Source organism: Paenibacillus campi (genome assembly GCF_034659835.1).
GTDB lineage: Bacteria > Bacillota > Bacilli > Paenibacillales > Paenibacillaceae > Saccharibacillus > Saccharibacillus campi.
Map to the genome: position 1 here is coordinate 1 of NZ_JAXSQZ010000003.1, position 57,671 is coordinate 57,671.

Sequence of the window (57,671 nt, forward strand, 5' to 3'; positions counted from 1 at the left end):
TGCTCAACCGTCAAGCGACCTATTACGATGGACTCGGTTTCCTGCGTGTACTGGAAACGTACCCTGACACCAACGGCTGGACACGCTCGCAGGCGCACCCGGACGATCTGGGACGCATCGTGTATGTTGTCGATGCACTCGGCAACACCCAGACCGCCAGCTACGATGCCTGGGATCAGCAAACCGAATTCACCGATGCGGAAGGCAATCTGTCCATTACTAAGCCGTTACTGACGCAGCAGCAAACCCAACATTACACGATTGCAGCTGCCGACGTCGGTGCGTACCGTTCCAATCCCGACAACACCAGCATCCGCCTAAATCTGCTGGAACAATACTTTGACGCGTACGGTCACAAAACCAAAGTCATCGCCTACAAAGACGGCGCGTCAGGTCACAGCCAACCGATTCAAGAAAGCTACACGTACGATCTGGTGGGCAATGTGCTCTCATACACCGATCCAAACGGCACCCAAAACAGCCAAGGCGTCACGACCGCCTACACGTACGATGCATTGAACCGCCTCACTACGGTACAAGATGCACTCAACCAAACGAGCCGCTACACGTACGACGGAGGCGGCGGATTAACAAGTGTCATGCTGAGCAACCCCAGCGGCAAAAGCGAGACACTGTATACGAAAAACTATAACGAACAAGGCTTGCCCACCGATAAAATCGATCCGACGAACAACCGGACACAAACCAATTACAATGCCCGTGCACTGGCAGAAAAAGTAATCGATCGCAACGGAACAAGTGCAACCTATACGTATGACGAGCGAGGACAACAAACGAGTGCTTCCTTACAAGCGGCGAGCAATACTACGCTGACAACCGGCACGATGCAAACGAAAAGCATCTATGGTGCCGATGGCAATATCCTTACGGATCGCCATGAACTGTATATCAACGCTGCCAAAGTAGCGACCCAAACGAGTACAAGCGACAAACTGGATCGCATTACCAGCTTAATCTCCAATGCCACGGACTACGCCGCGCGTTTGGATGCTAGCTACGATGCCCTGAACCGGGTCATTTCTCAAACGGGTCAATTCAACAATGCGAGTCTATCCACCTTGTATCGCTATACGAAGTCGCGTCTGACACAGATTGGTGTAGGCAATCAAGCGACGGTAGACGATGTCGACTATACGTATACACCGCTCGGTCAAGTGCAGCGCATCACCTTCCCAGCGCTATCGGATGGCACCCAACTGCAAGAAACGATGACGTATGATGCGTTGAATCGTTTGACTCGTTTAAGCAATACAAAAGGCGATCATGTACTCTCGGCATACAGCTACCAGTACGACAACAAAGGCAACATCACCTCGGTCACCGAGCAAGGAAAAGACGGCAGTTCTCAAACGTCTACTTATCGCTATGACAAGCTTAATCGCCTGCTCGGTGTACAGCATGCCGATGGGACAGGGACACAATACAGCTACGATCTACGTGGCAATCGCCTAACGCAGAATGACACACGCAATCTGCCGAACGAAAAAGAAACCAGCTATCGCTATGATTTGCAAAACACACTCACTTCGGTGACGCGAGATAGCGTGAAAACAACGCTGAGCTATTTACCGGGTGGTCTGCGATGGAAGAAGATGAGCAACAATCAAGTGACCGAGTATAGCTACAACGGTGCGGGTCAGGTGATCGGTGACCAAAGGAGCGATGGCACGCAGTCGAGCTATGTGCGCGGCGATCGGGTACTGATGAAACGAGATCAGACCCATGGCAAAGACTACTACTACCTGTATAACGGACACGGCGATGTGGTGCAGATGGTGGGCACCGATGGCAGCGTGGTAAACAGCTACCAGTACGACGAATGGGGGAATGTAACCCAGCAGAACGAAACGGTTGCAAATGAGTTGAAGTATGCGGGCGAGACGTATGATGCGGAGACGGGATTGTACTATCTGAAGGCACGGTACTATGATCCCAATGTAGGGCGGTTTTTGAATGAGGATACGGTGGAAGGGCAGATCGATAATCCGCTGAGTATGAATGTGTATACGTATGTGTATAACAATCCTTTAATCTATGTAGATCGTACAGGCCATTGGTGTGAATCCACGAATGGAAAATATTCTCATTCTGGTGGTTGTTCGACTTCTAGTAATGGAGAAAGATATGTACCAGATCGATTATATTTATTCAATCCTACCATGTCTTATAAAAATTTAATTAGCATGTATAATCAACAAAAGAGCAATGCAGTAAGTAAATCGCAACAAGATAATTTGTCATGGATAAAAATTGAAAAAGAACAAGTGGCTTTACCAGCTAATTCAGCTGGTTCAGTCTTAAACATGATTGCTCAAGCTTTAGCAATTGCAGGTGTAATTGCTAGTTCAGAACAAGTTACAGCTAATACAGATGTTAATAATCATCAGACAAGTATTTATAGATATGGAAATGGCAATAATGTTAACTTGACTCCTCGACCTGTAAAAGATGCTACCGGGTTATCTTATTTCAATACTTGGAATGGGCAAAAGGCTACGATGACAACGATAGAAGCTGTAAATGCTACTGGTGTACTGGTTGCAAAATTAGATAACCCTACAACAGGACATGTTAGCATCATGGCTAAGGATCCTTACGAACATATACTTTGGATGGATTCAAGAGAAAATGCCGCTAATGAACCGTACTATTTAACCCAGATATTAAGTAATATATCTTTAAAATTAAAAGGGAAGTGAAATAAATGGATGCTATCGATTATATACCTCAAAGCAAAGATGATTTTAATAGTATTGAGCGATTACGTCAGTTAAGAAGTGAGCAAATAGTTCCTTTAATACCTCAACTTCTGGAATGGTTACAAGATCAAAATTGGCCAATTTATAACGATATAAAATCAATTTTAATACCTCAGCAACTCTTTTTAGTAAAGCCATTAAAACAAATTTTACATTCTAATGATTCTAGTTGGAAATATTTTATTCTGAGTGATTTTTTACCCTGTGTAGACGATGAGGTTTTAAGACAATTACAAGTTGAATTGCAGATGTTAGCATACTCTCCACTTAGTATTGAGGATAAACTGGAAGAAGTAGATGTTTGTGCTTTAGAACTTTTAAAAACAAGATTTGAGTGAGTTTGCAGTATTACGTATAAGTTAACAAAAGATACTGCTTCATAAACGGCCTTTTCCGGATTTATTTCTAGGAAAGGTCGTTTTGATGAATTTGGAGCGAGTTGTCTATAATGTTGGCTAAAATGAAACAATATTTTGATTAAGCTCAAATACAAAAAATACTATAAAACATAAATTTAACAATATACTTCTTGGCTCAATCGCCTGCTCGGTGTACAGCATGCCGATGGGACAGGGATACAATACAGCTACGATCTACGTGGCAATCGCCTAACGCAGAATGACACACGCAATCTGCCGAACGAAAAAGAAACCAGCTATCGCTATGATCTGCAAAACACACTCACTTCGGTGACGCGAGATAGCGTGAAAACAACGCTGAGCTATTTACCGGGTGGTCTGCGATGGAAGAAGATGAGCAACAATCAAGTGACCGAGTATAGCTACAACGGTGCGGGTCAGGTGATCGGTGACCAAAGGAGCGATGGCACGCAGTCGAGCTATGTGCGCGGCGATCGGGTACTGATGAAACGAGATCAGACCTATGGCAAAGACTACTACTACCTGTATAACGGACACGGCGATGTGGTGCAGATGGTGAGTACCGATGGCAGCGTGGTAAACAGTTACCAGTACGACGAATGGGGGAATGTAACCCAGCAGAACGAAACGGTTGCAAATGAGTTGAAGTATGCGGGCGAGACGTATGATGCGGAGACGGGATTGTACTATCTGAAGGCGAGGTATTATGATCCCAATGTAGGGCGGTTTTTGAATGAGGATACGGTGGAAGGGCAGATCGATAATCCGCTGAGTATGAATGTGTATACGTATGTAGAAAATGATCCTATCAATAAGATTGATCCAAGTGGTAACGAACCACAAAAGCCAAGTAGAGAATCACCATTTGGCGGTGCAATGCCTCCTTCTAATGGAAGCGGAAATAGAGGAACAGGCGGTAACGGTGGTGGCGGTGGTATCATTGGCGGAGCTGTTTTAACCACAATTGCTAAATTAGAATCTGTTATACGCACAAAGAAAATAGAATATGGTCAGTTTTTTGATAAACTAGGTAATAAGGTGACAGAAGTAATTAAAGGAAAAGAAAATTCAATTGATATTGGTCCATATCAAGGCATCGCAAAAGATAAAATTTTCACCCATAATCATCCTACAAATGGGCCTTTTAGTTTATCCGATATTTCAAAAGCGGTTGAATATGACATGGCTGAAATTAGAGCGGTATTGCCTAATGGTACTAACTTGAGTCTTAAACGTATAGGCGATAATTGGAAGATTTCTGGAGAAGAAATAGATAATGTGATCAGAAATGCAAAAGATGAATTAAGAAATGATCCAGATACTATTCAGTTGAAAAATGCAGGTAAGGTTGATGAAGTATGGGAAGTATTGATAAAACGCATAGCTTCTAAAGTAGGAGGGGAGTATCGTGTCGAAAAATAAAGAAGAAATTAGGAGGAAATGGCTTTTTGTAAATAAAGAAGAAGTGATGCCGGGAGTGATTTTAGATAATCTAACCTATGAGCAAATGATAGGTTGGATGGACACTACTTCTTATGAAAATGCTAGATATCGTATGAATAGTGAGGAAGTTGAGCATCTTATTATAGAGTTTGTAGAAATGATGTGGAGTGTAGAGCCGGATTATTACGAATTAAAAACCATACTGGAAGCAGAGTTTCAAAAAAAAATTGAGCCACAGGAGATTATAGTTGAATGTAATGTAAATCACAATACTATCAAGCTTTTAAAAAAAATTAGCATGCGATTAAATAAAACGGATAAACATATTCGAGTGCTCACTCTATATGTACGTAAGCAACCCAACTTAAGCGTTTTAGAGCAAAAATTGAATAACCTGTCTGAGGAGTTTGCTACAACAGATGAGGAAGATTCCATTTGCATCGAGTGGATAGGTAAGAAGGTGATTGTGAAAGTAGAGTGTTGAGCAATTCTGCTTTGAGTTTTTAAGAAGTTTAATCTACAAATCTTGATTGATATTTTGGAGGTAAGGGTCTTATACTACTTTAGATTCAGACCTTGAGGAGTTAATTTCCTCAAGGTCTATTTCTAGTCTTTTCCTAAATTATTAACCTACAAGAATCTGTTACTTTTCCTCGGGTATTTCTGCAAATAAAATTTCTTCAGCCTTTTCTTCATCTCCTCCGAAAAAAGAATCCCTTACGCTTCTCATTTATAAACGAACGTTACCACAATATTAAAAAACGATGTAAACTCCTGCTTCACTCATTTCCGATACTACCTTGCTTTACAAATGAGCTGTTCCAGTGTCTCCTACGGCATATGTTCTACTCATCCCAATACCAAATCTCCTTCTCCAATATAGCCTAAAACTTCCTCACTATAGCAAGCGATGGCTTACTTTTCTCATTCTCGATTAATCTGAGTGAATGGGTTGAAATCTGTATCCAAGTTGCCACTTCCCGAATCGTCATATGATTCTCTAACCGAGCTGTACCAGAGGCAACAACCATTCCGCTTAATGTGTAAAAGTTCAACCGTGTGGTCGCACATTTGTACATACAGTTTTTCTGGTGCCTCTGTGCACCGATACTCAAGTCTCCCGCTACCGTTCCAATCCCGACAACACCAGCATCCGCCTAAATCTGCTGGAACAATACTTTGACGCCTACGGTCACAAAACCAAAGTCATCGCCTACAAAGACGGCGCGTCAGGTCACAGCCAACCGATTCAAGAAAGCTACACGTACGATCTGGTGGGCAATGTGCTCTCATACACCGATCCAAACGGCACCCAAAACAGCCAAGGCGTCACGACCGCCTACACGTACGATGCATTGAACCGCCTCACTGCGGTACAAGATGCACTCAACCAAACGAGCCGCTACACGTACGACGGAGGCGGCGGATTAACAAGTGTCATGCTGAGCAACCCCAGCGGCAAAAGCGAGACACTGTATACGAAAAACTATAACGAACAAGGCTTGCCCACCGATAAAATCGATCCGACGAACAACCGCACCCAGATGAACTACACGGCTCGTGGTTTGACCGAAAAAATAGTAGATCGTAATGGCACGACCACAACATACACCTATGACGAACGCGGCGAGCGCACCAGCGCTTCCTTGAAAGCCGACGGTAGCAATGCCCTCATCACAGGCACATTACAAACGAAAAGTGTGTATGGTGCAGACGGCAACGTACTCACCGATCGCCACGAACTGTCTATCAACGCTGCCAAAGTAGCCACCCAGACGAGCACAAGCGATACATGGGATCGCATCACAAGTTTAGCATCCAGTGCCACCGACTATAGCGCACGCCTGGATGCCAACTATGATCCTTTAGATCGCGTTACCCGCCAAACGAATACGCTAAATGGCACCCGTTTGTCGATCAACTATGGCTATGAGAAGTCCCGGCTCACTTCCATCCAGACGAATGGTGCAGCCGATCGAACGAGTGCAGCTACCGCCAATGTGCGCTATGCGTACACCCCGCTCGGTCAGGTGCAGCAGATTACCTTCCCGACCTTGTCGGATGGCAGCACCCTGCAAGAGTCGATGACATATGATCTGCTGAACCGCTTAACTCGTGTGCGCAATATGAAAGGCGATGCCGTGCTATCGGCATACAACTACCAGTATGACAATAACGGTAATATCATTTCGGTCACCGAACAAATGAAAGACGGCAACTCCCAAACGTCAACCTACACCTATGACAAACTCAACCGACTGCACAGCGTCCAACGTGCCGATGGCACCGAAACCGAATACAGCTACGACCTGCGTGGCAACCGTCTGACCCAGCAAGATACGCGCGACTTGCCCGCTGACAAAGCGACGAATTACCGCTATGATCTAGATGATCGTCTGATTCGAGTCGGTACGAATACGACATCGACCACGATGCAGTACTTGCCCGATGGACTGCGTTACCAGAAAACGCAAGGCAATGCGATCACCCGCTACGGCTACGATCACTGGAATCGCATCACATCGACTCAACAAACCGATGGCACCACTTCCCAGTATGTGCGCGGTGACCGGGTACTAATGAAAAAAGACCTAACCCACAGCAAAGATTACGATTACCTATACAACGGACACGGCGACGTCGTGCAAATCGTCGGCACCGATGGCACGGTGCTGAACAGCTACCAGTACGACGAATGGGGCAACCTGACCCAGCAAAAAGAAGCGATTACGAACGAGTTCAAATATGCCGGCGAGCTGTACGATGCAGAAACCGGCTTATATTACCTGAAAGCCCGCTACTACGATCCAAAACAAGGACGTTTCCTAAACGAAGACAGCGATGAAGGGCAGATCGACAATCCACTGAGTATGAATGTGTATACGTATGGACATAACAATCCGCTGCGCTACACCGACCCTAGCGGGCATTCAGTCGAATCGGAGCCGAGCGAGGAGAAAACGGCAGAGGGAAGTTACAGTGGCGGTGCCAAAGGGGGAACTGGACAAGGTGGCGGAAATGGAAGTAGCGGTGCAAGAAGTAGCACTTCCTCTAACGAAAGTACCAAGACGCAAAAACAGGAAGTAGAAAAAAGCAACGTCGTTGCTGAATCGGATAGTGCGACGAATGCGAGTAAGTTGCAGGAAGAACAGTTGGAGATAAAGAAGTTTAAGGAGGGGACGGGTGAAACAGGATGGAGTATGCCTAAAGGTGGCGGTACAATTGGTGGGCGTAGATATTCCGAACATTCTTTAGAGAGGATGGCTCCTAATACCCCCGAAGTTAGAGCAGAATTGACAACAAGAGCAAATCAGAGAGCGGCTGAACAAGGATTGAGACCCGGAACTAAGGAGTACAACGACTTTATCAATAAACAGGTTGACCCACGAGGTATAACTCCTAGTGTTGTTGAAGATACTATTAAAAATGGAACTAAGACACCGGGCAACACACAAGGGACATCCGTATATCAGAGCGACCGAGTAAGAGTAGTCACTAATGCCAATGGCGATGTCATTACGGTTATTCCAAGATAGGAGGAGATTCATACGTTTATACAATATAGTGAATATGAGCTCTTAGAGTTATTTGAATCTGAACCTATTTCTATTTCTGATCATGAAGTAGGCATGTTCATTTACAGTAAAACTGATATTCAAGGACTGAAACTTGTGCTGACATTATCAGTTTATGAGCAGGAATGTTTAATCAGCCTTAATCACGAAAGTTACAGTGTCCCCATAATAAATTTAACACTAAAGGATGTAACCAAAATAAACAGAAATAATGACCAACTAAATATTCAATTTGAAAACGGTAAGAAATATCTTGATGTAATGTTCAAACCCAACTTTTCCTTTAGTAATCTGATGAATATATAGTAGGATGTCTCAAATTGATTTAAGGTGTGTTTATCTCGTAATCGCTTGATTATAAAAACAGGTGAGGCAATATTAAAACCGAGCTTTTACTTGAGACAATCTAATAGTGCCGTTGTCAACTTGCCCGTAGGAGATTTTTTCCTACGGTTTTTGTTGGGACAACGTAGTGTCGAGTGAACCAGTCATTCAACCCATACCATATATGCCCATTTAATACCCTTATAATGATTTCACCATTCCATTGTACGTACAACTAAGATTGAATTTTATCATCCCAATAATGGTAGTTCGTCACATTAAACAGGTCGATTATGGTCAGATATCACCATGATTGACCTGTTTTTGTCCCTTCGTTTTTTCATAAACTTTTGAAAATAGTCGCAATTCTACCAATAGACATCTTAAAAAGTAGAAGTATTTCCATGAACCAACAGTTTATGCCTATTTTATTAAGCTGGCAATAGCAGGTTTTAAAGATAGGATACTTCATCTATAAACTATTGTTACTCATATGGCAATATCCTATCGGTCATCGAATAAATGAAATACGGCACCTCCCAAACGTCCACCTCGTTTCCTAAACGAAGACAGTAATGAAGGGCAGATTGACAACCCACTGAGTATGAATGTGTACACGTATGTGCATAACAATCCGCTGCGCTACACCGACCCTAGCGGGCATTCAGTCGAATCGGAGCCGAGTGAGAAAGCCACCGCAGAGGGAAGTTTCAGTGGCGGTGCCAAAGGGGGAACTGGACAAGGTGGCGGAAGTGGTAAAGGCGGAGGTCGAGGCAGTGGCGGTGGTAAAGGTGGTGGAGACGGCAGAAGTGGCACCTCCTCCAACCGCAGCAGTAAGATAGAGAAACAGGAAATAGAGAAAAGTGATGTCGTTACTGAATCGGACAGTGCAACGAATGCGAGTAAGTTGCAGGAAGAACAGTTGGAAACGAAGAAATTTAAAGAGGGGACGGATAATACTGTAGGGAAGTTTGCGGGCGAAATAAGTGCTGAAAATATACCTAATATGTCAAAGCAAGAAATCTTGGATAGCTTGCCGAAGGATTGGAAGTATACTGAAAACAATGGTTTTGTTCACGTTAGAGATGCTGATGGAAACATTCGAATGAGAATCGATCCACCTGATAAGGTCACAAAGTATGATCACGTTCATTTGTTTGATGAAAAGGGAAATCCAATTGATTTAAATCTGAATGTTGTTGACAGAAAAAGCCCTGATGCTCATATCCCCTATAAAAAGTGAGGTGATGAATATGAATGCTAAACAAACTCTATCTGAAATTGAGGCACTGCACTATTGGGATGCTAGAGTATTAAAGTTTGATTCAAGTTTTTTTGGTGATGAAATAACACTTGTATTTGAGGACACAGAGTTCAATGTCAAATTGTGCTTTATTGGGTGTTCTAGTTTTTCCTTTTTTACAAGTGCCGATGATAGGGTGAAACCTTTAAGAAATCTGACTAGACCACAAATCCCTTACTTTCTTCAAGATATCGAAATAACAGATGTTCAGAGCGAAAATCATAATTTACTAAAATGCAAAATATTAATGCCTCCTCTTAATGTACAAATAGTTTGCACTTCAATTTCAACTGAACAGATATAGTAGGCTAACCTTGATCGGCTTTATGCCTTTCAAGGTTTCTCTTTTATGCACAAATCATGGTGATAACTCTAACCTTGAAATGCAAGCAGGAACATTATTTTTCACTCATGTAGAGTCAGTCATTCCAGATTGAACTGAAACTTCATAAAATGAAGCATTATGATGTGAAGTCTGTAAAGTTTGGTTATGAACCTGCCACTGATGATACTTGCTTGATTAAATTTAAAGATGGTATAAGTATAATTCAAATTAAAAACCTTGTTTATCGTTTGTAGTTTTTCTTTTACCTTAATGGAATTCATCCTTTAAGGTTTGTTTTGGCTTGAGTGGGACTATCGACTGCCCAATGAACCTATTATGGAACGATCAAACATCATCATCTTCGCCTATTTTCCCCTACAAAACTTCAAATCCTGCCACAAATCTTCGCATTTTACCCTTTTCCAAACGTCTCCTTAGCAGATATGATAAAATGGAGACGGTATTAACTAAAGCGTATACATAAACGCTGGCAGGAGGAACGAGGATGAGTGTGAACACGACGCAAGTGGCAAATTATTTGCAACTTACTGAAGTACAGCAGCTGTTGGAGCGTTTGTATGGAGCGGAGGAGCTAGGTGAGCAGACGGCGCGCTATGAAAAATTGATTGCGCGTTTTGCCGAGCATTTTGGACAGCAGGAGGTGCAGTTGTTTAGCGCGTCCGGGCGGGTGGAGATTGGTGGGAACCATACCGATCATAACCGTGGTAAGGTGCTGGCAGGCAGTATTCATTTGGATACGATTGCGGCGGCAGCTGCGGTGGAGCAGCAGGAGATTGTATTTTTCTCGGAAGGGTATACCGGGGAGTTTCGTGTGCAATTGGACGATCTGTCTACTGGTGAAGGTGAAAACGCTACCGTATTGCTCGTGAAAGGCATTGTTGCAGGTTTGCAGGCGCAAGGCTATGCGACTGGCGGTTTTCATGCGTACATTAGTACGAATGTGCTGTCGGCATCTGGGCTAAGTTCATCGGCTTCGTTTGAAATGCTGATCGGTTCGATTTTGAATACGCTTTACAATGATGGTAAGCTCGACGCAGTAACGATTTCCAAAATTGGACGATATGCGGAAAATCGCTATTGGAACAAACCATCCGGTTTGCTTGATCAGATGTCGTGTGCGTATGGCGGGCTGGTAGCGATTGATTTTGCCGATCCGCAGCAACCAGCGATTGAGGCGGTATCGTATGATTTTTATACAAAAGGGTATTCGCTGCTGATCGTTAGCACGGGTGGCAATCATGCCGATTTGACCGATGATTATGCGAGCGTACCAAACGAAATGTTTGCGGTGGCAAAGCAGCTTGGTGGCGAAGTGTGCCGCGATATTACGTTAGCGCAAATTTATGCCAATCTGCCGGCATTGCGAGCGGAAGCAGGCGATCGTGCCGTGTTGCGGGCGATGCATTTCTTGCAGGAAAATGATCGTGTCGATCGTCAGGTGGCGGCGCTGCGTGCGGATGATATGAACAGTTTCCTCGGTTTGCTGACCGCTTCCGGCAATTCGTCCTGGAAATGGTTGCAAAACTGCTACCGTGATGCAGATCATCATGATCAGAGTATGGCGGTGGCGCTGGCGATTACGGAAGTGTTCCTGCAAAGTATAGGGGATGGCGCTTGTCGTTTGCACGGCGGCGGGTTTGCCGGTGTCATTTTGGCGGCGGTACCGAATGAGCATGCTGCGGCTTATGAGCAGCTTGTTGCCGATACGCTCGGTACGTCGGTATTCCGGGTACGCATTCGTGAGCATGGTGCATTTTGTTTGCATGATTTGCTTGGAAAATAGAAATACATGCAATAGTTATCGTTTCCACATATGATGTACGATGATAACAGGTTTTGGCGTAATGGAAACGGTATACAATGGCACAGCAATGATATGTAATAAGATACATTGACGTTAGTAATGATACGTGGCGACAATAGCAGCAAACAGGCTGTCCATCTATAGGAGAGCCTGTTTGCTTATGTCGGCATATTGCCAATGATTGTTGTTACAGGCTGGAGCGTTTGTTTTTTTCATTGGTGTGAGGTGCATTTCATACAACAATGAGCCTACATGATTTCAAATACGTACTTCTTCATTGTGGCTGAGCAGCTATTCACCGTTTGGCATTATTATTTATTGATATTGCTCAATCGCTTGCCTGCATATGCTCCAACTGCTGTTCATACAGCTTCAAATTATCCTCATCAAAGCAGACAAACCGAATCTGTGTCAGCGAACCGTTGCCAGTTTGCGCATATTGCCCGATGACGTTTACGGCGATCTCGGCAGCTTGCGGTTTAGGATAACCGTAGATGCCGGTGCTAATATTCGGAAAGGAGATACTTTTTAAATGATGCTCATCCGCCAGTTGCAAACAGTGTGCATAACAGTTGCGCAACAAATCCGCTTCCCGTTGCTTGCCGCCATTCCAGACCGGGCCAACCGTATGAATGACATGCTGTGCCGGCAAATTGCCTGCCGTCGTCATTACCGCTTCACCCGTCGGACAACCGCCTTGACGTTCGCGAATACGATCGCAATCTTGCAAAATAGCCGCGCCACCTGCGCGATGAATCGCACCGTCTACACCACCTCCGCCGAGCAAGCTGGAATTGGCAGCATTAACGATTGCATCCACCTGTTCATGTGTAATATCTCCCTGTACTGCTTCAATCGTAATTCCGTTGATGACGATGTTCATCATTTGCTCTCCTTTCGCTCACATAAAGGATGACGGATTGATGAAAGTATGCTGATGGACAAATAACAGATAAGCGGATGGTTAGGGGGGGGCTCTCTTTATGAAATGGGTCTGTGGGGAGTTCGTCCCCTTATGCCATACTGTAGTCGGTGCTGCACCATTACTTCAGTATGCGCATAGAACATAGTAGCTTGACCGAGATTAATGTAAGTGTTGAAGCTGGATCAAGCACTTATTGATAAGGAATTTAGTACGCAATCAAAGTTGAAATTTAACTTGGTCAAGATAGTAGTAGTCTGTCTCAAATAGAAATTGTGTTTGAACGTACCTTAACCGATTCATCATCAAGCAATGATTAGATCGACAAACTGTAAATGTATTTGAGACAAACTAGTAGTTTGCGTACACGCCCTAGTACTCTGACCGAGATTAATTTAAGTGTTGACGCTGGAACAAGCTATTATTTATCAGGATTCCAGTGCATGGTCAAAATTAACATTTAACTTGGTCAAGGTGCTAGTTTTAAGTTTGAACATTTTTCTAGACAGCTCGTATGTGACTCGGCAATTACCGCATCGGTGCAAAATCGCTAATCTTGTCCATCATACCGTCGATCCGCTGTAGTGTTTCTTCATTCAATGTTATATTTACCGCTGCTACATTTTCATGAATCTGCTGTGGTTTGCTGGCACCGATAATGGCGGAGCTGACGCCGGGTTGACGGAGTACCCAAGCGAGTGCGAGCTGGGACAGTGTCATATCAATACTTGCTGCCAGATCGTTTAATTCAGCGACGACGCCTAGTACATCATCACGGAAGTAGCTGCGAATAACGTGATTCACCGAATCGTTGGCGGCGCGTGTGTCGGCGGCTGGAGCTTGACCAGGTTTGTATTTGCCGGTTAATACGCCTTGCGCGAGCGGGGAGAATACGACCTGACCTAACCCGTATTGCTGCGATACCGGCAACACTTCCTGCTCGATGTATCGTTCGAACAAATTGTAGATCGGCTGGTTTGCCGCCAGTGGACGCAGACGTAATCGTTCGCTAATGGCAGCAGCTTCGGTAATTTGTGTTGCCGACCATTCGCTGACAGCAGCGTACAATATTTTGCCTTGTGCGGTCAGATCGTCGAGCGCCCGCAGCGTTTCTTCAGTTGGTGTCTGTGCATCAAAGCGATGGCAGAAATAAATATCGATATAATCGGTGCCGAGGCGCTTTAGACTCGCTTCGCATTGCTCCATAATATGTTTGCGTGACAATCCGCGATCATTTGGGCCATCGCCCATCGGGAAAAATACTTTGGTGCTCAGCACATAACTGGAACGCTCATAACCGGATAGCGCTGCACCGATCGCTTTTTCGCCTTCACCACGATTGTAAGCGTTTGCGGTATCAAAAAAATTAATACCCGTTTCAAAAGCGGTACGAATGCACAGATCGGCTGCCTCTTGTTCAGCGGCTGTACCGTATGTTAGCCAGCTGCCTAGCGAAATTTCACTCACTTTCAGACCGGTATTGCCCAAATTACGGTATTTCATCAATATGCACACTCCTTCATATGTAGATGGATCGGGCGACGATTGTAGATCAGCCGCCTTAGCCATCATCCGTCAAAAGATTCGATTCGTCAACTGTCGAAATGTCTATTGTGACGACTGCGGTGCGATTTGGAAATACGCGCCCGCCTGTAATTGATCGACAAAATGTTGCAACCAGACATAATATTGCTGCGCATGTTGCAATTTATGCAAATCACGCAAACCAATTTCCCGTTCTGCCGCAGACGTATCCTGGGCAACAATCATTTGTGAAAGCTGCGGAATTACCTGTTCCAGACTGGAAGTCATCACATCGATTTCACGCTGCAAACGGCTACCGAAAAAGTTTTGAAACGTTTTAAAATAGTCGGTTTCCGCTTGATACTGGTCGCGCCGGTCACGCTTTTCATCCAGCTTCGTAATCATACGCGATTGCACAAGCGAACGAACGGCATAGCTCATATTGCTTTTACTCATATTCATATGGTCTTTCATTTCTTCCAATGTCATCGGGCGATCTTCAAAATACATAATCCCATACAATTCGCCAAATGAATGATTGACTCCGTACAAATCCATCGTCCGTGCAATCGCATCGATCACTTCTGCCCGTAATTGTTGATGATGAGGCGATACAGACGTTTGGTCTGTCGATGCTGCCGCATCATCTGTATGAGTAGGAGCGGCTTGATTTGGCACATGAGCTTTGTTCGCTGTAGAAGTTTCGTTTGGCTCGTGAGCGATAGATAGCGACATGGGCTGCGTTACATTTTTTTCCTTTTCCACCATAACACCTCGTATATGATCGGAATATGCTAGCAGTAGCATGTAATTTTTACATGATTCATCGTTAGTTTAACATTATTTTGACTCAAAGTTCTATAAACGAGTGTACAATAATTTTTGTACAGAAGCATGATAAGCGGCTGAAATAAATACTTATGTCATACTGTTCAATCAAAAATGGATACAGGAGTGAATAAAGTGAAATTGAAATGGATGCGGGAGGGCGAGGCGCTGGCGTTCACCTTGCCGGCGGTCATTCCGCTGTTGCTGTTTTGGCTTGGACCGCTAGTCTACATCGTTTATTTAAGCTTCACCGACTGGGATTTTATGAGTCCGGATAAGGAATTTGTCGGCTGGGGCAATTACACGTACTTGCTCGGTAATCCTGATTTTTATCAGGCACTGCGTGTGACGCTGTTGTTCGGAATCGGCAGTGTGATCCCGACTATGGTTGGCGGTCTGCTGCTCGCTTTGCTGCTGAACAGCAAGCTGCGTGGTTCCAGCATTTACCGTGCGCTTATTTTCTCACCGTGGATTACACCGACCGTTGCCGTCTCGATCGTCTGGTCATGGATTTTTCAGCCGGATGTCGGTTATGCCAATTATGTGCTGAAGCTGATCGGCATAACCGGCATTGGCTGGTTGCAAGATTCGCATTGGGCACTAGTCGCAGTGTTAATCGTGACGCTCTGGAAATCGATTGGGTGGGCGATGATCTTTTATTTGGTAGCGCTGCGCAATTTGCCTAGTGATCTGCTGGAAGCTGCTGCGATTGACGGGGCAGGGGCATGGAGCAAGTTCCGTCATATTACGGTGCCGCTCATTTCGCCAACGACCTTTTTTCTCGCCGTCATTTTGACGATTCAATCATTGCAAGCATATGACCAGATTAACGTCATGACGCAAGGTGGTCCAGCAGGATCGACGCGTACGTTGCTGTATATGTACTATCAGGCGGCATTTGAAGCATTTGATGTCGGACAGGCGTCGGCAGTGGCGGTACTGTTAATTATATTGTGTGTACTGCTGTCGGCAGGCTCATTTTGGCTAGGAAGAAAGATGGTGCATTATTGATGAATAGGAGCAAAAACGATCGAACCAAAGCGCCAAACGGTGTCGCAACGTCTGCTATCATGTATAGCTCAGTACAAGGACAGCCTGTACCGACAACTGGTGTAAGCGACGGTAAACAGATCGTATCTGCGCAGCAACGGTTGGACAGCCGTCCACACCGACGTAAGCAGCTTGGCGTGACCGCAATCACGAGCCGTATTGTTCGTTATGCGGTACTCACGTTGATTGCGCTAGTGATGGCATTTCCGTTTTACTGGATGATGATGAGCGGGTTGAAAACGAATGACGAAATTTTCCGTATGCCACCTACGTTGTGGCCGGAGCATATGCGGTGGAACAATTATGTAGACGCTTGGCATGCCGCACCGTTTGCCCGCTATATGCTAAACAGTATGTTTGTCGGGGCGGCGATTGCGCTGCTGCAAGTCATTAACTCAGCGATGATGGCGTATGCGCTCACCCATATGCGGTTCCGACTAAAAGGTTTGTTTACCGGCGTTGTGTTGCTCGGTTATATGATTCCGAGTACTGCCGTTTATTTGCCCAGCTATCTTGTACTAAGTAAGCTGCATTTGCTTGATTCGTATAGTGGGCTGATTTTGTCCAACTGTGTGAGTGTATTTTCGATTTTCTTAATTCGGCAAGCGTTTCTGCAAATTTCACATGAGCTGGTGGAAGCAGGGCAGCTAGATGGAGCGTCTCATTTCCGCATTTTGTGGACGATGCTCGTACCGCTCGCCAGACCGACATTTGCGGTTATGATTCTGATTACGTTTATTGAGCAGTATAACAACTATTTTTGGCCAATGCTCATTACGAAAAGTCCAGAGCTGCAACTTGTCTCCGCCGGATTGCGTAGTTTTTTCGTGGAAGGAGGAGCCTATGGACTGAAATGGGCACAGATTATGGCGGCTAGCGCCTTTACGATTGCACCGCTGCTCGTATTGTTTCTGTTTACTCAGAAGACGATTATGCAAAGTGTAAATATGTCGGCAGGAGTGAACAAAAATTAACGTTTGCTGTGCTATTCAAGATGCAGATCGTTAGCTTGCCAACATACGGAAATGGCAATTGAGCTTATTATCCGTGTTTGAAGCGATTCTACGTAGGCGATGTTGCAAGCTCAGAAGCTGTCTGTGAAGTGAGCTTTGTACATGTCCATACTGCTGCTGGACAGTATAAGACATAATGATATTCCTATTTAAACAACCGCAATGACGTTCATCTCATCGCCAGCTATGTTATCCCAACAAAGAGCAAGGTAGAGACAGGCAACAGCATACATTAATAAAAAATATTCGGCAGACGATAAAGTCTGACTATCATCCCTTTATACAGGAGAGGATCAATCATATGAATCTGTTCAGTATGTGGAAAAATAAAATCTCTAAACAACCGATTATCGCTATTAAAAGTTTGGATGAGCAATCTGTACAAACGCAAAGTGCGCGCAAATGGGGCTGGAAATCAGGTCTGTCACTAGTCATGCTGTCGACATTCCTGCTGACGACAGCGTGTGGTACGCCATCCAGTGGCAGCACGCCGGTAGCGGCAAGTGGAAGCAATGCCGAAGCATCAACGACCGCTTCCAATGGTCCGGTACAAATCGAGTTCTGGTACGGTCTGGGCGGCAAATTGGGCGATAATATGAAAAAGATGATCGACGACTTCAACGCATCACAAAAAGACGTAATCGTCAAAGGGGTTGTGCAAGCCGACTACGACGAAACGACCCAGAAGCTGCAAGCAGCGATTGCGGCTGGTCAAGTGCCTGCCGCTGTGCTTAGCTCCAATGTAGAATGGGCGAAAAAAGGCTATTACGCACCACTTGATCAGTTCATTGCGGCGGATAAAGATTTTAATAAAGACGATTTCGTACAAACGTTCCTGCAACAAGGACAAGTGGATGGCAAACAATATTTTCTGCCGATGTACGGAACGACACAGGTGATGTACTACCGTAAAGATGCATTAAAAGCAGCTAACATCGACCCAGCAAGCTTAACTACATGGGAAGCATTGTCCGCAGCAGCAGCCAAAATGACTCGCAAATCCGGCGGCAAAACGACATTTTACGGTTGGGAACCGATGTGGGGTGCGGACAATATGATCGATGCCGTACTGAGCAAAGGCGGCAACATCTTAAGCGCAGACGGCAAAACGGTGACGATCGATACACCGGCATGGACAAGCACATGGGAATCGTTCCGCAAATGGATTCATGACGATGGCATTATGACGATCCACTCCGGCGGTCAAGGCTGGGAATACTGGTACAAAACGATCGATGATGTGATGAAAAATAAAGCGGCAGGCTATACCGGCTCCAGCGGTGACCAAGGCGATCTGGACTTTAACATCGTCGGTGCGATGCAGCAGCCGGGCTGGCAAGGTGTCGGTCAAGGCAAACCGGTAGCGAACGCGATTATGGCAGGCATTCCGGCACAGGCTAGTCCAGAGCAACAACAGGCGGCATTTAAATGGTTGACGTATTTCTCCAAAGCGTCTAATACAGCACAATGGTCGATGAATACAGGCTATATTGCGGTGCGTCAATCCGCACTGCAAGATGCGAAATTCAAAGCATTTAGCGCCACCCATCCACAGATCGAAATACCATTGAAACAAGCATCTCATGCGTCGCCTCCGTTCCAAGACCCAACTGGTGGCAAAATTACGGATGCGCTGAAAGTGGCAGCAGATCAGGTACAAATCAACAACGTGCCAGCAGCACAGGCACTTGCCGAAGCACAGCAAAAAGCGCAGCAAGAACTGGACCGCGTAAATCGCTAAACATGTAACTATTAGGCTGACCAGCTTACATTCAGTATCTGATTCACTCCATCTGCTGAAAGATACACTGGAATCGTAGCAGGAGAACAGCGCTGCTCTGCAATAACAAACTACGTATTTAACACGGTCAGCCTACTAGTGAGCTGTCTCAAATGAAAATTATGTTTAAACGTCCCTAAATCGATTCAGCACCAACCCATTGTTAGATCGACAAACCGTCAATGTATTTGATACAAGCTACTAGTACCTTGACCAAGTTCAATGTTAATTTTGGTTGTGTACTGAAATGTTGATCCATGCGACCTTAAAACAGATTCAATACTCCAATTCATCTCGGTCAAGGTACTAGCCATATTGTAAGCAGAACGATTGCTTATAGGCTTCAACCTGCTTCGCTTGCAGCAAAAATGATGATTTGCATAAACGAATCGGCAATATCGCTTGTGATCATACAGGAGTAGATTGCCGATGGAACGGTGATGCACAGCGTAGTTATGGCGCTGTGCATCCCTTTTTATCTATAGCCGAAAGGAAATATGATGATGACGGATACATGTAAAGACAGATCGCATAAAGACAGATCACAAGCACAACAAGCTGCTTTACCCCCACAACCGGGGAACTCGAATGGGCAATGTGTGGAGCCACAGTTAGTACATCCTCATGAGCCGCATACGATCCAACCGATCGAGCGGACGGAATTGCTGCGCTGTCTGTTACGTCAACAGCATGCCTCTGTACGTATTGACGCAGTATTATTTGATAAGGACGGTACATTGCTTGATTTTATACATTTATGGGGCTGTTGGGCGGATGAGCTGTTGCGCAGTTTTCGGGCGGCACTGGAAGCGGATGGTTTAAGCTGGCAAGAGCACAATATGGCAGGCATTTTCGGCACGATTCATAATGAACAAGGCTGTATTATCGATTATGATGTGCGTGGCCCGCTTGCGATGGGCACGATGAATGATGTGTATGCAGTGCTTGCCTGGCAAGGCTACCGTGCAGGCTGGTCATGGGGGCAGGCAAGCCGTATCGTGCGTGAGCTGGTAGCCGCTGCCGATGAGCTGTTGGAACGGGAGCGTCCGGTCAAAGAGATTGCTGGAGCGACCGCATTTATAATGCAATGTCGCCGTGCCGGATTGAAGCTTGGAGTCGTTACGGCGGATGATACCGCCAATGCACATAAGCATTTATTATGGCTCGGTGTGGAGTCGCTGTTTGATGTGATTATCGGTAGCGATCAAGTGGAACGTGGCAAGCCGTTTCCTGATCTTGTGGTGCAAGCATGTCGGCAAATTGGCGTACAGGCACAGCATGTGATGGTGATCGGTGATACAAACGGAGATATGATGATGGCGCAGGCGGCAGGCTGTCCGCTTGCGATTGGAATCGGGCAGTCTCAACATTTTGCCAGCGTATCTACGACGATTGCGTCGTTTACCGAATTGCTGGCGAAGCAGGAGGAGATGTGATGGGCGTCTATGCAGGCTGGGTATTGCTAAGCGGCGCGATTATGCTGGAGCTGAGCGGTACGGTATTGATGAAAATATCAGACGGCTTTTCGCGCCCATTGCCTTCATTGTTCATGTTTATTTGTTATGCGGCAAGCTTTACGTTGCTAAACTATGCGGTGCGTTATATGCCGATCAGTGTAGCTTATGCGATCTGGTCGGGGGTAGGCATTACGTTGATCAGTGTGGCAGGATATTATTTATTTGGGGAGCGGCTGCGTATAACTTCGGTATGTTGGCTCGCTGTAATCGTCGTTGGCATTATTGGACTGAAATGGAGTGATACGAGATGACACCAGCTTTTTATACATCGATGGATCACACAACAACAGGGCAAGCAAGTCGTTTGGAAGAACAGGAGCGAATCGCTTCGTTTCAGGTCGTGACGGATACGCATTTGACTGCTGATCCACAACATTTGTACAATCGGCATCTGGTGCTGGCGCTGAACGACATAAGTAAGCATGGACAGGATAGCCTCGGCATTATGCATGTGGGCGATATGACCGATCACGGATTGCCAGCGGAATATGCGGAGCTTCAGCGCATTGTGGCGTTATATGGACAGCATCTTCCGCCTATCTACGGTACGACCGGCAATCATGATGTAGGTGATCTGGGCTGGAAGCAGGGAGAATGGATGGAGCAGTTAGACGGGCTGCTCTCGCTAGATGGACAATCATTGCGGACGTTGTGGGCGCATTATGCAGAAGCTGCCACTGATCTGGATACGATGCCATCCGTTACTGCACTACCGGAGGCGGTGCATAAGTTATGGCTACACCGTTTGGGCAGTTTTAATGAAGCGACCGCGACGGAAGGTGCTTATTATCAGCAGCGTCTGAGCGGATATGTGTTTATTTTTCTCGGCACCGAGCGTCCGCTTGCTAAAGATTGCCATTTATCTTCGATGCAGTTGCAATGGTTACGGCAGCGCCTTGAGGCGGCAACAACCGCATCACCGGGTAAGCCGATTTTTGTGTTTTTGCACCAGCCACTTAAGGATACGGTAGCCGGCTCGCTTGCCGAGCAGGGATGGTTTGGCGTGGAGCAAGATGGTGAGCTTAAGAAATTGCTGTTGCGCTACCCGCAGGTCATGTTGTTTAGCGGGCATACCCATTGGCAGTTAAACTCGCCGCACACGATGCATCAGTCTGCAGGCGGAGCCGTTATGTTTAATGCGGCGTCGGTCGCTTATTTGTGGACGGATGCGGATGAATATTTGGAAGGCAGTCAAGGCTATTATATCGATATTTATCCAGCGCATATCGTCGTACGCGGACGTGATTTTGCCTCTGCACGGTGGCTAGAAGCAGCGACATGGACACTAGCTTATGGTACTACAACATAAAACAGCGGTCTCGTCTTGATGCCTACGCACATTGGTAATAGCGTTTCGCTGACGTGTGCATCGTGATTGATCGATACGCACAGCGATCGCTGTGAAATGAGCATCTTGCCATCAAATATGGTATTCTTACTTCTGGTTCGGTAAGTAAGCCGGAGATGACGGGTTCGTTTGCCCACAGCCTTTTACAATGCAAAGCAAGCGACAGAGAGAAGTGGAGAGATCGGATATGAAGATGGTAACGCCTCAATCTTTTACGTACAAAGCAGGGTCACGGGCGGTATTGCTGCTGCACGGTTATACCGGTAGTACGATACATGTGCGCCGTTTAGGGCGATATTTGCATGAGCATGGTTATACATGTCATGCACCTCTATACGCCGGGCATGGCGATGTGCCCGAATTGCTGCTTCATACCCGTCCAGCGGCATGGTGGCAAAGTGTAGTGGATGGTTATGATGCGTTACAGCAACAAGGTTATGAGGAAATTGCGGTCGCAGGAGTGTCGCTTGGCGGTGTATTTACGCTGCGATTAGCAACGTTATTTCCGGTCAAAGCGGTCATTTCGATGAGCGCACCGGTGCAGGAGAAAAGTACAGCCAATATTTTGCAGCGTGTACTCGACTATGCACGTTGGTATGTATCATTGGAAACGAAAGACACTGCTGTTATGACGGAGCGGCTGGAACGATTGGCTGCTGAGCCATTACATGAGCTGGAACAACTGCGTCAATTGATCAGTTCCACCGCCGAACGATTACATCGCATTACAGCGCCAGCACTTATTATGCAAGGCGAACAAGATGATGCGCTGTATCAGAATAGTGCACGCACCATTTATGAGCAGATCGGTTCGAAGCATAAACAATTAAAGTGGTATCCAGCGTCCGGGCATATTTTGCCGATGGATGTCGAGTATGCACAAGTATGTACGGATATTCACCAATTTCTAGATACATTGGACTGGAAGGTGTAGGAAGTGTTAACGTCTAAAGTTATCGTCATTACGTATAAATAACAACATACTAACAACGAATTAACAATAAATTAACAACGTTTTAGCTTATTTATATTTAACATTGAATAGTACAGTTATTTAATTATTTTTTGCAAAACTATATCTCTTGGCCTAGATGATCGTTTATAATGAGGATGTAAGATCATCAGAAACAGGAGTGGTTCAGATGAGTAAAGAGTTTCTGTTGGAACTTCGTAGGCTTGGATATGGGGAAGAAGAACGCTACAAGCTAATGATGCAGGGGATTCGTAGCACATTAGCAACTCGCAAATCGTATGGTGCTTTACGACGTTATTTGCGCAGTATGAAAAAACCTACCGCAGGAAGCTGGCGTTAATGCCAGCTTTCCGGCAGTAGGTTTTTTTGTGTCCGGCGGCAAGTTTGCCATACCATTCTATGGTGTATTGTTAACCGATCGGTTTGACTTTAGGCAAATTAGGTAAAAAATGATGCCCGGCAAAATAACCAAGAGAGATAAACACAACCGTCCATACTAGTGCAGCAGCAATACAGATCATAAAATATTTGCGAAACGAAATGCCGCTAATACCGGAAATATAGCCTGTCATATGGCGGACGCCGGGAATAAAATAGGAAAAAAATATCGTCCAACGTCCATACCGCTGAAACCACGCTTGAACTTTCTCATATTTATCCATCGTCAGACCGACCCATTTGCCATAACGGACGATCAGCGATGCGCCGACTAATCGTCCAATCCAATAGCTGATCGTCATGCCACAGATCGAACCGATATAGCTACACAGCCATGCGAGCGGCAGTTGTAGCACATGTTTGGAAGACAGGTAGCCGACCAAAATCATCAGCATCTCATCTGGTACAGGCAAGCCAATTATGCCAAAGGCGAGCAAACCGGCAATCGCCGCATAACCGTAATGACTAATATAAGCGATAATAAGCGCCATCTTCCATCACTTCCTGACCATTTTATTTTTAAAGGATGGGAATGGAATCCGGCTAATCATTAAAAAGGATAGCAACGCAATAAATGCGATCAACAGTGTCGGCTGGATCGAAGCGATTAGCAGCGAGGCGAGCGCTAGCAATGTGCCTGCAGCTGTGATTGGCATGCCGGTAAAACCTGCACTCGTACCGCTAACGTTAAAACGTGCAAGTCGTAATGCACCACAAATGACAAACAATACTGCCGCTACCGGCCCTGGCCCGCCTGATGGATTAAGCTGATCAAACAGCACCAAAAATACCGGTGCCGCCCCAAACGAAATCAGGTCGGCAAGCGAGTCGAGCTGTTTGCCAAATTCGCTAGGACAATGCAGTAACCGTGCAAGCAATCCATCCAATACATCAAATAACGCGGCAAACAAAATCATCAATGCCGCTAGCCGATAATGCTCATGCATCGTTAGTAATAGCGACACGGTTCCCGCCGCTAGATTAAGTACAGTACATAATGAGGGGACAAAGCTCCATTTCATCATTGTTCATTCCTTCCGGGCATCATTGTGCCGTATCGTACATCATTTAAGGCTCGAATTGGTAACCGACACCGATTACGGTGCGAATATGTCCTGATTCCTTGCCTAGCTTGGCGCGCAGCTTTTTAATATGGGAATCGACCACTCGTGATTCACCTTCAAACTCAATCCCCCAAATGCGGCTAAGCAGCGTGTCGCGCGGAATGACACGATTCGTATTGCGTACGAGCAATAGCAGCAGTTCGTATTCTTTGGGCGTTAATTCAATCGGTTTGCCATCCAGCTCCATGCGGCGAGTTAGTGTATTTAGCACAACACCGCCAAAGCTAAGGCGATGCCCTTGTGGTTCATAATTTTCCGTTACTCGTTTCATCAATGAATTGGCTCGTGCCAATAGCACTCTGGGGCTAAATGGCTTGGTCACATAATCATCCGCCCCAAGTTCAAAGCCAAGCACTTTATCGCTGTCGGCAGACTTGGCAGTCAGCAAAATAATAGGAACGCCAGAGTGTTTACGAATATGGCGACAGACGTCCAAGCCATCCATATGTGGCATCATAATATCAAGAATGATCAAATCAGGGTAATGCAGCTCAAATTGCTCAAGCGCTTGCTCGCCATCTTCCGCTTCCACAATTACCCAGCCATCACTTTGAAAATAATCCGCAATCACTTCGCGAATGCGCTGCTCATCCTCGACGAGCAAAACTTTTCCAGCCATCTTTACACTCCTTCCCGCCGTGAATCCGGCTGTATGCGTTCATGAAACCGAATGGAAAATCGTACGCCATCCGTCAGATTTTGCACCGAATAACTGCAACCATGCAAATCAAGAATTTGACTGGCGATCGGCAATCCTAGCCCGGTGCCGCCGGTCTGACGACTGCGCGAAGGCTCTGCACGATAAAATCGCTCCCAAATATGTTCTAGATGCTCGTCTGCAATCGGTTTGCCTGTATTATCCACATGCAGTGTAGTCGTAAAGTCTGTGCTTTCGATCACGATTCGGATCGTGCTACCGGTTTCGGCATGGCGGATTGCATTAATGATCAGATTGCGCAATACCTGCTCGATCCAGTCCGGATCAGCTAGCACAGAACGTTCATCAACCGGTGAAATGACGATCGCAAGCTTTCGTGGTTGTAACGAATAGATCAGCTTGTTAGCTACTTTCTCGGACAGTTCACTAAGCATAAACGGACGCGGTTGCAAGCGAATCGTACCGGATTCAAGTCGTGCCAGATCAAGCATATCTTTGATTAGCATTTCCATTTTGTCCGCTTCTTCGATAATTACATTGACATAATGCTCACTTTTGTCGATTTTGACACCATCTTGCAATCCTTCGGCAAAACTTTTGACGATGCTAAGCGGTGTTTTCAGTTCATGTGATGCATTGGTAAAAAAGCTTTGCTGAATCTGTTCCATCCGTTGTTTGTGCTCCATATCTCGTTGCAGCTGTGTATTCGCTTCCTGCAGCTCGCGCAGCGCCGTATCTAACTTGCGTGCCAGCGTATCCATACTGCGTGCGAGTCCGCCCAGTTCATCTTGCTGTCGTAGCGGCGGTATGTTTATGCTGCTGCTAAAATCAAGTCGTACCATCCGTTTAGCCATCCGGTTTAACGCAATTAGCGGCTTCGTCACCATACGCGAGAAAAATAGCGACAAAATCAAAATTAATGCAAAGCCACCGATGCCGAGATATACATAAAACCAGCGCAATGCCGCATTCGTATCGCTAATCTCCTGAATAGATGTGATGACAACCATCAATTGAAATTGCCCGTTTTTTTGCAATGGATACAATGTGATCAAATTGTTGGAGCCGCTCCACGAATCGGTCCAGTTATATTGGATCGGTTGCATATTTTGCAAATCCGTTTGCTGTTCTGTCATAAGTGGCAGCTGCTCGTTGATCGCTTGCAACAGCAAACCTTGACTAATTTTCCAAGTCGACAGATCGGGCAGCATCAGCTCGCTAACCGTACCGGTTATTTTGACAGTATTGGTATCGTAAATGTCACCGATCGTTTTGATGCCATTTTTGTTTAGTTGTTGCGGATCAAATACGGTGTACGGTTGTTTGCCGCTCGGCGCTCTTATGGTGCCGTAAATCGTCAGCGTATCGCCTAGCTTAATATGTGCTTGGCGAAACGGTTCACCGTATTCGCTCATCATTAGCGCAAGCGGCACGAAAATTTGCTTGCCATCCGGCTGTTTTAGCAGCAGATGATACGTCTCGTTGAGACGGAGCTGGTACATATCGTTCAGCATCATCTCGCCTTGTGGATTAATGATGGCGAGCTGGCTTTTGTTCGTTTCCATAAAACGGATCGCTTGCCGTGAAAGCGTATTGCTATCCACCGATTCTGTCACATATTCGTGCGCTAATTGTTCCACATTGTGCTCAACCTGACGCATTTTATATGTTTCATAAAATTGATTGAAAAATAGCAATTGTGATAAGATAACCATCGCATAAAAACAGGCAAAAAAGATAACCGTAATAATGAACAGTTTAAAGGTAATACTGCGGTTTTTCATACGAACTCCTTTTGGACAACTTATCGGAATAAACGCATCATATCATATTCCGGTGCGGACAGCTTGCCGTTTACTCGCTTTTATCGGCAGCAGCATCAGCAACGTACAGTTCCGGTCTATTTAGTATATGGAAACGATTTGTCCTTAATGTGTCCATATTCATATGTAAACAGCTAGTTTGTAAATGATAGATTGTAAATTTTGTTAATTCGTTGATAGGCGATGAAAGGTACGAGATTGGTATAAATACGACGCATATGTGCAATGGCAAACGTGTGCGATAAACATATGTACTAAACAGATACAATCCATCGCTTGCGACCGCACAAGTGGCGGCGCTGACAGCGGGGATACTGCCAGGCATTTTCACCGTTGGAATCTTCACTTTTTACAGCAGTTGGCGCAACTTCCTCGTACCGTTTATTAGCTGCAAAGTGCAGACAAGTTGCCAGTAGCTCTATTGTTTTATTTATGCAACGATAGGATGCATTATATGGAATCGCGCATACCGAACAATAAATTGATTTCTTTAAAATTGTAGCAGATTTGCAGCAACGAATGACGCTAGATATCGAATGGTTGGATGAATAAACATACAGTTTATTTTACAACGGCAATTGCCAACACTTGCATTCTAGCATACAATCACTATTATATTTAATTAACCTATGGTCAGTAGTGGGGCAGAGGAGAGATTGTTGTGGATGATATGACATTAATGATGAAACAGCTTACCGAAACGGACGGTGTGTCCGGGTTTGAACGCTCGGTACGAGACCAAATGGCAGACTATTTAAGCCCATTGTCGGACGAACTGCTTCAAGATCGCCTCGGCAGCATTATCGGTAAAAAAGTCGGCAACGAACAAGGGCCGCGTGTACTGATCGCTGGTCATCTGGACGAAATCGGCTTTCTCGTGACGAGCATCACGCCTAAAGGCTTTCTGCGTTTTGAACAGCTTGGTGGTTGGTGGCCGCATTCCGTCATGTCGCAGCGTGTACGTGTCAAAACGCGCAAAGGCGACTATGTTGGTATCGTTGGCTCCAAGCCACCGCATGGGATGGAAGCATCTGAGCGCGACAAAGTTGTGAAACTCAAACAAATGTATATCGACATCGGTGCACGTGATGCTGAAGATGCCAAAGCGATGGGTGTACGTCCGGGCGATTGGATCGTACCGATTTCCGACTTTACGACGATGCGCGACGATGAGCTATGGGTCGGTAAAGCGCTGGACAATCGCGCTGGCTGCGCATTAGCAGTTGAAGTGCTGAAGCGTCTGCAACAGGAACAGCATCCGAATGTATTGTATGCTGGGGCGACCGTACAGGAAGAAGTAGGGCTGCGTGGAGCAACGACCGTCGCTAATTTGGTACAACCGGATATCGCGTTTGCGCTCGATGTAGGTATTGCCAACGATATGCCTGGTATCGAAGTGGAGACGGCTTCCAATGTAGGTGGCGGTCCGCTACTGTTATTGCTTGATGCGACGATGATTCCACATACCGGTCTGCGTGATCTAGTCATGGATACAGCAGAAGAACTCGGTATGGATGTGCAAGTGACGACTGTTATGGGCGGCGGTACGGATGGCGGCAAATTCCATCTGCACGGCAAAGGTTGTCCAACTTTGTCGCTCGGCTTTGCGACTCGTTACATCCATACGCATAATGCAATTATGGCGAAAAAAGACTTTGACGAAGCGGCTACACTGCTCGTCCATGTGATCAAAAAGTTGGATCAGAATAAAGTGAATGAGCTGTTTGGTTAAGCGCGCGGCGACGCACTAAGCTAAGCGCTGTATACATCTGTAGTGGCGCAGATGCGTAATCTGTTCATTTTATGGCAGACTCACTTCACAGCAGATTTAAGCTAGTACGTTAACCGAGATGAATTGGAGTGTTGAAGCTGGAACAAGCTATTATTTATTAGGATTCCAGTGTATGATCCAAATTAACATTGAACTTGGTCGATGTACTAGTCATAAACGAATAAAAGTAAGCCCTCTGTTTTCGTACGATATGATGTATCATGTACTTCCGGTTGAAACGGTAATGTACATCGTAATCACATACGAGCAAGAGGGCTTGTTTGCTGTTGTTATCGTCACCGCAAGCTGTGCAGGTAGTACCTTTGGAAACCTTGAGAAACATTTGGAAATACACATTACCTATTTTCAGGTGATAAGGCAGTGTAAACACATGGTGGAGTAGCTTGTTGGGCTAGCCTATGTGCTATGCCTTTTTACTGATTTTTTGTACATGCTACCCATATAATATGGGAACAAAACATGCCGCTACAGCCTCATCTGCGCATCACTTTAAAGCGCATCGTGCGAGCCGACTTTCGACTCAAGCAAACTGCCCCATAAACTGCCCGATCCGCTCCAATGCCAGTTCCAGTTTGGCAGGGGAAGTAGCGTAAGAACAGCGGATAAAACCTTCCCCACCACTGCCAAAAGCGGTTCCTGGTACGGTGAGCACATTCGTTTCTTGCAGCAGACGCTCAGCAAATTGCTCGGAGCTAAGACCGGTATGAGCGATGGATGGGAATGCATAAAAAGCACCTTTTGGCTCATGGCATGGCAGCCCGGCTTGCCGCAATCCGCTCACAAACATCTGTCTGCGTGTATTGTAGGAATCCATCATCATGTCTTTGGCTTCGATACCATGCGGTTTGAGCGATTCCAATGCAGCGATCTGTCCGAGAATCGGTGCGCACATAATCGTATATTGGTGGATTTTGAGCATCGGTGTAATCACTTCCTGCGGCCCACAAGCATAGCCGATTCGCCAGCCGGTCATCGCAAATGCTTTGGAAAAGCCGCTAATGAGCAGCGTCCGTTCTTTCATGCCTGGCATAGCGGCAAAGCTAACATGTTGGCTACCATAGGTTAGCTCTCCGTAGATTTCATCGGACAGCACGAACAGATTATGTTTTTCCACCAATTGGGCGATCGGCAGCCAGTCTTCATACGTCATCACCGCACCGGTCGGATTGCTTGGATAGTTTAAAATGAGCAGTTTGGAACGCGGTGTAATGCTTGCTTCCAATTGTGCAGCAGTGAGCTTAAAACTGTTGGCAGCGGTCGTTGCTACCTCGACCGTTTTGCCACTGCATAGCCCGGTAATCGGTGAATACGATACATAACATGGAGCAGGCACGAGAATTTCGTCGCCTTCCTCAATCAGCACACGCAGCGCCAGATCAAGCGCTTCACTGCTGCCGATCGTTACCATCATCTCCTGAGCAGGATCATAACTCACCTGGAAATTTTGTTCCAAATAAACGGCGATACTTTCGCGCAGTTCCAGCAGCCCAGCATTAGGCGTATACTCGGTACGCCCTTGTTCCAGCGCACGAATACAAGCTTCCCGTACCGCACGTGGTGTCGTAAAATCCGGCTCTCCAATCCCGAGCGAAATCACATCTTCACGTCCTGAAATATAATCAAAAAACTTGCGAATACCCGATTGCGGCATCTCTTGTGCGAGCGGTGTCACCAGGTTGCGTGTCGTCATTGAACTCATTATAATTCCTCCTCAAGTGATGAAACGGATAAGGTCGTTGAGATTAAATTGGGATAGATCGGCGTTAGCTAATGAATGATCATCGTTCAAGCCACGCAGCAATACATGCAAATAGTGTTTGAGTGTAGCTAATACAAATCGTCGTTTTGTGAACAGGCAACAAAAACATAGGCATCCTAACCGATACAAGCAAGTCAACCTGCCTGTTTCCGAGTACAAAAAAAGACCCGTCCCTGTAAAAGGGACGAGCCTTTGCCCGTGTTACCACCCTGGTTCCGCTTTAGATCAAAACGGCACTCTGCAACGTATCTAGCAATACGTGTTCCTGTTAACGCTGGAAATGCGGCAGCACCTACTATGAGTTCAGCCTGCTTCTCGGGGATGGCTTCGGTTATGTTCTGAACGTTGGCTTGCACCTGACCCAACTCTCTGTAGAACAGAATCATAACGTACTCTTTCCCGTCATCGAATATAGTTATATTTATCGTAGCCGTTAGTGCGGCTTGTTTCACTTGATGATTACGTATGCGATTGAATGATTGAAATATCGGCATCTGTTTGTTTGCTTTTATAAATGATACGATTAGTTTGACCAGTCAAAATCGTAGGCTCATTGTAATACAGGAATTTAAGGATTGCAAGAGGGAGTTTAGAAAAGATAAGCAGATGCTATTGGATATTATTGAAATAAGTTAATTCATTAAATAATCAAGCTAACACAACGATTAGCACCTTGATCATATTTAATTTGAATTTTGTAACTGTCCCCTTGTCAATGGGGGGATTGGGATAATTTCAAAGTTAACATTTAAAGCGGTCAACGTGCTGGATTGTTGTATTTGTTTCATTTTTGATCGTTTTGATTTTAGGTTGGATTATCGACGAAATATTCATTCACCAAATTTTGTTTGATCTCATCTGCGGAGTTTTTATATTTATCGTTTTTAAGTGCTTCATCAATTTCAGCCAAAAGCTTTTTTTCTGTAGCGGTAATTGCAGAATTGGTGATTAGATCAGCCCACGAATTGTTAGAATTTGTTTTATGCTTATTAGAATAATATGTTCTTAGCTGTTCTTTTTGATTATTTTGGGGGTTTTCGTATAAATTTTCATACAGAATGATGTTATGATAATCCAAAATTTTAGGATGTACATTAGAAGAATTATAATTTGATTCATTCTGCTTAAAATGTCCCATTTCATGAAATAATGTTCTCTGTTCCGCACCTTCAAGTATAATGATTACATTATCTTTATATTGATAGCCTCCCCCATCGTATTCTTTCATATGAGTTTCAATAGGAAATCCAAGGAGCCTTTTTGCATCTTCGCGATCATCCGATTTTTCTGGAGATTCTGAAAGAGCTTTTTGTTGTGAATACCATTGACTATGTGAAATTTCACCTATATCTTTCTGGGCAAGATCGTCGATATTTAATTTATTCACTTCCTTTAAAGCGCTAATTTTATCAGTAAGTTTGGAAGTTAGAGGGAGTTCCAAGATTCTCACCTCATTGGAAATGTTTAACTTGCGTGCTTGCTCTTTAACCCACTCGGAGTTAATAACCCGTTGAATTACTTTTTTATTTGTGGAAGATGGGTTGGATAACATAAGTTGGGTCAACGCTTTATTACCTAACGCTTGCTGCATTTGGAGTATTGGAAGATTGGCTTTAGGTAATTGTAGTATTGGATGGCGTTCGTTATTTGGAACGGTTTTTTGAGTTGCAAATATTCTCATTAGATTCACCTTACTTTCTCTCCAAGGTAGTATGCACGTTAGTACATTGTTAATAGAGTATCGGTTACAACATATCGCTGATGGCGCAGGTTTCTTATTCGTTATGTGTAGTCTTGGATGGTATATGGTCTTGGAATGATACGCAAGATATGTTTGGTTTCTTTCAAGTATATCTGATTTTTATGTTGGTTGCAGTTATAAATGGAGTATACGTTCGGAAATACATTTAGATGATCGACAATATAGTTTAGGAAGTGTACGCAAACGGGTATGCTTGCAAATCGCACTTCACTGTGAGAAGGAAATAAGGGGGAAAGACGACTTCAGTGTGTGCAATCTTCAAACATAGGAGGCAATCCAAAGGATTTTTGCGCATCAAAAGATCGTACATCTTTGAACACGAGAATCTACCGTCGCTCCTATTTCGTAGATTTTGTTGTGCTACGGGCGGACGACCCCTTATTCCTTCCCGTAGCACAACATCAGGTTTGCGTACACCGCCCTATTACCTAATGCGCACTTACGAGCCAGACGAACAATCGAAATTGCCGAAATTTCCCCTCATCCTCCCACTATAGTCGAATCCTTCAAGTGAATCCTCATTTTGTTCAAGCCGACTCCATTTCATCCACTGACCAGCTCCCTTATATTCTGTATAAATTTCAATTAATTCTGTGATTTCTTCAATTTGTAAGCGTTATCTTTCAACTATGATGAGAAGGCATCAACGGTTTTGCCATGTACAGTATCCCTATTTTGCCTGTGAAAAGGAGAGGAAGCGATGAACAGACAAGCCAGAACGATGTGGCGCGCTTGGGGCGTTCAGATGATGACGCTGGCGCTTATGTTGCCTGCTTTTGCCTGGGGTGGCAGTGCGACCCAGCATGCGGAAGCGGCAACGGTAGCACGTACGATCTCGGTCGATCCGAGTCAAGTAGTGCAATCCGATTTTCTCGGTGTCGGCGTTAATATTATTCCGACCAATCTGATGGAGCTAGGTACACGTTACGGGTATAACGATGCGTACTGGGCGATGGATGCGAACCGGATTGAGAAAATTCAACCTAAAGCTGCACGCGTCTGGTTCCAAATTGACTGGATGGAACCGCAGAAAGGCACGTATACGTTTAACAGCGACAAAATGAAAGCATTTTACAAATACATGGATGCATTAAAAACAGCCGGTACGGAAGTGGAGCTGAACTTCGGCTGGAAAGTCGGCAGCACCGTCCAAAGCTGGTTTAATATCCCTGGTTTGAAAGACCCGTATGTGAGCGCACCGGCGGATTTGGACGCTTACGCTGTTTCGGCATCGGCAGCACTGAATGAATTGCTAAACCAGCGCGGCTATACGAATATTAAATACTTAACGTTTTACAATGAGCCTAATGGTAGTTGGGACTTTGAAGGCCCATCCGATCAAAAAGCTTATTATGCGCAAATGGTTCAAAAAGTGCACAATCGTCTGATCGCTGATGGGCTGCGTAACCGGGTGGAAATTTGGGGCCCAGAGGAAACCGGCGCGCTCGATTGGATGCAGTATATGAAAAATAATGCAGACAGCGCCTTTGATGCGTACACATTCCACGTCTACGGCACGAGCTATGACGGGCTGGGCAGCATTATTGCGGATCGTCATACAGCAGCCGGTTCCAAACCGGTCGTGATGACCGAATTTGGCTGGGCGGATGATGGGGCGAATGGCAGTAACTGGAACGCAGGTTTTGCCAATTCGGTCATTCGTGCCGCCAATGATGGTTTGCGCGGGGCGCTAATGTGGCAAATGAACGGGGCATGGACGAGCGACCCGGATGGCGATACAAATGGCACGTATACGATGTGGCATTCATTGCCGCTTGATCGTACACCGCGCAAAACGTACTATGCTGCCGGATTCCTCAATCGATATATTCCTGAACATAGTCAGGTGCTTAAAGTGAACACCGGTGGTGCAAGCGATGTACGCGCTTCCGCATTCCGTGGCGCGGACGGCAATTACACCGTACTCGTAGAGTCTAAAGGCGATACTGCCCAGCAATTGACGATCAACTTTGGCAGTACAAACGTGAACAAAACATTTTACAAACTAACGTATCGGGATGACGTGCAGCCGAATGCACAGGCGACATTGCCTGTCGTGGAAAACACATTTGCGGCGCAGCAGTCGTTTACCGATAATAGCACCGATACAGGCTATCATTTCTCCATTTATACGACTGCTAAGCCACAAACTCAGGTGGAAGTCACACCGATTGAAAAGACGGTTACCGGCGGGCAAACATTACAGCTACAAGCGACTGCGATCGATGCTGCATACGGAACGACAAGCACAGCCGCTGCCGTTACTGAAGATACGTACGGTGCGGAGTCATCATCCGCCAAGTTGGACGACTTTGTAAAAGAGCCGGATGCAGCGGCGACAACTGCTGATCAACAAGCAAAAGCCGCTTTGTCGAATGGGAGCAAACATGCTACAAGCAAAGCTGCCGCTTCGTCCGTGCCACAAGCTACAGCTCCATATGCTCAACAGGCTGTTACCACTGCGGACGGAATAGCAAATTCATCATTCGCGCAAACAGAAACAGTGGCACACTCAGCTCAAGCAACTGCTGCTGATCCGCCAACCCGTACGAACGGGCAAATGAACACTAACGATAGGCAAACGGCTACAGCACAAGCAACCGACCATTCCGCCGCTGTTAGCACAGACGACAGTGAACAAGCGATTAACGGTTCGCTCGAACAGCCGGCGACGTATGAATCTGCACCAAACGAAGCCGAGACGGTGACCGAATCTGCTTATACACTAACAGCGACTAATCTCACATGGACAGTGCTTGGCAGCAATAATGGCACGATTACGAGCAGCGGCTTGTACACCGCACCTGATGTGACAACCGAGCGCTTAGTAGCGATTCGTGTGGCAAGTGGCAACGGTACGGGTGCCTATGGCATCGCCTTGATTAAAGTAGTACCGCGTCATATCGCTACCCGTGTCGATGCACCAACATTTAGTTTAACACCAGGCATTTACAATTCTGCGGAAGCGGTATTTATCGAAACTGCGACCGATGGCGCGCAAATACGTTACACGCTCGACGGCACGACACCGACCGCTTCGTCGACACTATATAGCAATGCGGTCATTTTGCCCAATGGTGGCACACGCATGTTGAAAGCGATTGCGATCAAGTCGGGGTTGGATAACTCTGGCATAACGTCAGGGTTATACAAAACGCTAGATCAATCCGCCGGGCCGGATGGCTACCAGTTCTGTGCTTATGAAAGCAAAACATGCGCTTTTAACGGACAGGCGATGGTCGCTTACGGTGCGGATGGCATTTTCAAATACAAAACATTAACGAACGGCACACTTTGCACGAATGAAGTGTTTGGCGGTGATCCGGCACCAAATACAGCGAAACGTTGCTTTTATACGACAACGATTCCGGATGAAGTGCCAGTGGTGACGATTTTTAATACGGATTTTGAAAAGCCGGAAGTCGGTTCGATCAAGCCGGGACCATTTACGAATGGCTGGACATTTGATTCGCATTCTGGCATCCAGCGTAATGGCAGTGCTTTTGGAGCTGCCAACGCTCCTTCCGGTCAGCAAACCGCTTATTTAAAAACAGACAGCGGCACCAATGGGACGATGTTGCAGCAGCTTAATTTCCCAGCGGGCACGTACAAACTAAGCTTCCAGGGCGCCACGCGCAGCGGTTATGGCGTGCAAACATTTGACGTGTATGTGGACAGTCAGAAGGTCGGTAGCTTTGCACCGCAGTCCAGTTCGTTCTCGACGCTGACGACGAACGCATTTACGGTGACAGCAGGCAAGCATACGGTTAAATTCGTCGCGACATCGAATACGGGTGATCATACGGCGTTTTTGGACAAGATGATCATTCGTGAAGCAGCGAGCACACCTGACCCGGAAACACCGGTCGCAGGCGAGCTGCAAAATGGCGGTTTTGAAACGCCAACTATCGCGTCCAACAGCTCCACTAAAACCCGTGTCGGCCCGTTCACAAGCGACTGGACATTTGATAGTCGCTCCGGCATTCAAGGCAATGGCAGCGTATTCGCCCCGGCAGCCAATGCACCGGAAGGCACACAAACCGCTTATTTAAAAACAGATAACGGTATCAACGGTACGATCCAGCAGCAGCTGACGATGGCAGCAGGCACGTACAAACTGAATTTTAAAGGTGCCAAACGTACGAATCTAGGCGGTACGCAAACATTTGATGTGTATATCGACAACAACAAAGTTGGCACGTTTGCCCCGAATTCGGGCACCTATGCAAACTATACGACAAATGCGTTTACCGTCACCGCAGGTCAGCATACGATTCGTTTTGCTGCTACTTCGACGACTGGCGATAATACCGCATTTATCGATGATGTAAAATTAATTGCACAGTGAGCCGGAGCTTATCTTCAGAAGCTTACCTGCAATCGATGATCCAAGTTCACTGCATATTCAAACTTACTTCTATTCACTCTACTGTGATGACTGTACCGACTCGCTTGGATTTCTTGTATGAACGCGAACTGTCATTTGCCGAACGGATCACAAACGATGAATGGCATAGATCACTTTAACGAGCATGAGCGGCAATAAATGAAATGAACAAACATTATCTGAACACACAAACGATGCACAGTTATACGCATCAACAGGGATAGGCCAGGAGCAGACCGAAGCGGCAGCCGCCGCATATAAGGTCATTGCCGCTTCTGGCCTTCACCGATGAGGGAGGGGTAAACCGTGAGCAACGATCCATCGATAAGCAACAACCGATCAATGAGCAGCGATCCAGCGATAAACAACAACCAATCAATGAGCAGCCAGCCATTCGACAAATTAACAAGCAAAGATGATGATGATCGGCAATCTTTTGCCCCACAGTTTACGCCGTGGGATATTCCACTTACATCTGTTCATACGTATAGACTAGGTACGGACGAAGCTCGCGAGCAACAAGCGCGATGGAGCGGTGCCAATGATGCTGCACTACGTATGAAGCTGGATGGCATATGGCAGCTTGCCGAAGCAGGCGACGATGATGAACGTCTGTATGGGGAATGGACGGATCGTATCGAGGCACAGGTGCCAGGCAGCATTCATTTGGCACTTGTGGCGGCAGGTAAACTGCCTGATCCGTCGTTTGGCACCAATGCAGCGTTGGCAAAGGAATATAGCCATCGTGTTTGGTGGCATAAACGTACATTTACATTGGAACAACCGGAGCGATGGGCGCGTAGCCGCCTGCTATTGGACGGTGTATCTCCGAGCTGTGAAGTGTGGCTAAACGGGCATAAGCTGGGCGTACACACAGGTTCTTTTGGCGGCCCAGAATATGAAGTGGCTGCATTGTTGCAGCAGCATAATACATTGATCGTTAAAGTTCATCCGGCACCGCGTGGCAATGAATGGAATGTATGGCAGTCAGCGATGGTGTTTAATTGTAATTACGGTTGGCATTATGTCAACTTGCCCGCTGTCGGCATTTGGCAAAGCGTACGGCTAGAAGCATTGCCAGAACAGCATGTACAGCATCCGTTTGTTACGGTACGAACTGTGGAGGATGCGTATGCCGGACGGATCGAGCTGGTGTTTGAATTGGCGGATACGCCTATGCAGGGCGATCGTGTGTATGGCTGGATTGAATTAGAGCAAGGAGAAGAAAGCACGAAAAACGGTGAACAAGCAACAAATATCGCCGATGAGAGTATATCTGCAAACAGGCAAACGCTATGTTTCGAATGGTATTTTCATGATAAAAAAGGTGGAGGAAAAGGGCAACGGAATGACGAATGTATGTATACAAATCATCATGTTAGAGCCGACAATCATCAAGCTAGTGAGCCTATGCATGCTGTTAATCATCCAAACGAAAGCAAGCAAGTAAGGATCGAGCTAACGATTCCAGAGCCGCAACTTTGGTGGCCGCTCGATATGGGAAAACAGGCATTATATCGCTTAAAACTCGTTGCTTTACGTGGTGATGGGGAAGGGCATGCTTATACCAATTGCTCCTATACTCAAGTCTTATCAGCGGCGCCGACCAAACAAGCGACAATTGACAGCGAACACGAGAGCAGATACGGCAGTGAGCAAGGGCTAACTGCTGCCATGAACCCGACAAATTTGGAACATACGCTCAATCGGCAGGTGAGTCATAATCCCGTAGAAGTAGACTTCAAAAGCTCTGACGCTGTGTTACACTTAACCAGCTCCACCAGCTCCACCAGCTCCACCAGCTCCACCAGCTCCACCAGCTCCACCAGCTCCACCAGCTCCACCAGCTCCACCAGCTCCACCAGCTCCACCAGCTCCACCAGCTCCACCAGCTCCACCAGCTCCACCAGCTCCACCAGCTCCACCAGCTCCACCAGCTCCGCAACCTGTACTGAAACGACATTTGGCATCCGTCATATCGAAATGAAGCCATTTGTCGGTGGCGAGCATGTGGATGCATATAACTGGACATTTACAGTAAATGGTGTGCCTGTATTTGCTAAAGGAACCGGCTGGTGTACGCTCGATGCGCTGATGGATTTTCGGCGTGAACGGTATGCGCATTTTCTAGCACTTGCCGCTGAGCAGCATGTGAATGTGATGCGTGCATGGGGCGGAGGCATACCGGAGACGGATGATTTCTACGATCTATGTGATCGGCTTGGCATTATGATTATGCAGGAATGGCCGACATGTTGGGGCAGTCATGCCAATCAGCCACGGGTAGCATTGGAAGAAACGGTGCGTCGTAATACGCTGCGGTTGCGTAATCGTCCCTCACTAGTTATGTGGTGCGGCGGTAACGAGACGAGCAGTGAGCTTGATCATGAAGCGATGCGTATGATGGGCAGACTGGCGATCGAACTGGATGATACCCGTCCATTTCACCGTACCGATCCGCTTGGTGGCAGTACGCATGATCATATCGTATGGAATGGTTGGACACCGGCGTACAGCTTTGATTATTATGCAGGGCTGGATGATCGGCTGCTAAGTGAATTTGGTTTGGCATCTGCACCTGGATTAGGATCGATGCGGCGCTATCTACCGGAAGCAGAGCAGCCTATTTGGCCGCCGCCAGTGAATAAAAGCTTTTATGCGCATTTGCCAGCGTTTGATACGCGGGATGAGATGCGCATACTGTCCGAGTTTGCCGGTTCATTTGTAAACTGTACTTCGCTGTCCAGCTTTGCGATCGGGACGCAGCTCGCTCAGGTCGTAGCGTTGCGACATAAAATGGAACGAGCGCGTTGCCATTGGCCACAACAAACCGGTGTATTTACGTACAAACTTAATGATGTGTACCCTGGTGTATCGTGGTCTACGATCGATTGGTATGGCGTACCGAAGCCAGCGCATTATTTTACCGCAGATGCGTATGCGCCGCTGGCGGTATATGTGCTGTTCCAACAGCTTAATCGTCCGGAGCAAGCGCAACAGGTGCCTGTCTATATCGTCGATGAGCAGGGAGCACTTCATGGACGCAAGTGGAAAGCATGTGTGCGTCTGTATGATGCCCATTTGCAGCAAATGATGCGCAAACAGTGGGACGGCGTATGTGACGGAACTACGGATCATGCCGACGAGTATGCTGGCGGAAAAGATCATAATGAGGCTGCAAAATCTGCTACACCTACCTCTAGCGACTTCCAGCATAGCATAAGTGCAATGGACGCTCATTCGCATGCAGTTGCCGACCGCAGTGATAGTGCTACTGCTTATGCGCCGTCTATGCAAACGTATAAGCTTGGTGATCTCAAGCTAACCGGTTATAAGCTGGATGAGTCGCCCTTATTAGTCGTATCGGAGCTGTATGATGAAGGGGGGCTGGTGTACCGTACATTTTACTGGATCAACTTTGATGCTCGTCCAGGCGTGCTGTTCCGCTTGCCACATACGGAATTGGAGTGGACTGCGCTGCATGAGCGGTCGCAAACCGGAACGGATCGGCAGTCGTCCGCTGACGATCTAGATGATCGTGCACACGATACAACTCGTTCACATGATAAAACGAATGAGCAACGATCGCTTTATGCTGACACGAATGAGCAACCACCGCTTCACGATCCAGACGAGGATACGCAGCGCTATCCTTATCGCGTCCGTATCGTCAATCGTGGGCAACAGCCTGCCGTTGCGGTTGAATTGTACCAGAACAGTAGTGCAGCACAAGACTACGCTTTGGCTAAACAACAATTTTACTGGCTAGATGCTGGTGAAGAACGAATTGTACATGTACGCTCGTTGGACGATTTGCAGGTGCGTGCGTGGAATGCCGGGCAATTTGCGCCGTAGCAAGTTACAACTTCTGCCGCCCATTCCTATCCACATCCGCATTCGGAAACGCTCGGAAACGCTGACTCAGCGTACAACCGCAAAGCAGCTTGATGATCAAAAGGAGGAATACTTATGGAACGCCGCACAACGACAGACGATCTCAACATCCATACAGCGCTTGACTCTGTTAGCTATCCCGCTTCATTTGCTACCCCATCCACTACATCGGATTCATCGACAGCGCTGAATAAGACAAATGTGTACGAGCCGAATGCCCGCTTGCAAAATTTGGACACCGCTCGGTTACAGGCGACAGAACTGTATGAGCGCTTGCTTGACCCACCTGCCGAATATCGGGCGATTCCATTTTGGTCATGGAATGATCGGTTGGAGCCGGAGGAAATTCGGCGGCAGGTGCGGGAAATGAAGCAAGCAGGGCTAGGTGGATTTATTATGCACGCACGTGCTGGTTTGGAAACACCGTATATGGGCGCTGAATGGATGGATTGTATTGCCGCTGGGATCGATGAAGGGCATAAGCTAGGCATGAGGGTATGGTGTTATGACGAAAATGGGTGGCCGAGCGGTTTTGCTGATGGTGTCGTGCCAGCGTTGGGGCTTGATTATCAGCAAAAATGGCTAAAGCTGGAACGGCTAAATCCGACTGAAGCCAAAACGGCGGCATATGAAGCATTGCGACATACCGAACAGCAAGGAGAGCGTGTCAGCACTGGCGATAACAGCACAGACAATAATGACCAGGAACAGAGCAACCAACAACATAGCAAGCAACAACACGATAAGCAAGCAGCCAGTACCGAAGAAAATAGTAACCAAGAAAACAATACCCAAGAAAACAGCAACAGCGAAGCGAAGCGTACTATTGCTTCGTATCGCTTCCATCAAGGGCGTTATATCCGTCTTGCCGAAGATGAGCTTCATCTGGCAGAGCTGCGTCTATACTATGATGTTAATCCGTATTATATCGATACGCTTGATGCGCAAGTTGTACATGCATTTATCGAATCGACGTATGAGCGTTATGCAGAGCGATTTGCCGCGCATTTTGGGCAGGCGATTGCTGGCATTTTTACCGATGAACCGCAATATGGGCGCAATCAGGTGCCGTGGTCATTTACGTTACAGCAGCGTTATACCGAAGCGTATAGTACGGATATGTTGGACGATTTGCCATTGTTGTTTGTGGAAGGTGCGGGGTATGAGCAAGTACGTTACCGGTTCTGGCAGCTGGTGACACGGCTGTTTGCGCAGTCTTTTATGGGACAGATTGGAGACTGGTGTCAACGGCATCATATTCGTTTGACCGGGCATGTCGTCTCTGAAGATCATTTGACCGCACAGACGGGGGCGGTTGGAGATGCGATGGCTTCGTATGAGTATATGCAAGTGCCCGGCATTGACTGGTTAGGGCGATTTATCGACAATCCGCTCACACCGAAACAAGTTAGCTCTGTTGCTCATCAGTTAGGGAAAAAGTTTGTATTGTCCGAAACATTTGGCTGTAGCGGGTGGAATGTATCGTTTGCCGATCTGAAATGGATTGCAGAGTGGCAGTATGTGCACGGTATTAATTTGATGTGTCAGCATTTGCAAGGATACAGTTTGCGCGGCATTCGCAAACGGGATTATCCGCCGTCACTGTATTATCAGCAGCCGTGGTGGAGTCAATATGAGCGGTTTAATGATTATTTTGGCAGATTGTCGATGCTGATGGCGGAGAGCACGGTGGAGGCGGATATTTTGCTGCTGCATCCGATTCGTTCGTCTTGGCTCGTCTATACACATCCGGTCGAAGGTGCTGATGAAACGATCGCGCTGGATACGAAGCTTGGACTGGAACGCGGGGAACGGATTAATCAGGACTTTGTACAGGTGAGCGAATGGCTTGGCGCGCTGCATTATGAGCACGATTATGGTTCGGAAAGCATCATCGAGCGTCATGGGCGGATTGAAGGTAAACGGTTAATAGTCGGACAGGCGGCATATGGGACGGTTATTTTGCCGCCGATGTTGACGATAAGTTCATCTACACTGGAACTATTGCTACGATTTAGCGAGCAAGGCGGACGAATTCTCGCATTAGGTACATTGCCGGATCGCATCGATGGCAGACAGGATACACGCCTCCGTGAGCTGGAGCTTCGTACACCGTGCCTGCCGCTGGAATTGTCGGCATTACAGCATTATTTGGAACAGCATGTGCCATCGGTGCTCACATTGCTCCATGTGCAGCGTCTATCGGATTATCGACAAATGGAGCGAGCAGAGGAGAAATTAGTGGAACTTGATCCAGTGACCGACTCACCGCTGCTTAGTCGTATCCAGCTCGTGCAATCTGGCAATGTTGGAAAAATCGCTAGTCGAGCAATGAAGCCTAATGAGTCATCGCTTTCAACTGCAATCCCGCTTCATGCACAGCCGGATCGACTCGTCTATATCGTGAATACGGATCGAGAGCATGGATACCGGGCACAATTCGAGTTACGGCTACCTGGGCAATCTGCACATTGTGATGCTAGCTCTAATCATGCCACTGTTCGATTGGATCATATCGATCTGGAACATGGCATGATACAGCCGCTGCCTGTGTACGCTAATTATAGTAATGGATGCTTGCGATTTAGGGTGGAGCTGGATTTTGCTCCGGCACAATCGTATATGCTACGTGTAAGCGATACAGCTTATGTTATGCCGACGACGGATACCGATCTAACACCGCAAGCGGCAACAGACCGATCCGTAACCGCACAATCGCCCCAAATAGCGCCATCCGAAGCGAAGTTGTTAGCAGCAGAGCTAGCACAATCCGATAAGATGATAACTAGCACAGTCAGCCAATCTACTGACCGTATCACCAGTCGTTTCGGAGTTAACAATACGGAGACCGCACCACAAGCTAGCGTAACGATGTCTGCGTATGATTGGCAGATTGAACTGAGCGATCTGAACAGCATTACACTCGATCGTTGCCGCTGGCGTATCGCTGGTGAACAGTGGTCAGCGCCGGAACCGATCATCTTGGTACAGCAGCATTTGCTTAAGCTCGGACATGCGGTCGATGTAGAACTTGAATTTACAGTTGATGCAGCGGCAGGCGGCTATTTACAACAGCAACTGTTCCTTGTGTTAGAGCAGCCGCAGCGGTATCAAATATCGATTAATGGTCAAGCGTTGCAGCAACAAGAGCTAGGCTGGTGGCGCGATATCGCCTTTCGCCGTTTAGACGTTAGCGGTTGGCTGCATGAGGGCACCAATCGGATTGTATTGGCTGGACATTTTGCCAATTCGGAAGCGACGTATGCAGCGGCAGCGAGAGCGGAGGCGTTTGAGTCGGAGGGCAATAAGCTCTTTTATGATACTGAGTTGGAAAGTATGTATATACTCGGTCACTTTGCTGTTCAAAGTGTGGAGGATTATACGTTTGACGGTTATGATGCCATTTATACAAATGGCTCGTTCCGCTTAATGGAGCCGCAGCAGACGGTGCGTACCGGAGATTTGACTACGCAGGGGCTGTTATTTTATGCAGGCAATGTTCGATTGCACCGTTCGCTCATCGTAGATGAGTTACAATCAGGTGAACGAGTATGGCTTGTATGTGAACGTCCTCATGCGGTGTTGGCGCGAGTGCTAGTCAATGGTCATGACTGCGCCACTTGGATGTGGGCACCATATGAAGCGGACATTACCGATTGGCTGCAATATGGCGACAATGAACTGACGATCGAGCTATTGTCCAGTTGCCGTAATCTACTTGGACCACATCATCATATACGCGGCGAGCTGACGATGGTAGGTCCGGACAGCTTTACCGATCAACCGAGCTGGACAGACGGCAATTTTGACGGGGATTCGATCTATGTGGATCGCTACTGTATGGTGCGATTTGGACTGGCAAGTGAACCGCGGCTGATCATTCGTTCTGAGCAGTAAAGTATTTTGCTACGCAAAAACCTTTTTTCATTGCATCCCGTGTTTGAACATCACAAACGCGGGAAGTCCGTGCTTACGTTTATTTCCTTCCCGTAGTGAAGTGCGGCTCACAGCCTACGAGTTTGCGTACACGCCCTGATCATTATTGATCGATATTACTATGAATACACCGTCCTGTTTTTCCACCATATTAAATTTGAATCATTAAATTTGAATCGTGTACGGACATTGCTAGCGTTCACAACTTGAACGTAGCTTTAAAACTTAAATCAATCTCGGTCAACGTACTACGATGTTCGGCTATGACAAACAAAGGAGCAACCACCTATGACCAATTCTTCGGCAAGCGTATTATTGCAGCCGTTACAAATTCATTCCAGTCGGCGTTATTTGGCAACAGCGGATGGACAGCCGTTTTTTTGGTTGGCAGATACGGCGTGGGAATTGTTGCATCGGCTGGATATGTCGCAGACTGAGCAGTATTTACGGATGCGTGTGGAGCAAGGTTTTAACGTCATTCAGACGGTATTACTGGCAGAGCGGGATGGGTTGTTTACGCCCGCAGCGAATGGGCGCTTGCCGTTATTATTGGATGAACAAGGACAACCTAATCCGTTACAACCGGATACGATAGGCGATCATTCCTACTGGCATCATGTGGATAATGTGCTGGAACTGGCACAGTCGCTCGGTTTGTATATCGCTTTGCTTCCCGCTTGGGGCGATAAATTCAATCTTGCTGGCGGCATCGGGCCAGAAATACTGCAACCGGACAATGCGTATCATTACGGACATTGGCTGGCGGAGCGATATAGCCATTATCCTCATATCGTCTGGGTGCTCGGCGGGGATCGTGCATTGGAAAATGAACATCATCTGGACATCATCCGGCAGCTTGCACGAGGAATTCGCACAGGCAGCAGCGAACAGCGGCTACTGACTTTTCATCCGAAAGGAGGCGTATCTTCCTCGCGCTATGTGCATGACGAAGCATGGCTTGATTTGCATATGATCCAGTCCAGTCATGGTGCCGGTGTGCGCGATAATTACCGACTAGTAGAGCATGATTATGCGTTACAGCCGGTACGTCCGACGCTGGATGCGGAGCCGTGTTATGAAGATATTCCGATCGATTTTGAGCCGGCAAACGGTTATTTTGATGAGGCGGATGTGCGACAAGCTGCTTATTATGCGGTATTTAGCGGGGCATGTGGGCATACGTATGGGCACCATTCGGTATGGTCGATGTATGCTGGAAGATCGGATGCCGCTTGGGACGATGTAGCAGCTGGCTTTTTTATAATGACATGGCAACAAGCGCTGGATCGTCCTGGTGCAAAGCAGATGCAGCATATGCGGGCGCTGATGGAAAGCGTCGATTTTGCGGCTGCCATGCCGGCACGAATGTTGCTGGAACAACCGTTGAGCGGAGCGAATACTGCTGTAGCACTATATGGGAAAACATTCATGTTTATCTATTGTCCAACAGGACTGTATGTTAAAGTAAGATTAGGACAAATCGAAGGAGTCGTATTGGAGGTCGCATGGTACTGTCCGCGTACCGGACGCTACCGTGACGCTGGCACCGTCAACAACACCGGCATCGGTATTTGGGAAGCGCCTTCAAGCGGTCGAGGGCAGGACTGGGTATTATGTTTGTTTAGCGAGCATAGCTGAATTTCATCCGTGTAGCTACCGTTTCGGTGTTTATGGACTTCAAACACGAAATTAAACAGAAAAGGTTTTTGTACAGCAACAGACCTGTCTATACAGTGTTTGCGTTGTCCAAACGTGAGGTGAACGAAACGATGCTTGTGCGCAGTCCAAGACCATCCCCTTTCTACGTAAGACTCCGGCAATCCCTGCCATAAACCTGAATCGAGGAGTGAGCGGAATGTACAATGTGATGATTGTCGAAGATGAGATGCTTGTGCGCATCGGCTTAAAAAACTCGGTCGATTGGAGCCGATTCGGTATGCAGGTCATTGCTGATTTACCGGATGGTCAGAGTGCATTGGAGGCGTACGATAAGGACAAACCGGATGTGATCATTACCGATATTCGTATGCCGCGTATGGATGGGATGGAACTGATTTCCCGTATTCGCGAGCAGGATCGGCAGACGCGTATTATTGTGCTGTCCTGTTTGGAGGAGTTTGAGCTTGCCCGGCGGGCGATGTCACTCGGTGTGTCTGGTTATATTCTTAAGCTTACGATGACAGAGGATGAGATTGCCACTACGCTCAACAGTGTGCGCCACGAACTGGATGAACAACGGCAGGAACGTACAGTCGTTAGTACAGCAGATAGTGCGGCTGTGCCATCGGCAAGTTTGGAGCTGGTGAAGGAAAAAGTACTTAAAGACTTTTTGCTGTACGGCATTTATTCGGCAGGTGAATTTGAACAGTTCGTACGGCAGAGCGGACTACGGCTTGCGCCTGCTAGGTTAGCGGTTTGTGTCGTTGAGCTGGATCAATATGCACGACTGCGTGACAAATTTCGTGATGAGCATGGTCATTTGATCAAAATGACGATTTTGAATATGCTGGACGAGATCACGACTTCCTTTGAACGTGGGGAAGGATTTTATATGGATCGTACGCATTATTTGCTCATTTTGAGCTTTGAGGATATGCATTCCGAGCAACAGATTCGTCAGCAGTTACGTTTGATTGCATGCCAGGTACAGACGGCGGTATATGGCTGCTTTGGCGGTTCGGTGTCGGTCGGCATCAGTAAAATTGATAGCGCATACAAAAATTTATCATCCTTGTATCACGAGGCGCAGCAAGCGTTACGCCACAAGTTGCTCACCGGCGGCGGGCTGCTGCATGAGCCGGATGAACGGCTTGATCTCGTGCCATTGGAGCGAGCGCTAGAACAATTACGCGATCATTCGCCAGTCAAGGCGCTGCTATCGCCGCTCAAGCAGCAGCGTTATAGCGACTATATTCGGCTGTTAAGCGAGCGTTTGCACGAAGACCCAGCAACGATGCAGCCGCTACTGTTTCAATTTGTACAATGGATTAGCACCAGTCTGTACGAACAACATCAAAATGAAAAGTTACTGCTGCTCGACATTACCGCCGAGTTGGAGCGCTGCGATACGCTGCCTGATATGTTAGCGCAAGTGTATAACTATTTTGTGCGGGTAGCGGAATATGCGCATAGTTTGCTGCATATGAGTCATGAGATTGCCCAGGCGATCCAATACATTAAGCATAATTATGCGCAAAATATTAGCCTTCAGCAGGTTGCCGAGCATGTATCGCTGAGCTTTGGTTATTTGAGCAATCTGTTTAAAAAAGAATTGCAAATTACCTTTGTCGATTATTTAAACCGTTACCGGATCGAACGCGCCAAAGAACTGCTTATCGGCACGAATATGAAATCGTATGATATCGCCGTTCAGGTCGGCTTCTCGCCGGAATATACGTATTTTAGCAAAGTGTTCAAAAAAGTGACCGGGCTTAATCCGAATGAATATCGACGCCAATCGCTTAAAGGCGGTGCTGGCTTCGATATGACGGGAGCGAAGCGCGAATGAGGCGATGGCGACGATCTGGCAAACAAAGCAATATTCAGCATCTTGGCACACAGCTGATCGTCTATTTTATGGCGGTTAGTATGATCGTGTTTTCGCTAGCTACGTATTTTTTGTATACATTTATGCTCGGACTCATTAAGGAGCAAAATGAACAGCTGTTGTACCAGCAATTTCAGCAAAACGATCATAATATCCACAGTCTGATTAGCGATGTCGATCGTTTGTCCAAGCTGTTTTTGCTTGATGGCAATGTGCAAAGCTATTTGCAAAGTGATGATTATCGCACCGAACTTGAAAATATCGACTTAAAAAAAGACATCTACGCCCGTATCGCCAACTTTATTAGCAATTATAATTATATCCATTCCATCTACATTATTACCGATCATAACGGTGCGCTTGGTGGAGATGCGACCCGTACGCTTGTGCATGAGGAAGCGGCATGGACGGCTAACTTTTTTCGCTCACAAGGTTATGAACGGGCAAAACAAGCTTTTCCGAATTTAACGGTGATCGGCGGTATGACTGAGTCATATTACAATCCGTACATTAGTGCGCCAAAGGACGATCGGTTAATTAGCCTTATTCGTGGGGTACGGGCGCTATATGAACCGAATACAAATGCAACTTTGATTTTTAATTTGGATGAGCATTATTTAGCATCGACGTATTCGGCATCGCTCGATATGGCAGCAGGCAATACGTATATTATTAATGCGGAGGGCACGATCATCTCGGGCAGCAGCATCGACGAAGTTGGGCAAAAGAGCCCGTATTTACCGCCACCTGGCAGCGATGCCAACTTTGGCAGCTACGATACGGTCAAAAATGGCGATCCGATTCAAATTGTGTATTATAAGCTGCAAGCCGGTGACTGGTATATGATGCGCGAAGTGCCGCTTGGTCTGTTTTCACAGCAGATTTTCTCGGTGCAGCGTATTATGGTGATCGTATTTTGTTTGAGCATTCTCGTTATTTTTGGCGTTTCGTATTTTTTCTTGAAACGAATGATTCGGCCACTCAAGCTGCTGGCGCATAAGCTGCGTGATATGAGCAAAGGCGAGCTAGGTGTAACCTTTACCGATATTCCGAACAATGAATTTGGCACCGTTATGCGGCGTTTTAATGAAATGTCGCTTAGCATCGTACAGTTGTTGCGACGTAATAATGAAATTCAAGAACAGCGGCGCGAACTGGAAATTGAGGCGTTGCAATATCAGATCAATCCGCATTTTTTGTACAATACGCTGAATATGATTCGCTGGATGGCAACGATGATCAAAGCGGATCAGATTGTAACTAGTGTGGTGGCGCTCGGCAATATGCTGCGTCCGATCTTCGCCAGTAAAGACAGTATGTGCACATTGCGTGATGAGCTAAGTTATTTGGAAAATTATATTAAAATTATTAATTTGCGTTTTAACAGTACGATTGAATTTACGTTTGATATCGAACCGGAATTGCTGGATTGCCGGATACCGCGCTTTATTTTACAACCGCTTGTCGAAAATTCGATCCAGTCTGGACGGCAAGATGGCGAAGGGATCGAGATTAGCATCGAAGCGTATGAGGATGGACGCGATCTATGGCTATCGGTCGTTGATTCCGGCAGCGGCTTTACGGCTGAAGTGCGTGAGCAGCTGAATCAGCAGCTCGCTACTGGCGTCAGGGGAGCGGCTCCTGCCGATCAGGAAGCTGCAACGTCTAAGTATGTTCAAACGGCGAATGGGGATAATGGCGTGTCGTTAACAGATACAAACCTAACAAACGCCGAGCGTGCTAGTTATACGGGGCATACGAACAGCTCTGGCAGCGGAGTAGGGCTGTACAATATTAATAAGCGGATTCAGTTATATTTTGGCGAGCCGTATGGGGTTACGATTCCACAGGTGCCACACGGCGCCGAAGTGACGATTCGTTTACCACGGCTAGTCGATGAAGCAAGCATGCCACTGCGCAAAGCGGGCGATCAAAGCTGAGATATGATACAATGCAAGCATCAAACAAACGGCACACATAGTGTGTCAGGCTACGAATCGGCTCACCTATTATCGCTATATGGAGGTTAATTATGCTGCTGCTCTGGAACGGAAAGCTGGTTGAGGAAGAAGAAGTACATGTGTCATACCGGGATCGTGGGTATTATTTTGGCGATGGCATTTATGAAGTGTTTCGGTTGTATAAAGGCATTTTATTTGAAAAAGAAGCGCATTTGCAGCGCCTGTACAACAGCTTGCGTGAGATTAAAATCGAGCTGCATTGGAGTCGTGAACAGCTTAGCATAATGCTTGATGAGCTGGCGGCTACACTCGGTGCACAGGATGGGATGCTATATATTCAATTTACACGCGGTGAAGCGAAGCGGGCGCATCTTTTCCCGGAAGTGTGCGAAGCTGTGATGCTCGGCTATTGTGAGCCGTTAGCACGTCCTGCCGATCTGATCGAAAATGGAATTGAAGCGATCACATTGGAAGATATTCGCTGGTTACGTTGTCATATTAAATCGCTCAACCTGCTGCCTAATACGCTTGCCAAACAGCAGGCGGCTGAAGCCGGTGCCAAAGAAGCGATCCTCATTCGCAGCAACGACACGGTCACCGAATGTACTGCCTCCAATTTGCTGATCGTCAAAGACGGCGTAATCTATACGCATCCGAACGGTAATCTCATTCTGGATGGTATTACAAAGCAGGTCGTTCGGCGTCTTGCCGGACAGCTGGACATTCCGTATGTGGAGCAAGCATTTGGCAAAGAGCAGCTGCTCTTTGCGGATGAAGTGTTCCTGACGAGCACAACGATGGAAGCAGCACCGATTATCGCGATCGATGGTCGTCCGGTCGGTACGGGTACGCCGGGGACGATTACACGTCGTTTGCAGGTGGCGTATGTGGAAATGGTAGAGCGGTTGATGAAACAAGCGGGTTCGTCGGTTAGCTCAGCATGGATGGAGAAGTAAGTCTGTATCCAAAGCAGCTATTTATGTGATTGAAGTTGTTTTGCATCATAAATATTTATCTTTAAACAGGATCATCCATATATGGGTGATCCTGTTTGATATGATGTAGCAGCAGGTCAAATGAGGATAGCAAAAATCCTGCCCCTATTTTGGGCAGGATGATGCAATGGCTAGTGTAGTATAAGCTGATTTTGAATAGGTATTCATTTACGGAGCAGGTGCGAGCAATTCCAGTTCGCCGATCATAACGATGTTTTTACCACCGATCGTATTGTTAGGTGTAATTTTCCAATATCTGAAACTGCTGGTGGATTGGAGCGGAAATTGTTGTTGGCTATTATTGCCTAGCGCGGTACCTGAATACACATCAGTCCATGTGTTTTGGTCATTGGACGCGGACACGGTGAAATCTTTCATATCATAGGCAAAATCATACGATGTGTCTGCTTGGTATCGCAGTGTCACAATCGATTTGGGTGCGCCCAGATCGACTTTAATCCATTGCGGCGGATTGTCATTGCGTCCAGATTGATACCCACCATTGTTTTCATTCCACACATTATCAAACGCTTTTTGCGGGCCAAAATCACGACTGTCACCATCTTTTGTCCAGACTGAAGATGCTTTAAATGCATCGGTAGGCAAATTGTCCGTCACATCAATGAGACAAACGGTCGGTGGTGCAAGCAGTTCCATTTCACCGATCATAATAATATTTTTACTATCGATCGTATTGGAAACCGTGATTTTCCAATATCTGAAACTGCCGGTCGAGGAAAGCGGAAATTCTTGTTTGCTGTTGTTGCCTACAGCTGTACCTTTATATTGTTCGATCCATGTTTTATTGTCATTGGACGCGGACACGACAAAATCTTTCATATCATAAGCAAAGTTATACGATGAATCGGCTTGGTATCTAATTTTGGTGATCGATTTGGGTGCGCCCAGATCGACCTTAACCCATTGCGGTGGGTTGTCACTACGACCGGATTGATAGCCGCCATTGTTTTCATTCCATACATTATCAAATGCTTTATATGGAGCAAAATATCTAGAGTCGCCATCCTTTTCCCAAACTGACGACGCTTCAAACGCACTCGTAGGCAAATTGTCCGTTACATCGATTAACGAAGTAGTAGGAGCAAGCAATTCTATTTCACCGATCATCACGATATTTTTGCCAGCAATCGTATTAGAAGCGGTAATTTTCCAAAATCTGAAACTACCGGTAGGGGAAAGCGGGAATTGTTGTTTGGTGTTATTGCCTAAAGCGGTGCCGGTATATTGCTCTGTCCAATTTTTATTATCATTAGAAGCGGACACGGTAAAGTCTTTCATATCATAAGCAAAATTATACGATGAATCGGCTTGATATCTAAGTTTGCTAATCGATTTCGGTTCACCGAGATCGACGGCAATCCATTGTGGCGGATTGTCGCTGCGACCGGACTGGTAGCCGCCATTGTTTTCATTCCACACATTATCGAATGCTTTTTGTGGCCCGAACATGCGGCTATCTCCATCTTTTGTCCAGACCGATGAAGCAGAAAATGCATCGATCGGCAAATTATCGGTTACATCGACTAAGCAAGGTTCAGGTGGAGCTAGCAATTCCATTTCACCGATCATGACGATGTTTTTGCCACCGATCGTATTATTAGCTGTGATTTTCCAATATCTGAAACTACCCGTGGCGGAAATCGGAAATTGTTGTTTACTGTTGTTACCTAACGCAGTGCTAGTATACTGTTCTGTCCAGTTTTTATTATCGTTAGAAGCAGACACGGTAAAATCTTTCATATCATACGCAAAGTCATACGATGAATCGGCTTGATAACTAAGCTTAGTAATCGATTTCGGTGCACCTAGATCAACAGCAATCCATTGCGGTGGGTTGTCACTGCGCCCGGATTGATACCCGCCATTATCTTCGTTCCACACATTATCAAACGCTCGTTGTGGGCCAAAATTCCGACTGTCGCCGTCTTTTGTCCAAACTGATGAAGCGGAAAATGCGCTCGCAGGCAAATTGTCCGTTACATCCACTTCATTAGTCGTTGCTGCCTCGGCGTTCATACTACATGCCAGCATTAAAAATAAACCAAACCATAACACAAATCCCTTTTTCAATGTCACTACCCCTTTGTTATGTATAGTTAAATTACTAAATTGATCATATCTGATTGGTAATTGTATTGCCAGACATTTACTTGATGTGCTGTGAATAGCAGATAGTTTGATCTGTTTTATTTTCAAAAGGGAGTATATACCATATGCAAATTCAAGTCATAAGCTGGATGAATGCCACTCTCGTTTTAAGCAGCGATGTACTCATCGTATTTACTGTAACCCCAATCGGCTATCGAATGTACGGGCACAACATTAGTTTTCCTCCAGCCCTACCTGCGTTTTTGTTCAACCGCATCTGTAGATCGTTCAACTCAACCGCATCTTTTCCTAATTCCAGCGTAGCATCTGTAGATTGTTCAGCTTTTTTGGAAGATCGTTCATTCAGCATGGAATGACAGCATATTACACTAAATGCAGGCTCAAGCAACAAGCTGGTTCGGCTGATATCATCGCTTGAAGCAGAAACAATAAGCTTAGGCTTAGGTCAGGTGATGAACGGGCGAGGACTGCTTCATATGTAAATACCAGCTCTCTCGACGATGTGCCATATGACAGCCTCGTTGCTCAATATGAACAAAAACACGTTCACACATCCTGTCTACCCAAAGGAGGTTCCGCTGTGGAGATCACGTACAAAAAAGGGGAAGTCATCCAAACCCGCAAGCGCAAGCTACATGCAGACGGGATCAAATTGCTGCTGCTGACACTGCCGTTTATCATTTTTGTAATCGCTTTCAGTTATGTGCCGTTATTCGGTTGGGTGTATGCATTTTTTGATTATCGACCGGGTATTCCGCTCAGTCAGACGGCGTTTGTTGGGATGGAGCATTTTAGAGAGATGCTACATGACCGCGATATGTTGCGTGTTATGATCAATACGCTGGCGCTTAGCTTGCTGTCGATTGTGGCGGCACCGCTACCGTTGCTGCTGGCGATTATGATCTCAGAAGTGCGCAGCGGTTTTTTCAAACGACTCATTCAGACGACGACAACATTGCCCAACTACATTAGCTGGATTATCGTCTTCTCGCTCGCTTTTAGCATGTTTAGCTCAGAAGGAGCGATTAATACGATCATTGCGCGCCTCGGTCTAAGCGATACACCACTCAACGTACTCGGCAATGCGGATCATGTGTGGCTTGTGCAGACGCTATTGCTCATTTGGAAAACGATTGGCTGGAATGCGATTATTTACCTTGCTGCAATCGTCGGTATTGACGGTGAGCAATACGATGCTGCACGCATCGACGGTGCGGGGCGCATTCGCAGCATACTATACATTACGATTCCGAATATTATGCCGACATTTATCGTATTGCTGCTGCTTGCTGTAAGCAATCTGCTATCGGCGGGCTTTGAACAATATCTCGTATTTAACAATATTATGGTTGCAGACAAAATTGAAGTGCTTGATCTGTACGTATACCGTCTCGGTCTCGTAACGAATGATTATCCATATTCGACAGCAGTCGGTATGTTCAAATCGGTAATTAGTATCGCCTTGCTGTTTATGATCAATAGCTTATCCAAAAAAGTGCGTGGTGAGAGCATTATTTAATCCATGTTCTGCCGGAGAAGGAGGAAGGATAGTATGGGTAAAGCGCTCAGCATGCGGGCTGAACGATCCCGCAAACCGATGCAATGGTCGGATTTGATTTTTAATGTAATTAATTATACGTTGTTATCGCTGCTGCTTGTCGTTACGATCTATCCGTTTTATTATATTTTGATCTATTCGATCAGTGACTCATTTCGGGCACAAAGCGGTGTATTTTTATGGCCAGCAGGCTTTTCGTTGGAAAGCTATAAAGCTACACTGCAACTAAACGGATTGCAGGAAGCAGCGCTTGTATCGGTGCTGCGGACGGTAGTCGGTACATTGTTAACCGTGCTTTGCTGCTCCTTTTTCGCTTATTTGATTACGAAAAAAGAAATGCCGCTGCGGCGACTTATTTATCGCTTTGTACTCGTAACGATGTACTTTAACGCCGGCTTTATCCCGTGGTATTTGACGATGAAAGCATACGGGCTGCAAAATAATTTTCTGCTATATGTGTTGCCAACTGCGCTTAGCGGCTTTAATATCATTTTGATTAAAACATTTATCGAGCAATTGCCGCCAGCATTGGAGGAATCGGCACGGATCGACGGTGCAGGTTACTGGACGACATTTACGCGTATCATTTTCCCGTTATCGACACCGATTATCGCTACGATCGCTGTCTTCTCGGCAGTCGGGCAGTGGAACACTTGGTTCGATAATTTCTTTTTGGTCGAGAATCCGAATCTGCAAACATTGCAGTTAGTGCTGTACAATTTCCTGAATCAGTCTAACAGCATCTCCAGTATGAGTGCAGCAGAAATGACCAATTCTGCCGAAGTGCGCACGATGACCCCACAATCGATTCAAATGACGATTACGATGCTCGTGACGTTGCCAATCGTCATTGTGTATCCGATGCTGCAACGCTTTTTTGTCAAAGGCATTATGATGGGTGCGGTCAAAGGCTAATGAAAGCTTGATCATGATCGTGCAGATTATTCGTTCGCGTAAACGATTCCGCTTCACTTCAGGTATGTTTATCTCAAAGGAGGTCAATCTTATGCAAAAACGAGCTAAAGCCCGTGTATTCGCCGGATTAATGCTTTCATTTATGGTAACGCTTACAGCTTGTTCTGGCGGAGCAACGGGCACCGATAGCGGTGCAAGCCAGGCAGGGACGAAGGATGCGAACGGTATCGTAACATTGCGTGTGTTAGTAAACGAAACCGGGACAAGCTGGAACACATACCCAGATAGCCAAATCGCTAAAGCGATCGAAGACAAAATCGGCGTAAAAATTGAATATGTCGAAGCTGATGCTAACAAAATGAATGTACTGCTCGCCGGTGGCGATCTGCCTGATATCGTGCGTGCTGATCCGACGCAATATGGCAAGCAATTGATCGATGGCAAACTGATTGTCCCGCTGGACGATCTGATGAAACAATACGGCAAAGATGTTGAGCAGACGATTCCAACCGTTGTCGAGTACAGCCGCAAAAACTGGAGCGAAGGGCAAAACAAGCTCTATTTTTTGCCACCACAAGTACAAGCCGATCCAAGCCCGGTGTATCCGAATTTGACGATCGGGCCTACAATTCGCTGGGATTATTATCAAGAAATCGGCACACCGCCGATCCAAACGACCGATGATCTGCTAAGTGTGTTGCAACAGATTAGCGCTAAGCATCCAACGACCGCAGAAGGCAAAAAAATATACGGTGTATCGATGTGGCAAGATTGGGGCTTATGGCCGTACATTATCCCGTTCACCTGGACGACCGGTCAGACCGCAAGCGGTAGCTCGGATTTATTTGCCAAGCCGCTTGGTGAGCATCGCCTGATCAATGTGCTGACCGATGAAAATTCCAACTACTGGGTAGCGATGAATTTCTATAATAAAGCATACCGGATGGGCTTGCTTGATCCAGATGCGTTAACGATGAAAAATAACGACTATATGGCAAAAGCAACAGCCGGTCAATTCATTCTCGGCCCGGCAACATGGGCAATGGGTGATTTTAATGCCAAATATGCGAAAGATGGCAAGGGCTTTATGGTCATTCCGGCAGGCAAACAAGCATGGAGTGGAGGCGTACGCCCGGTCGGCTGGGCAGACAAAAGCTATGCGATTTCCAAAAGCTCTAAATATCCTGAAAAAGCGATGGAATTCCTGAACTACATCCATTCCTATGAAGGCGCACGTACGATGTACAGCGGTATCAAAGGCGAAAACTGGAACGAAGTAAACGGCAAGCCACAGCTTACGACAGAAACGATCGCTATGAAAGTGAATGGCGGCGACGCCTGGGAACGTAGCGGGATCGCGCTTGATCAAAATTTAATCGGCTTAGGTGGCAGCGTTATCGATCCGAACAATGATACACCTGTGAACCTGTTTTCGACCGAAGCAGCGATGGCAGCCAGCTCAACGACATTAGAGCAAGATTTCAGCAAACATTATGGCGCCGCCTATCCAGGTGAAGTGTTCTCCAAACTCGTACAAGCAGGCAAGCTGCAAGATGATAATACACCGCTGAAAAATATGTCTCCTGAACAAATTATTAAAGAAAACACAGTCGTACTGCCGGTATTGCCGGACGATCTGTTAAAGCAAGAAACACAATTAAAAGAACTGGCTGCACGTACCGCAGCGACGATGATTTTATCCAAATCAGACGAGGATTTTGCCGCCGCTAAAACGAAAGCGATCGACTCCTTTAAACAAGCTGGCGCGGATAAGTTGACCGCATATATGACAGACGCATATGCCAAATCATTACAAACCGCAGGTTTGCAGTAAATGGACAGCATATCTCATTTTATTATGTAATCGCTATATGAAGCATTGAAATGAAGCGAGAATAAGCGATATCGTTCATACAGTGATTGTACTTGCTTGCTAGTGTGCATGCTGAAATGCACCATCGATTGTATATCAAAATCGCTATTTTAAATCATAAACGGCAGACGAGTAAAAGCCCGGTTTTTCCTACGAATTGAAGGGAGAACCGGGCTTTAGTATGCTATTGGCTACTATGCGTTTAGGCA

Annotated in this window: 37 protein-coding genes and 1 other annotated feature; of the genes, 27 read left to right on the plus strand and 10 right to left on the minus strand. The window is 46.4% G+C overall.

The window, feature by feature from the left end:
* From U1I11_RS08980 to U1I11_RS09020, 8 genes are all read left to right on the plus strand, one after another.
* Positions 1-2,720, plus strand: a 2,720-nt coding sequence (locus U1I11_RS08980) for an RHS repeat domain-containing protein (protein WP_322905760.1), incomplete at its 5' end; no start/stop codon positions are given.
* 5 nt (positions 2,721-2,725) lie between these two features.
* Positions 2,726-3,118, plus strand: a complete 393-nt coding sequence (locus U1I11_RS08985; RefSeq protein WP_322905761.1) for a DUF5071 domain-containing protein — start codon at positions 2,726-2,728, stop codon at positions 3,116-3,118.
* 414 nt (positions 3,119-3,532) lie between these two features.
* Positions 3,533-4,582, plus strand: coding sequence for an RHS repeat domain-containing protein (locus U1I11_RS08995; protein ID WP_322905762.1), 1,050 nt, complete (start codon positions 3,533-3,535; stop codon positions 4,580-4,582).
* Positions 4,569-5,087, plus strand: coding sequence for a hypothetical protein (locus U1I11_RS09000; protein WP_322905763.1), 519 nt, complete (start codon positions 4,569-4,571; stop codon positions 5,085-5,087). The genes U1I11_RS08995 and U1I11_RS09000 overlap by 14 nt, the downstream gene beginning before the upstream one ends.
* 607 nt (positions 5,088-5,694) lie before the next feature.
* Positions 5,695-8,139: an RHS repeat domain-containing protein gene (locus tag U1I11_RS09005; RefSeq protein WP_322905764.1), complete on the plus strand. Its 2,445-nt coding sequence runs from the start codon at positions 5,695-5,697 to the stop codon at positions 8,137-8,139.
* Between the two features lie 985 nt (positions 8,140-9,124).
* Complete coding sequence (locus U1I11_RS09010) at positions 9,125-9,745, plus strand: hypothetical protein (RefSeq protein WP_322905765.1); 621 nt, start codon at positions 9,125-9,127, stop codon at positions 9,743-9,745.
* A gap of 10 nt (positions 9,746-9,755) precedes the next feature.
* Positions 9,756-10,109: a hypothetical protein gene (locus tag U1I11_RS09015; protein ID WP_322905766.1), complete on the plus strand. Its 354-nt coding sequence runs from the start codon at positions 9,756-9,758 to the stop codon at positions 10,107-10,109.
* 526 nt (positions 10,110-10,635) lie between these two features.
* Positions 10,636-11,934, plus strand: coding sequence for a galactokinase (locus U1I11_RS09020; protein ID WP_322905767.1), 1,299 nt, complete (start codon positions 10,636-10,638; stop codon positions 11,932-11,934).
* Positions 11,935-12,283: 349 nt separating this feature from the next.
* On the opposite strand, the gene U1I11_RS09025 is transcribed toward U1I11_RS09020, so the two are convergent.
* The 3 genes from U1I11_RS09025 to U1I11_RS09035 form a co-directional block, all read right to left on the minus strand.
* Positions 12,284-12,817: an O-acetyl-ADP-ribose deacetylase gene (locus U1I11_RS09025; RefSeq protein ID WP_322906182.1), complete on the minus strand. Its 534-nt coding sequence runs from the start codon at positions 12,815-12,817 to the stop codon at positions 12,284-12,286.
* 588 nt (positions 12,818-13,405) lie between these two features.
* Positions 13,406-14,380, minus strand: a complete 975-nt coding sequence (locus tag U1I11_RS09030) for an aldo/keto reductase family protein (protein ID WP_322906183.1) — start codon at positions 14,378-14,380, stop codon at positions 13,406-13,408.
* Positions 14,381-14,485: 105 nt separating this feature from the next.
* Complete coding sequence (locus U1I11_RS09035) at positions 14,486-15,169, minus strand: GbsR/MarR family transcriptional regulator (protein WP_322905768.1); 684 nt, start codon at positions 15,167-15,169, stop codon at positions 14,486-14,488.
* Between the two features lie 210 nt (positions 15,170-15,379).
* Here U1I11_RS09035 and U1I11_RS09040 point away from each other — a divergent pair, with 210 nt between their 5' ends.
* The 8 genes from U1I11_RS09040 to U1I11_RS09075 all read left to right on the plus strand — a co-directional run bounded on the left by U1I11_RS09040 (position 15,380) and on the right by U1I11_RS09075 (position 23,250).
* Positions 15,380-16,240, plus strand: a complete 861-nt coding sequence (locus tag U1I11_RS09040; protein WP_416235437.1) for a carbohydrate ABC transporter permease — start codon at positions 15,380-15,382, stop codon at positions 16,238-16,240.
* Positions 16,240-17,253 carry a carbohydrate ABC transporter permease gene (locus U1I11_RS09045; RefSeq protein WP_322905770.1) on the plus strand — a complete coding sequence of 338 codons (1,014 nt, stop codon included), beginning with the start codon at positions 16,240-16,242 and terminating at the stop codon, positions 17,251-17,253. Before U1I11_RS09040 ends, U1I11_RS09045 begins: the two co-directional genes overlap by 1 nt.
* Before the next feature lie 472 nt (positions 17,254-17,725).
* Positions 17,726-19,033 carry an ABC transporter substrate-binding protein gene (locus U1I11_RS09050; RefSeq protein WP_322906184.1) on the plus strand — a complete coding sequence of 436 codons (1,308 nt, stop codon included), beginning with the start codon at positions 17,726-17,728 and terminating at the stop codon, positions 19,031-19,033.
* 638 nt (positions 19,034-19,671) lie between these two features.
* Entirely contained in the window at positions 19,672-20,508 is an 837-nt protein-coding gene (locus tag U1I11_RS09055; RefSeq protein WP_322905771.1) for an HAD family hydrolase, read from the plus strand.
* Positions 20,508-20,840: a DMT family transporter gene (locus U1I11_RS09060; RefSeq protein ID WP_322905772.1), complete on the plus strand. Its 333-nt coding sequence runs from the start codon at positions 20,508-20,510 to the stop codon at positions 20,838-20,840. Before U1I11_RS09055 ends, U1I11_RS09060 begins: the two co-directional genes overlap by 1 nt.
* Complete coding sequence (locus U1I11_RS09065) at positions 20,837-21,898, plus strand: metallophosphoesterase family protein (RefSeq protein WP_322905773.1); 1,062 nt, start codon at positions 20,837-20,839, stop codon at positions 21,896-21,898. Before U1I11_RS09060 ends, U1I11_RS09065 begins: the two co-directional genes overlap by 4 nt.
* A 226-nt stretch (positions 21,899-22,124) precedes the next feature.
* Positions 22,125-22,871, plus strand: coding sequence for an alpha/beta hydrolase (locus U1I11_RS09070; RefSeq protein ID WP_322905774.1), 747 nt, complete (start codon positions 22,125-22,127; stop codon positions 22,869-22,871).
* A 208-nt stretch (positions 22,872-23,079) separates the two neighbouring features.
* Positions 23,080-23,250, plus strand: a complete 171-nt coding sequence (locus tag U1I11_RS09075; protein WP_322905775.1) for a hypothetical protein — start codon at positions 23,080-23,082, stop codon at positions 23,248-23,250.
* 70 nt (positions 23,251-23,320) lie between these two features.
* Here the strand turns inward: U1I11_RS09075 and U1I11_RS09080 are convergent, their stop codons facing one another.
* The 4 genes from U1I11_RS09080 to U1I11_RS09095 are packed head-to-tail and all read right to left on the minus strand — an operon-like array spanning position 23,321 to position 26,914.
* Positions 23,321-23,839 carry a DedA family protein gene (locus U1I11_RS09080; protein WP_322905776.1) on the minus strand — a complete coding sequence of 173 codons (519 nt, stop codon included), beginning with the start codon at positions 23,837-23,839 and terminating at the stop codon, positions 23,321-23,323.
* 6 nt (positions 23,840-23,845) lie between these two features.
* Positions 23,846-24,370: a CDP-diacylglycerol--serine O-phosphatidyltransferase gene (gene pssA, locus U1I11_RS09085; RefSeq protein WP_416235436.1), complete on the minus strand. Its 525-nt coding sequence runs from the start codon at positions 24,368-24,370 to the stop codon at positions 23,846-23,848.
* A 46-nt stretch (positions 24,371-24,416) separates the two neighbouring features.
* A complete protein-coding gene (locus U1I11_RS09090) occupies positions 24,417-25,091 on the minus strand; it encodes a response regulator transcription factor (protein WP_322905778.1) in 675 nt (224 codons plus the stop codon).
* Positions 25,092-25,093: 2 nt separating this feature from the next.
* Positions 25,094-26,914, minus strand: coding sequence for a sensor histidine kinase (locus U1I11_RS09095; protein ID WP_322905779.1), 1,821 nt, complete (start codon positions 26,912-26,914; stop codon positions 25,094-25,096).
* Positions 26,915-27,623: 709 nt separating this feature from the next.
* Here U1I11_RS09095 and U1I11_RS09100 point away from each other — a divergent pair.
* A complete protein-coding gene (locus U1I11_RS09100; protein WP_322906185.1) occupies positions 27,624-28,685 on the plus strand; it encodes a M42 family metallopeptidase in 1,062 nt (353 codons plus the stop codon).
* Between the two features lie 580 nt (positions 28,686-29,265).
* Here U1I11_RS09100 and U1I11_RS09105 read toward each other — a convergent pair.
* The gene (locus U1I11_RS09105; RefSeq protein ID WP_322905780.1) at positions 29,266-30,444 is read right to left on the minus strand and encodes an aminotransferase class I/II-fold pyridoxal phosphate-dependent enzyme; all 1,179 of its coding nucleotides are present in this window, start codon (positions 30,442-30,444) and stop codon (positions 29,266-29,268) included.
* Positions 30,445-30,681: 237 nt separating this feature from the next.
* Positions 30,682-30,919, minus strand: a binding site (T-box leader).
* A 390-nt stretch (positions 30,920-31,309) separates the two neighbouring features.
* On the minus strand, positions 31,310-32,185 hold the full coding sequence (locus U1I11_RS09110; protein WP_322905781.1) for a hypothetical protein: 876 nt from the start codon (positions 32,183-32,185) through the stop codon (positions 31,310-31,312).
* A gap of 781 nt (positions 32,186-32,966) precedes the next feature.
* Here U1I11_RS09110 and U1I11_RS09115 point away from each other — a divergent pair.
* The 7 genes from U1I11_RS09115 (at position 32,967) to dat (ending at position 50,947) form a co-directional block, all read left to right on the plus strand.
* Complete coding sequence (locus U1I11_RS09115; protein ID WP_322905782.1) at positions 32,967-36,614, plus strand: chitobiase/beta-hexosaminidase C-terminal domain-containing protein; 3,648 nt, start codon at positions 32,967-32,969, stop codon at positions 36,612-36,614.
* A 345-nt stretch (positions 36,615-36,959) separates the two neighbouring features.
* Positions 36,960-40,508, plus strand: coding sequence for a glycosyl hydrolase 2 galactose-binding domain-containing protein (locus tag U1I11_RS09120; RefSeq protein WP_322905783.1), 3,549 nt, complete (start codon positions 36,960-36,962; stop codon positions 40,506-40,508).
* A gap of 114 nt (positions 40,509-40,622) precedes the next feature.
* The gene (locus U1I11_RS09125) at positions 40,623-44,444 is read left to right on the plus strand and encodes a glycosyl hydrolase (protein ID WP_322905784.1); all 3,822 of its coding nucleotides are present in this window, start codon (positions 40,623-40,625) and stop codon (positions 44,442-44,444) included.
* Between the two features lie 327 nt (positions 44,445-44,771).
* Positions 44,772-46,121 carry a glycoside hydrolase family 140 protein gene (locus U1I11_RS09130; protein ID WP_322905785.1) on the plus strand — a complete coding sequence of 450 codons (1,350 nt, stop codon included), beginning with the start codon at positions 44,772-44,774 and terminating at the stop codon, positions 46,119-46,121.
* A gap of 217 nt (positions 46,122-46,338) precedes the next feature.
* Positions 46,339-47,991 (plus strand): response regulator, encoded by a 1,653-nt coding sequence (locus U1I11_RS09135; protein ID WP_322905786.1) that lies wholly within the window; start codon positions 46,339-46,341, stop codon positions 47,989-47,991.
* A complete protein-coding gene (locus U1I11_RS09140; protein WP_322905787.1) occupies positions 47,988-49,970 on the plus strand; it encodes a sensor histidine kinase in 1,983 nt (660 codons plus the stop codon). Before U1I11_RS09135 ends, U1I11_RS09140 begins: the two co-directional genes overlap by 4 nt.
* Before the next feature lie 92 nt (positions 49,971-50,062).
* Positions 50,063-50,947 (plus strand): D-amino-acid transaminase, encoded by an 885-nt coding sequence (dat, locus tag U1I11_RS09145; RefSeq protein ID WP_322905788.1) that lies wholly within the window; start codon positions 50,063-50,065, stop codon positions 50,945-50,947.
* Positions 50,948-51,154: 207 nt separating this feature from the next.
* On the opposite strand, the gene U1I11_RS09150 is transcribed toward dat, so the two are convergent.
* Positions 51,155-53,077: a discoidin domain-containing protein gene (locus U1I11_RS09150; protein WP_322905789.1), complete on the minus strand. Its 1,923-nt coding sequence runs from the start codon at positions 53,075-53,077 to the stop codon at positions 51,155-51,157.
* Between the two features lie 619 nt (positions 53,078-53,696).
* Here U1I11_RS09150 and U1I11_RS09155 point away from each other — a divergent pair.
* The 3 genes from U1I11_RS09155 to U1I11_RS09165 all read left to right on the plus strand — a co-directional run bounded on the left by U1I11_RS09155 (position 53,697) and on the right by U1I11_RS09165 (position 57,423).
* The gene (locus tag U1I11_RS09155) at positions 53,697-54,635 is read left to right on the plus strand and encodes an ABC transporter permease subunit (protein WP_322905790.1); all 939 of its coding nucleotides are present in this window, start codon (positions 53,697-53,699) and stop codon (positions 54,633-54,635) included.
* A gap of 33 nt (positions 54,636-54,668) precedes the next feature.
* A complete protein-coding gene (locus U1I11_RS09160) occupies positions 54,669-55,589 on the plus strand; it encodes a carbohydrate ABC transporter permease (protein WP_322905791.1) in 921 nt (306 codons plus the stop codon).
* A gap of 91 nt (positions 55,590-55,680) precedes the next feature.
* A complete protein-coding gene (locus U1I11_RS09165) occupies positions 55,681-57,423 on the plus strand; it encodes a type 2 periplasmic-binding domain-containing protein (RefSeq protein WP_322905792.1) in 1,743 nt (580 codons plus the stop codon).
* The last annotated feature ends 248 nt before the right edge of the window (positions 57,424-57,671 follow it).

Coding starts and splice junctions, on each gene's coding strand:
- U1I11_RS08985 (WP_322905761.1), top strand. CDS start 2,726: ATGGATGCTATCGATTATATACCTCAAAGCAAAGATGATTTTAATAGT.
- U1I11_RS08995 (WP_322905762.1), top strand. CDS start 3,533: ATGAGCAACAATCAAGTGACCGAGTATAGCTACAACGGTGCGGGTCAG.
- U1I11_RS09015 (WP_322905766.1), top strand. CDS start 9,756: ATGAATGCTAAACAAACTCTATCTGAAATTGAGGCACTGCACTATTGG.
- U1I11_RS09020 (WP_322905767.1), top strand. CDS start 10,636: ATGAGTGTGAACACGACGCAAGTGGCAAATTATTTGCAACTTACTGAA.
- U1I11_RS09030 (WP_322906183.1), bottom strand. CDS start 14,380: ATGAAATACCGTAATTTGGGCAATACCGGTCTGAAAGTGAGTGAAATT.
- U1I11_RS09035 (WP_322905768.1), bottom strand. CDS start 15,169: ATGGTGGAAAAGGAAAAAAATGTAACGCAGCCCATGTCGCTATCTATC.
- U1I11_RS09040 (WP_416235437.1), top strand. CDS start 15,380: ATGCGGGAGGGCGAGGCGCTGGCGTTCACCTTGCCGGCGGTCATTCCG.
- U1I11_RS09045 (WP_322905770.1), top strand. CDS start 16,240: ATGAATAGGAGCAAAAACGATCGAACCAAAGCGCCAAACGGTGTCGCA.
- U1I11_RS09050 (WP_322906184.1), top strand. CDS start 17,726: ATGCTGTCGACATTCCTGCTGACGACAGCGTGTGGTACGCCATCCAGT.
- U1I11_RS09060 (WP_322905772.1), top strand. CDS start 20,508: ATGGGCGTCTATGCAGGCTGGGTATTGCTAAGCGGCGCGATTATGCTG.
- U1I11_RS09065 (WP_322905773.1), top strand. CDS start 20,837: ATGACACCAGCTTTTTATACATCGATGGATCACACAACAACAGGGCAA.
- U1I11_RS09070 (WP_322905774.1), top strand. CDS start 22,125: ATGAAGATGGTAACGCCTCAATCTTTTACGTACAAAGCAGGGTCACGG.
- U1I11_RS09075 (WP_322905775.1), top strand. CDS start 23,080: ATGAGTAAAGAGTTTCTGTTGGAACTTCGTAGGCTTGGATATGGGGAA.
- U1I11_RS09080 (WP_322905776.1), bottom strand. CDS start 23,839: ATGGCGCTTATTATCGCTTATATTAGTCATTACGGTTATGCGGCGATT.
- pssA (WP_416235436.1), bottom strand. CDS start 24,370: ATGAAATGGAGCTTTGTCCCCTCATTATGTACTGTACTTAATCTAGCG.
- U1I11_RS09090 (WP_322905778.1), bottom strand. CDS start 25,091: ATGGCTGGAAAAGTTTTGCTCGTCGAGGATGAGCAGCGCATTCGCGAA.
- U1I11_RS09095 (WP_322905779.1), bottom strand. CDS start 26,914: ATGAAAAACCGCAGTATTACCTTTAAACTGTTCATTATTACGGTTATC.
- U1I11_RS09100 (WP_322906185.1), top strand. CDS start 27,624: ATGACATTAATGATGAAACAGCTTACCGAAACGGACGGTGTGTCCGGG.
- U1I11_RS09105 (WP_322905780.1), bottom strand. CDS start 30,444: ATGAGTTCAATGACGACACGCAACCTGGTGACACCGCTCGCACAAGAG.
- U1I11_RS09110 (WP_322905781.1), bottom strand. CDS start 32,185: ATGAGAATATTTGCAACTCAAAAAACCGTTCCAAATAACGAACGCCAT.
- U1I11_RS09115 (WP_322905782.1), top strand. CDS start 32,967: ATGAACAGACAAGCCAGAACGATGTGGCGCGCTTGGGGCGTTCAGATG.
- U1I11_RS09125 (WP_322905784.1), top strand. CDS start 40,623: ATGGAACGCCGCACAACGACAGACGATCTCAACATCCATACAGCGCTT.
- U1I11_RS09130 (WP_322905785.1), top strand. CDS start 44,772: ATGACCAATTCTTCGGCAAGCGTATTATTGCAGCCGTTACAAATTCAT.
- U1I11_RS09135 (WP_322905786.1), top strand. CDS start 46,339: ATGTACAATGTGATGATTGTCGAAGATGAGATGCTTGTGCGCATCGGC.
- U1I11_RS09140 (WP_322905787.1), top strand. CDS start 47,988: ATGAGGCGATGGCGACGATCTGGCAAACAAAGCAATATTCAGCATCTT.
- dat (WP_322905788.1), top strand. CDS start 50,063: ATGCTGCTGCTCTGGAACGGAAAGCTGGTTGAGGAAGAAGAAGTACAT.
- U1I11_RS09160 (WP_322905791.1), top strand. CDS start 54,669: ATGGGTAAAGCGCTCAGCATGCGGGCTGAACGATCCCGCAAACCGATG.
- U1I11_RS09165 (WP_322905792.1), top strand. CDS start 55,681: ATGCAAAAACGAGCTAAAGCCCGTGTATTCGCCGGATTAATGCTTTCA.